Raw genomic sequence first — 40,820 nt, forward strand, 5'->3', positions numbered from 1 at the left:
GAAAAAATAACAGTAATAAGAGGTACTAGAGCCAGTATTGTTGTATAAGCCAGCCCAGCAGCAGAGGTTGTTAGGCGATCGTTGTTTATACGCTCCCATAACATTTTCGTAAAAATTTGTATTTGCTTAACTAATTTCATTGTTTTTTTAGTTAGAAATAACACAGTTATTAATCCCATTGTTATTTAATGAGTTTAACGCCTTACTTGCTTCTTTTTTACTTTCATATGGCCCGACAGTGACCTTATATAATTGCCCTGAAGAGATATTGCCGCTAACGCCAGTCATTGCAAGCTTAGCTTTTAGTGTGTCAGCATTAGATTTATCTTTGAATGCACCACACTGCAAGAGCCATTTATTGGTAACTGTTGAAGTTGGTTGTACAGCTGTATTTGTTATTTGATTTTGTGTTGCTGAGCTGCCTTGTGATGCTGGTATAGCAGTATAAGTACTGTTTGCAAAACTATCTAAAATTCGCTGTCTTTCATTAGCTATTGAACTTGGTGTTGCACCATTATTTGCATTTGGTGTTTCTAACTCTTTGAGATATGTCCAACGCTCTTGAGGTTGCTCTGGTAGGGTTATAGCAGGTGGTTGAGTTTTTGCTTTTGGAGTTTCAATAACTTTCTTGGGGGTGTTATTTGAAATAAAGTAGAGAATAGTTGAAAATAATATGACTATAATGATAGCCAAAAATATCATTAGATTAGGCTTATTTCGTGACTTATTTTTTTTTGATTGGCTCTTTTTTCTAACATAATCACGCTGAACCACAATAGACTCTCTTTTATTTTATTAACATTACATAAATAATTAGTATACAAATAAAAAAAGTGGTTTACACCACTTTTTATTATTTTTCTTTAACTATGATAGTTAACAGTTAATAAATAAAACTATTAACCTAACGCTTTGATTTGCTTAATTAAATTAGCTTTATGACGAGCAGCTTTATTTTTGTGGATTAATCCACGAGCCGCTTGACGGTCAACAACTGTTTGCATATCTTTGAATGCTACTTCAGCTGTTTGTTTATCACCAGCTGCAACAGCGGCGTAAACTTTTTTAATATAAGTGCGCATCATTGAGCGGTTGCTAGCATTATGTTTACGGCGTTTTTCAGATTGAATCGCACGTTTTTTAGCTGATTTGATATTAGCCAAAGTCAACTCCCAAGTTTAGATAAAAATTACATATTAATAAGGTGGCAAAATATGCCTGATTTTCTTTCTATTGTCAATGCTGTTGTATAAAAAAATATAATTGGACATTTTTTGTTGTTAATAAATGTTTACCATTTGACCAATAAATGTGTATAACCTAAAAAGAAATTTTATGTTAGAATAAAAAAAGTTTTATTTTATTTATATTTTATAGAGAGGAAGTATCATGTCTATTATTAGAATGCAAGATCTTGATCTAAAAGGAAAACGTTTATTTATTCGTTCAGATCTTAATGTGCCAGTGAAAAATGGTAAGGTGACTTCAGATGCACGTATTAAAGCATCATTACCTACTATTGAAGAGGCCATCAAGAAAGGCGCGAAAGTAATGGTTACCTCGCATATTGGTCGTCCAACAGAAGGTGAATATAATCCTGAATTTTCATTACAACCAGTTGTTGATTACTTAAAAGAACATGTATCATTCCCTGTCCGTTTAGTAAAAGATTACCTTGATGGTGTGGATGTTAAGGAAGGTGAATTAGTTGTTCTTGAAAATGTCCGCTTTAATGTTGGTGAAGGTAAAGATGATGAAGCTTTATCTAAAAAATATGCAGCACTTTGTGATATTTATGTGATGGATGCTTTTGGTACTGCTCACCGAGCTCAAGCTTCAACTCATGGTGCAGGTAAATTTGCTCCAGTTGCTTGTGCAGGTCCATTATTAGCCGCTGAGCTTGATGCGTTAGGTAAAGCTTTAGATAATCCTGCTCGCCCAATGGTTGCAATTGTTGCTGGTTCAAAAGTGTCAACTAAATTGACTGTACTTGATTCTCTATCAAAAATTGCTGATCAAATTATCGTTGGTGGTGGTATTGCAAATACCTTTATTGCCGCAGAAGGCTATAATGTGGGCAAATCACTTTATGAAGCTGATTTAATCCCTGAAGCTAAAAAACTAATGGCTAATTGTGAAATCCCAGTTCCAACTGATGTACGTGTGGCAACTGAATTTAGTGAAACAGCTGTTGCAACTGAAAAATCAGTTCAAGATGTTAAAGAAAATGAACAAATTCTTGATTTAGGCGATAAATCAGCAGAGGTCTTAGCAAATATCATTAAAAATGCTAAAACCATTTTATGGAATGGTCCTGTCGGTGTTTTTGAGTTCCCTAATTTCCGTCGTGGAACTGAAATTGTTGCTAAAGCAATTGCAGATAGCGAAGGATTTTCAATAGCTGGTGGTGGTGATACTTTAGCTGCAATTGATTTATTTGGTATTGAAGATAAAATTTCTTATATTTCAACTGGTGGTGGTGCTTTCCTTGAATTTGTTGAAGGTAAAAAACTACCAGCTGTAGCGATGCTAGAAGCTAGAGCAAAAGCATAATATTTAGTTCAATAGAAAGGATGGGAAAGTACTCATCCTTTACTTTTTATATAGATAACTTATAGGTAACAAGATGGCTACAAAGATTTCAGATGTTGTTAAACCTGGTGTTGTGACTGGTGATGATGTTCAAAAAGTATTTCAAATCGCTCGCGAAAATAACTTTGCAATACCTGCGGTTAACTGTGTTGATACGAATACAATTAATGCTGTTATTGAAACAGCTGCAAAAGTAGGTTCTCCTGTTATTGTCCAATTTTCTAATGGTGGCGCTCAATTTATTGCTGGTAAAGGCTTAAAATTAGAAGGACAAGAATGTGCTATTTTAGGTGCAATTTCTGGTGCAAAACATGTTCATCTTATGGCTGAGAAATATGGAGTTCCAGTTATTGTTCATACTGACCATTGTGCTAAAAAATTACTTCCATGGATTGATGGATTACTTGATGCTGGTGAAACTCATTTTGCAAAAACAGGTAAACCTTTATTCTCATCTCATATGATCGACCTTTCTGAAGAAACACTGAAAGATAATATTGATATCTGTTGTCAATATCTTGCTCGTATGTCGGCAATGAAAATGACATTAGAGCTAGAGTTAGGTTGTACTGGTGGTGAAGAAGATGGTGTTGATAACAGCCATATGGACAGCTCAGCACTTTATACTCAACCTGAAGATGTGGCATATGCTTATGAACGTTTAAGCGCTATTAGCCCACGTTTTACTATCGCTGCTTCATTTGGTAACGTACATGGTGTTTATAAACCAGGTAACGTTAAGTTAACACCGAAAATTTTAGATAACTCACAAAAATATGTATCTGAAAAATTTAATTTACCTGCTAAATCATTGAATTTTGTATTCCATGGTGGTTCAGGTTCAACACCAGAAGAAATTGCTGAAGCAGTAAGTTATGGTGTAATCAAAATGAATATTGACACAGATACTCAATGGGCTAACTGGTCAGGTATTTTAGAATACTACAAAGCAAATGAAGCATATCTACAAGGTCAATTAGGTAACCCTGAAGGTACGGATGCGCCAAATAAAAAATACTATGATCCTCGAGTATGGTTACGTAAAGGACAAGATTCTTTAATTGAGCGTTTAGAGCTAGCATTTAAAGAACTTAATGCAGTGAATGTTCTTTAATTTGTTTTAGTTATTTAAACTAAAAGCAGAGTTGTTGCTCTGCTTTTGATTTATCCTGTTTTAAATAAATCTTGCATTTTTAATTGGATTATAGGATAATTCTGCCCTCATTTAACTTAGGGGAGCTGTCTATTTATTAATATCTATTATTAATAGAGGCGTTCGCACCCGAGCAAAGGAAACTAAAATGGCAAAAAAAGTACAAGCTTACATCAAGTTGCAAGTAGCGGCTGGTGCAGCAAATCCTAGTCCACCAGTTGGTCCAGCACTTGGTCAACACGGTGTTAATATCATGGAATTCTGTAAAGCGTTCAATGCTAAAACAGAAAGCATGGAAAAAGGTTTACCGATTCCTGTAGTAATTACAGTGTATTCTGATCGTTCATTCACTTTTGTAACTAAGACGCCTCCGGCTGCTGTTTTATTAAAGAAAGCTGCTAAAATTAAGTCTGGTTCAGGTGAACCTAATAAGAAAAAAGTAGGTAAAGTAACGAGTGCTCAAATTCGCGAAATCGCTGAATTAAAAGCTGCAGATATGAATGGTGCTACTATTGAAACGATGATGCGTTCTATCGAAGGAACTGCTCGTTCAATGGGCTTGGAAGTGGAGGGTTAATTCATGGCTAAACTATCTAAAAAAGCTAAACTTATCCGCGAAAAAGTAAATGCAACTAAACAATATGATATCAACGAAGCGATCGCTTTATTAAAAGAATTAGCTACAGCTAAATTCACTGAAAGCGTCGATGTTGCTGTTAATTTAGGTATCGATTCACGTAAATCAGACCAAAATGTTCGTGGTGCAATTGTACTTCCACATGGTACTGGTCGTAGCGTTCGCGTAGCTGTATTTACTCAAGGTGCAAATGCAGAAGCAGCTAAAGAAGCTGGTGCTGAATTAGTGGGTATGGATGATCTTGCTGATCAAATCAAAAAAGGCGAAATGGATTTTGATGTTGTTATCGCATCACCTGACGCTATGCGTGTTGTTGGTCAATTAGGTCAAATTTTAGGACCTCGTGGTTTAATGCCAAATCCTAAAGTTGGTACTGTAACTCCTAATGTTGCTGAAGCTGTAAAAAATGCTAAAGCTGGTCAAATTCGTTATCGTAATGATAAAAATGGTATTATCCATACTACTATCGGTAAAGCTGATTTTGATGCAGATAAGCTTAAAGAGAATTTAGAAGCATTACTAGTTGCATTGAAACGTGCAAAACCAGCATCTGCAAAAGGTGTATTTATTAAGAAAGTTAGTCTTTCTACTACAATGGGCGCTGGTGTTGCAATTGATCAAGCAACATTAAATGCAACAGTTTAATTATTTTTATAATTAAATAAAGAAATCGGTTGGTGTCTGGCCTTAACCAGACCCCGTCCAAGACCGTAGGTGTGGTTGAAGTTTGACCACTTAATTTTCCTACGTAGACGGTGACAGAGCCTGATAAGATATAATAGAAGGTTTCTGCTCATCGTGGTTGTGCTAGTTACATTTGTAGCTAGTTGAAATAAGTCTAGACTTTGGTCTAGTATAATCCAGGAGCAATACCAATGGCACTAAATCTTCAAAATAAACAAGAAATTGTTGCTGAAGTTAACGAAATCGCCAAAGGTGCGCTATCTGCAGTTGTTGCGGATTCTCGTGGCGTTACTGTAGAAAAAATGACTGCATTACGTAAATCTGCTCGTGAAGCCGGTGTTTATATGCGTGTTGTTCGTAATACGCTATTACGCCGTGTTGTTGAGGGTACTCAATACGAGTGTTTAAAAGATACGTTTGTTGGTCCAACTCTAATTGCATTTTCAAATGAGCACCCTGGTGCTGCAGCGCGTATTTTTAAAGCGTTTGCTAAAGAAAATGATAAATTTGAGATTAAAGCCGCAGCCTTTGAAGGTGAGTTAATTACTGCAGCGAACATTGATCGCTTAGCAACATTACCTACATATGAAGAAGCATTAGCTCGCTTGATGTCAACCATGAAAGAAGCCGCAGCTGGCAAATTGGTTCGTACTCTTGCAGCGGTTCGCGATCAAAAAGAAGCTGCTTAATTGGCAGTTTGATTGTGAATTTTATTAATTAGAAAATGTAAATTTGGGAAACTATATTATGTCTATCACTAAAGAACAAATTTTAGATGCAGTTGCTGAAATGTCTGTTATGGACGTTGTTGAACTTGTATCAATGATGGAAGAAAAATTCGGTGTTTCTGCAGCAGCAGCTGTTGCAGTTGCTGCAGCAGGTCCAGCTGAAGCAGCAGAAGAAAAATCTGAATTTGATGTAATCTTAAAAGATGTTGGTGCTAATAAAGTAGCTGTTATCAAAGCAGTTCGTGGCGCAACAGGTCTTGGTCTTAAAGAAGCGAAAGATCTTGTTGAATCAGCTCCAGCGACAGTTAAAGAAGGCGTTAGTAAAGCTGATGCTGAAGAACTTAAAAAAGCGCTTGAAGAATCAGGTGCGGTTGTTGAACTTAAATAAGTTTATCGACAACACAGCAAATGGCTGGGGGTTTTATACCTCCAGCCTTTTTGCGCTATAATAAGTTAAAGAATTTTATTTGAAGATTATCAATAAAAAGTAATAAAGAAATAGTATATTTATTAAGCCTAATCAATTGATATTTATAGATATTTTCGATGAGGTGTCAGGTGTTATCAGTTATCGATAGTATCCCTGATGAATATTAATCATGCTAAAATAGCAGATAAGCAAGTTGAGGAACTAATGGTTTACTCTTATACCGAGAAAAAACGAATTCGTAAGAATTTTGGTAAACGTCCACAAGTTTTGGATATACCGTATCTTCTTTCTATTCAACTTGATTCGTTCCAGAAATTTATTGAGCAAGATCCAGAAGGTCAATATGGTTTAGAAGCCGCTTTTCGTTCAATATTTCCAATAAAAAGTTATAGTGGTAACGCTGAGTTACAATACGTGAGCTTTAAAATGGGCGAACCTGTGTTTGATGTTAAAGAATGTCAAATTAGAGGGATCACTTACTCAGCACCATTGCGCGTAAAATTACGTTTAGTTATTTATGATAAAGATGCACCAGAAGGAACAGTAAAAGATATTAAAGAACAAGACGTCTATATGGGCGAAATTCCTTTAATGACAGATAATGGTACATTCGTAATTAATGGTACTGAGCGCGTTATTGTTTCACAGTTACATCGTAGCCCTGGTGTGTTCTTTGATAGTGATAAAGGTAAAACGCACTCTTCTGGGAAAGTTTTATATAATGCTCGGATTATTCCTTATCGTGGCTCTTGGCTTGATTTTGAATTTGATCCTAAAGATAATCTTTTTGCTCGAATTGACCGCCGTCGTAAGCTTCCTGCAACAATTATTTTACGTGCTCTAGGTTATGAAACTGAAGAGATTTTAGATATTTTCTTTGAAAAAACTAATTTCGAAATTGGCAAATCTAAATTAAAAATGGATCTTGTCCCTGAGCGTTTACGTGGTGATACAGCATTATTTGATATTGAATCAAAAGGTAAAATATATGCTGAAAAAGGCCGTCGTATTACAGCTCGTCATATTCGTGAATTAGAAAAAGATAAAGTTAGTAAAATTGATGTACCTGTTGAATATATTGTTAACAAAGTTCTTGCTAAAAATTATATTAACGAAGAAACAGGTGAAGTGATTGCTTTTGCCAATACACCAATCTCATTAGAACTATTGGTTGAATTATCTAACGCTGGATATAAAAAAATAGAGACATTATTCACTAATGATTTAGATCATGGTGCATTTATTTCTGAAACATTGAATGTGGATTCAACGCGAGATCGATTAGGTGCATTGGTTGAAATTTATCGAATGATGCGTCCTGGTGAGCCACCAACAAAAGAAGCGGCTGAAGCATTATTTGATAACTTATTCTTCTCTGATGAACGTTATGATTTATCGGCAGTTGGTCGAATGAAGTTTAATCGTTCTTTAGGTCGTGATGATATTGAAGGCGAAAGCGTCTTAACTAAAGATGATATCGTTGACGTAATGAAGAAATTAATTGCTATTCGTAATGGTCACGGTGAAGTCGACGATATTGATCACTTAGGTAATCGTCGTATCCGTAGCGTTGGTGAAATGGCAGAGAACCAATTCCGTATTGGTTTAGTTCGTGTTGAACGTGCAGTGAAAGAGCGTTTATCTTTAGGTGACCTTGATTCACTCATGCCACAAGACATGATTAATGCGAAACCAATTTCGGCTGCGATTCGTGAATTCTTTGGTTCAAGCCAGTTATCGCAATTTATGGATCAAAACAATCCATTATCTGAAATTACGCATAAACGTCGTATTTCTGCATTAGGTCCGGGTGGTTTAACACGTGAACGAGCTGGATTTGAAGTTCGTGACGTACATCCAACTCATTATGGACGTGTTTGTCCAATTGAAACACCGGAAGGTCCGAACATCGGTTTGATAAACTCACTAGCGGTTTATGCTCGTACTAATGAGTATGGATTTTTAGAAACGCCATATCGTCGAGTTATTGATGGTGTTGTTACTGATGAAATTAATTATTTATCAGCTATTGATGAAAGTGAATTTGTCATTGCACAGGCTAACTCAAATCTTGATGAGAATGGTCGTTTTAAAGAAGATTTAGTAACTTGTCGGTTAAGTGGTGAGTCTGGCTTATATAGTCCTGAACAAATCCATTATATGGACGTATCAACGCAACAAATTGTATCTGTTGGTGCTTCATTAATTCCATTCTTAGAGCACGATGATGCGAACCGTGCCTTAATGGGTGCGAACATGCAACGTCAAGCAGTGCCAACGCTAAAAGCCGAAAAACCATTTGTTGGTACAGGTATGGAGCGAGCGGTAGCGGTTGACTCAGGTGTTACTGCAGTTGCGCGTCGTGGAGGTACAGTACAATATGTTGATGCATCACGTATTGTGGTTAATGTTAATGCTGATGAAATATATGCAGGCGAAACTGGGATAGATATTTATAATCTAACTAAATATACCCGTTCTAACCAAAATACATGTATCAATCAAATTCCGTGTGTGGAATTAGGCGAAAAAGTTGAGCGTGGTGATGTGCTTGCTGATGGTCCATCAACCGATTTAGGTGAATTAGCATTAGGTCAAAATATGCGCGTGGCATTTATGCCATGGAATGGTTATAACTTTGAGGATTCTATTTTAGTTTCTGAAAAAGTGGTACAAGATGACCGTTTCACTTCGATTCATATTCAAGAGCTATCTTGTATTTCTCGAGATACTAAATTAGGTGCAGAAGAAATTACTGCGGATATTCCAAATGTGGGCGAAGCAGCACTTTCTAAGCTTGATGAATCAGGTATTGTTTATATTGGTGCTGAAGTTCAAGGCGGTGATATTTTAGTTGGTAAAGTAACACCTAAAGGTGAAACTCAACTAACACCAGAAGAAAAATTACTTCGTGCTATTTTTGGTGAAAAAGCATCTGATGTTAAAGATACTTCATTGCGTGTACCAAATGGTGTTTCGGGTACAGTTATTGATGTCCAAGTCTTTACTCGAGATGGTGTACAAAAAGATAAACGTGCACTAGAAATCGAAGAGATGCAGCTTAAACAAGCGCGAAAAGACTTAACAGAAGAACTAAAAATCTTAGAAGCAGCTTTATTTGCTCGTATCCGTGATGTATTAATTTCAGGCGGAATTAAAGCAGATAAATTAGATGCATTACCTCGTGAAAAATGGTTAACAATCGGTATTGCAAACGAAGACAAACAAGCTCAACTAGAGCAACTTGCTGAGCAATACGACGAAATTAAAGCCGAGTTTAACAAAAAACTAGAAGCTAAGCGCATGAAGATCACTCAAGGTGATGATTTACAACCTGGTGTGCTCAAAATTGTGAAAGTTTATTTAGCTGTTAAACGTCAAATTCAGCCTGGTGATAAAATGGCTGGTCGCCATGGTAACAAAGGGGTTATTTCTAAGATTAATCCAATTGAAGATATGCCATATGATGACAAAGGTCGCCCAGTTGATATCGTATTAAATCCGCTAGGTGTTCCTTCTCGTATGAATATTGGACAGATCCTAGAAACTCACTTAGGTATGGCAGCAAAAGGAATCGGTCAAAAGATCGATACGATGCTAAAAGAACAGCAAGAGCTAGCAAAATTACGTGAATTCATTCAAAAAGCGTATGATCTTGGTTTAGGGGCTGCTCAAAAAGTGAATGTGGCTGAATTTACAGATCAAGAAGTCATGAATTTAGCTCAAAACTTGCGTAATGGTATGCCACTTGCTACTCCAGTATTTGATGGCGCTAAAGAGCAAGAAATTAAATCACTACTTGAACTTGGTGATCTACCAACGTCTGGGCAAATTACCCTATATGACGGTCGTACAGGTGAACAATTTGAACGTCCAGTTACAGTAGGTTACATGTACATGCTTAAATTGAATCACTTAGTTGACGATAAAATGCATGCTCGTTCTACTGGTTCATATAGTTTGGTGACTCAACAACCATTGGGTGGTAAAGCTCAATTTGGTGGTCAACGTTTCGGTGAAATGGAAGTGTGGGCACTTGAAGCATATGGTGCTGCTTATACCTTACAAGAAATGTTAACGGTTAAATCAGATGATGTGAATGGCCGTACTAAAATGTATAAAAATATTGTAGATGGTGATCATCGTATGGAACCTGCGATTCCGGAATCCTTTAATGTATTGTTAAAAGAAATTCGTTCGCTAGGTATCAATATTGAGTTAGATGAAGAGTAATTTCTGCTAACTTAAATGATTTCTATTTATAGGGATAACTTATTAGCAATAATAAGTTATCTAATTGGTTTAACTCCATAGGAGTCAATTGTGAAAGACTTACTAAAGTTTCTAAAAGCACAAACAAAAACAGAAGATTTTGATGCCATCAAGATAGGTCTTGCCTCTCCTGATATGATTCGCTCATGGTCTTTTGGTGAAGTTAAAAAACCTGAAACAATCAACTACCGTACTTTCAAACCAGAACGAGATGGATTGTTTTGTGCGCGTATTTTTGGACCCGTAAAAGATTACGAATGTTTATGTGGAAAATATAAACGTTTAAAACACCGTGGTGTGATCTGTGAAAAATGTGGTGTTGAAGTAACTCAAGCTAAAGTCCGTCGAGAACGTATGGGACACATTGAACTTGCGTCACCAACAGCACATATCTGGTTTTTAAAATCATTACCGTCTCGTATTGGTTTATTACTTGATATGCCTCTTCGTGATATTGAACGAGTCCTTTATTTTGAATCATTTATGGTTCTTGATGGAGGCATGACAAATCTTGAACGAGGTCAGATCTTAACTGAAGAGCAATATTTAGACGCACTAGAAGAGTTTGGTGACGAATTTGATGCTCGCATGGGCGCAGAAGCTATTCAAGAGTTATTGCGAAATATTGATGTTCAAGCGGAATGTGAAGCCTTACGTGATGAATTATCAACGACTAATTCAGAAACTAAACGCAAAAAGTTAACTAAACGTATCAAAATTATTGAAGCATTTATTCAGTCTGAAAATAAACCTGAGTGGATGATTCTAAATGTATTACCGGTTCTGCCACCAGATTTACGTCCATTAGTTCCACTTGATGGCGGGCGTTTTGCAACATCAGATCTTAATGACCTTTATCGTCGAGTGATTAACCGTAATAACCGTTTAAAACGTTTATTAGACTTAGCTGCACCAGATATCATTGTACGTAATGAAAAACGAATGTTACAAGAATCTGTTGATGCATTACTAGATAATGGTCGTCGTGGACGAGCTATTACTGGTTCAAACAAACGTCCATTAAAATCACTTGCCGATATGATCAAAGGTAAGCAAGGTCGTTTCCGTCAAAACCTATTAGGTAAACGTGTTGATTATTCTGGCCGTTCAGTTATTACTGTAGGTCCATACTTGCACTTGCATCAGTGTGGTTTACCTAAAAAAATGGCATTAGAATTATTCAAACCATTTATTTATGGCAAATTAGAGCGCCGAGGCTTCGCTACTACAATTAAAGCAGCGAAAAAAATGGTTGAGCGTGAGGACGCAGTTGTTTGGGATATCTTAGATGAAGTTATTCGTGAACACCCAGTATTACTAAACCGTGCACCAACATTACATAGATTAGGTATTCAAGCATTTGAACCGATTCTAATTGAAGGTAAAGCAATTCAATTGCACCCATTAGTTTGTGCGGCCTTTAACGCCGACTTCGATGGTGACCAAATGGCGGTTCACGTTCCATTAACGTTAGAAGCTCAACTAGAAGCACGTGCGTTAATGATGTCGACTAATAACATCCTTTCACCTGCGAGTGGTGAGCCTATTATTGTTCCTTCACAGGACGTAGTTTTAGGTCTTTACTATATGACTCGTGATAAAGTCAATGCAAAAGGTGAAGGCATGGTATTAACAGGCCCTAAAGAAGCAGAAAAACTGTATCGTTTAGGCCTAGTTGAACTACACGCTAAGGTTAAAGTTCGTATTACTGAAAGCCATCATAATAATGTGGGTGAGTGGGAAGAAACCACTTCAGTTATTGATACAACAATTGGACGCGCAATTTTATGGTTAATCATGCCTAAAGGTATGAGTTTTTCTGTTATCAATCAACCGCTTGGTAAAAAAGCGATCTCTAAGATTTTAAATATCTGCTATCGCCAATTAGGTATGAAAGAAACGGTAATTTTAGCCGACCAAATTATGTATACTGGATTTGCATACGCTGCTCGTTCAGGTGTGTCAGTTGGTATTGATGATATGGAAATCCCTGCGAAGAAAATACAAATCATCAATGAAGCTGAAATTGAAGTTGCTGAAATTCAAGAGCAATTCCAATCAGGTCTGGTAACCGCTGGTGAACGTTATAATAAAGTTATCGATATCTGGGCAGCAGCTAATGAACGTGTTGCTAAAGCGATGATGGATAACTTATCAACAGAAAAAGTGATTAATCGTGACGGTGAAGAAGAAGTACAATCTTCTTTCAACAGTATTTATATGATGGCTGACTCAGGTGCTCGTGGTTCGGCAGCTCAGATTCGTCAGTTAGCTGGTATGCGTGGTTTGATGGCAAAACCTGATGGCTCGATTATCGAAACACCAATTACAGCAAACTTCCGTGAAGGACTAAACGTACTACAGTACTTTATCTCTACCCATGGTGCACGTAAAGGTCTTGCTGATACAGCATTAAAAACAGCAAACTCTGGTTACTTAACCCGTCGTTTAGTTGATGTTGCGCAAGATTTAGTGGTTATTGAAGATGATTGTGGCACCTTAGAAGGTGTTGTAATGACACCTGTTATTGAAGGTGGTGATGTTAAAGAACCACTACGTGAACGCGTTTTAGGTCGAGTAACTGCTGAAGATGTATTAAAACCAGGTAGTGCGGATATCTTAATTCCACGTAATACACTACTTGATGAACACTACTGTGACTTACTTGAAGCGGAATCAGTCGATAGTGTCAAAGTTCGTTCGGTTGTATCATGTGATACTGACTTTGGTGTTTGTGCGAAATGTTACGGTCGTGATCTTGCACGTGGTCACTTGGTTAATAAAGGTGAAGCAATCGGTGTTATCGCCGCTCAATCAATTGGTGAGCCAGGTACACAGTTAACCATGCGTACGTTCCATATCGGTGGTGCGGCATCTCGAGCAGCGGCTGAATCAAGTGTTCAAGTTAAAAACAAAGGTAGCATTAAATTAAGTAATGCTAAATTTGTGACTAACCCAGATAAAAAATTGGTTATCACCTCTCGTAATGCTGAGTTAACGATTATCGATGAGCTTGGTCGAATGAAAGAAACTTATAAAGTTCCTTATGGTTCGATTTTAAGTAAAGGTGATGGCGTAACTGTTGACGCTGGTGAAACAATTGCTAACTGGGATCCGCATACTATGCCAGTTATCTCAGAAGCAAAAGGTTTTGTCCGTTTTGTTGATATGATCGATGGTCAAACTATTACACGTCAAACTGATGAATTAACTGGTTTATCATCTATCGTGATTTTAGATGTGGCTGAGCGCACAGGTGTAGGTAAAGATTTACGTCCTGCAATCAAACTTGTTGATGCTAAAGGGAACGATATTTTCCTTACGGGTACAGAAATGCTTGCACAATATTTCTTACCAGGTAAAGCATTAGTACAGTTAGAAGATGGTGCTGAGATTAATATCGGTGACACACTTGCTCGTATTCCACAAGCATCTGTTGGTACTAAAGATATTACTGGTGGTTTACCGCGTGTTGCTGACTTATTTGAAGCACGTAAACCGAAAGAATCAGCTATCTTGGCTGAAATTGACGGTATTATTTCATTTGGTAAAGAGACCAAAGGAAAACGTCGCTTAATTATTACTCCATTAGATGGCAGTGAACCATATGAAGAGATGATTCCAAAATGGCGTCAACTTAACGTATTTGAAGGTGAACAAGTTGGACGTGGTGATGTAATTTCTGATGGACCTGAATCAGCACATGACATTTTACGTTTACGTGGAGTCAATGCAGTAACACGTTACATTGTTAACGAAGTTCAAGAAGTTTATCGTCTACAAGGTGTAAAAATCAATGATAAACACATTGAAGTTATCGTTCGTCAAATGTTACGTAAAGCAACGGTTATTCATCCGGGTGGTTCTCGTCTACTTGAAGGTGAGCAACTTGAAGTTTCACGCTTGAAGATTATCAACCGTGAACTTGAAGCACAAGGTAAAGAGCCAATTGTTTATTTGCATGACTTACTAGGTATTACTAAAGCTTCGTTAACAACTGAATCGTTTATTTCTGCGGCTTCGTTCCAAGAAACAACTCGCGTCTTAACCGAAGCAGCGGTAGCAGGCAAAAATGACGAATTACGTGGCTTAAAAGAAAACGTGATTGTTGGTCGATTAATTCCGGCGGGTACGGGTTATGCTTATCATAAAGAGCGTTTACGTAAACGTGCGATGCCATCAACAGATGATATCCAACCAACGATTTCAGCAGAAGAAGCAACCGCTAACTTAGCTGAGTTACTTAACTCTGCTGAAGAAAATCAATAACCTCTGAGGTTTAATTAACAAATAGCACGCATGGCGTGCTATTTTTTTATATGATGCTTAATAAACATAAAAGGAGTTTTATATGTATATTGTCATGAATCGTTTTAAAGTAAAACGAGGTAGCGAAGATACTTTTATTGAAATATGGCGTAATCGTGATAGCCATTTAAAAGAAATGAAAGGATTTAGTCGTTTTTATTTTTTGCAAGGTAAAACAGAAGAAAATTACACCTTATTTTCTTCATTTGCCGAATGGGAATCTAAGGCTGATTTTGAAGCTTGGGTAAATTCAGATAACTTCAAACATACTCATCGTAATACTAAGAATCGACCGAATAACAGCGATATCTATTTTGAGCCAGCACAGCTAGAGTGTTTTGACGTTATACTATAATAAATAAGGTATTGAACTTGATCGAAAAGCAAAAAAGCTAATTTATCTATTTATCATTTACTTAGTCATTCCAACGACGTTTTGTGAGCAATAATAAATTGATTTGGACACGAATATAGTAATAACAAAAGAGTCTAAAATCTAATAGTAAGATTTGAGTTTTATATAGAAATAATTGATTTTATTTAAAATAAACACGAGAAAAACTTTAATAAAATCAATACCTTTCCTGACTGATTTCTAGTTAATAAAATATAGTCAAGCACAAGTGTGTAAAGGTTTTTATATTCCTTGACAGAGACATTCCCTCTTGCTTAAACTGTTTGTAAAATAAACAGCAATGTGAGGCATACTGATGAAAACCAAATCGTTATTAATCATTGTAGTGTTAGTTGTTGTTGGAGCGTTTATCTATTTTACAAGTTACAATGGCATCCAAACTAAGGATGAAAACGTGGCAGCCTCATGGTCTGAAGTGCTTAATCAATACAAACGTCGGGCTGATTTAGTCCCGAATTTAGTCAATACCGTAAAAGGTTACACCACACACGAAAAAGAAGTTTTAACCCAAGTAACTGAAGCGAGAGCAAAAGTCGGAACGATTCAGATTAATGCTGATCAGTTAACCGACCCAGCTTTATTCTCAAAATTCCAACAAGCACAATCAGAATTGAGTACAGCATTAAGTCGCTTAATCGCAGTAAGTGAAAATTATCCAGAACTGAAAGCCAACACCCTTTATCAAGATTTAATGAGTCAGCTTGAGGGTAGTGAAAATCGTATTACTGTTGCTCGTGGACGATATATTGAAGCGGTACAAACATTTAATATCTATATCCGTAAGTTACCGACTAAATGGGTTGCTGATAGTCTAGGGAAACAACCAAAACAGCAATTTACGGTTGATGATGAAAAGCAAATATCTAATCCACCGGTAGTGAATTTTGGCTAATTATTATCGTGAAAAAATATTTCCTATGTAGCGTATTATTCATAGTCAGTTGGTTCAGTTATGGGCTGACTGACATTCCCCAATTTTCTCATCGTGTCATCGATACCACTAGAACATTAAGCGAATCACAAAAAAAGGCATTAGAAGCAGGCCTAATCGACTTTGAACAACCAAGGTCAGATGGTGCACAAATAGCCGTGTTAATGATCGCTAAACTCGATAATGAAACCGTAGAGCAATATGCGGATAGAGTCTTTATTCAATGGAAAATCGGCAAAAAAGGGCAAGATAATGGCATCTTATTACTGATTGTAAAAGATGATAAACGGATGCGCATTGAAGTAGGTTATGGTCTTGAAGGCACTATTACCGATTTAGTTGCCAGCCATATTATTCGAGAACAATTAGTGCCACAATTTCAACAAAATAACTATTATCAAGGTATTGATAATACATTATTGGTGCTGAAACAGAAAATTGATAATCCTAACCTAAAAGTGACTGATGATCAGGAGCAAAATCTCAATACATTATTGGCGGGAGACTTTGGTTTCAAGCTAATTAACTATGGACTCGTGTCATTTTTTATCTGTTTCTTATTAATCAGTTTATTTATCACTAGAGTCAGTGCTAAACGAAGTATAGGCACAGGTTTACTCAATGGTCTGTCTATTGGAGGGTTCACCTTATGGCAAGGCTATCCGATACATATCGCATTACCCCTATTATTTTTGGCTTTCGTTGTCAGTACGATTATGAGCGGTATTTTAACTGCTAGAGGTGGTAGCGGTGGTGATAATAATCGCCGTGGTGGTGGTTTTGGTGGGTCGGGTGGTGGATTCGGTGGTAGATCAGGAGGCTTTGGTGGTGGTGGTCGCAGCGGAGGCGGTGGTGCATCCGGTAGTTGGTAATTCAATGAATTCCCCTCAAAGCATCCAATTAAATATCAATGGCTAAAAATTAGTCAAGAAGGCTGTTGATTTTATTAATGTTTTTTTGTGTTTTTAATGTATGTAGAAGGGTAAGCAGATTTCCCCTGTCAATCTTAAACTAGGTGCGTTTTTTAGTGGAAAATAACTTTAGTTTATTTTATTTTATGATCTAAATCACAAAATTGAACATAAATTAAATTAGTAAATTATCAATTTAAGAATAACAAAGCCTGCCTATTACTTTATTTTCCTATCTTTATAACAAATTTCCTGTTGCTGATGGAAAAAGTCTCTATCCACATTGGTTCTTATTTCATTTACGCTTAAGTCATCCTTAAAACAATGATATGTACATAGATTATGAACCAAATAAAGTTTCGAATGATCGAAGATAATCTTGATCCAGAATTAGTTACTAAGCAAACTATTGAAATAATTAATGGCTGGCTATCTGAATGTCGCATTTTCCAAAATGATGTCCAAAAGGCAATGTTGTATTCTCACATTAAAGCTATGGTGGAAAGAGCAAAAACTTTGGAAAAGCTTCCTGAAGTCGATCCGACGCTTTTTGATGAAATTTCGGAAGAATCATTATTATTAGCACGTAAAACGGTAAAATTATTCAGTAATTTACCAATGGAAGAAGCTTATTTATTAGCGGTGCATTATGAAGTCGCTAAGGAAAACTAAGAAATACTAGACATTCTAAAATGAAAATTAAATAGGAGAAACATTATGACTGAAGTAGTTATTGTCATTGGCGATAGAATGGGAAAAGGACAAAAAATAGCAAATGGTATTAATTCTGTGGAAGGTTGCCGTGCCATTGTTATTCCTGGTATGGCTGCTGATATGAAATTGGGCGATGTGATGAATAAAGAAAATGCGGATTTAGGGCTTTCTTTTTGTGGTAGTGGTGGTGCTGGAGCGATTACAGCACAAAATAAATATGGTTATCCACAACGTCATGGTATGCGCTCTATCGAAGAAGGTGAAACAGCAATTAATGAAGGATGTAAAGTACTTGGCTTTGGTTTTATGGATACAGAAGAGCTTGGGCAACGTGTTGCAAAAGCGTTTTTGAAAAAATATCCACGTTGATAAGATGGAAGATCAGAATGAAAAAAAATCAACAGATGGTCGTAAAAGTAAAAGGTCATGGTGATTCTAAACAAAGAGCATTTGCTACAGCGTTGAGCCAGGTTCAAAAAGAGGTGCTTAAAAATACACATAATATTATGTTACGTATTGAACCACTTGATATTCAGGTTGTATCAGCAATAGAAAAGATAACCACTGAACGTTTTTTGTTTATCTTCTTACCAAGAAAAAAAACACTTTATGAAGTTACACTCGACGTATCTGTTGATATCAGTTTTATTGATCTAAGTGAAATTGAATTTAGCGCTAAATAACATAACGGAAAAGGAAAGTTATGGAAATTTTAATTATTGCATTGAAGTCTATTATTATTGGTGGGCTTTGTGGTTTTGGAGTCGGTGTTGGTGCTGCTCGTATGTTTCATGCACCAACTTATCAAGGTATGGGGGCATTTCGCACCTTAGGTGAGCTTAATTCTTGCGAAGGAGATCCTGCTGCTCATTTTTCTTTTGGCCTTGGATTTTTCTTTAATGCTTGGGCGTCATCGGTTGCGGCTGGATCTTTTACTCAAGATGTTGACCATCGTATCATTCCAAACTGGGGGGCTGCGCTGTTGATGGTAAAAAATCGTAATATTACCGAAACATTGCATGACCCGAAAAAAATGGCATTCGTGTGTACAATTGTTGGTGCGATTGTTGTGCTGTTTTTAAACACCACAACTTCGGCAATCCCTGATTCGTTGAAGATTACAGCAACTAAAGTACTTGTACCTGCTGCCAATTTGCTTGTAGCAACTGTCATGCCTGTTATCTTTTGGTTAGCAGCGTTAGATGCTGGGCGAAGAAGTGGCTTTTGGGGAACACTATTCGGTGGTCTTGCTCAGTTAATTATGGGGAATGCTGTACCTGGACTTGTATTAGGTATTTTGATAGGCAAAGGTGTGGATGATAGTGGTTGGAATCGTGTGATGAAAATTATGTTAGTTGCCGTCATTATCCTATTTGTTATGAGTGGTTATTTCCGTGGTTTTGATATGAAGATGATTAACTCTTTTAGAGATGGTTTATCTTATTGGTTTAAATAGTATAGGGAAAATGTTATGAATACAGAAACAACGATTAATAAAAGTTTTTGGTATGCCGATTGGTCATTCCCTATTATTTGTGGATTATTGTCTGCGGGGATTTTTGCAGGAACGCATACTTTTTATGTTTATGGTATTGGTGCATTTAATGAAATTGCTTTTGTCGCCATGCTTAAATCAGGAATGACAACAGGCGATTATGGTGCAGTGGCCGCTTTTGGTGCCAGCTTTTTGTTTGCTCGTGTCATTGAAGGGTCGTTAGTCGGTATATTAGATATTGGTGGTGCTTTACAGACAGGTATTGGTTTAGGTGTTCCTGCATTGCTTTTAGCAGGCGGTTACACGTTACCTGTCGAAAACTTTGTCGCTGCGTTGGCAACCGGTCTTGTTTTAGGAGTGTTGATTGGGTTTATTATTATTCTTATTCGTAAATTTACGCTAAATAGTGGCGGCGGATCAACATTTGGTGCTGATGTTATGATGGGAGCAGGTAATGCATCAGGAAGATTTTTAGGTCCAATGATTATTTTATCGGCGATGGTTGCTTCTATTCCAATTGGTATTGGTTCATTACTTGGTGCGCTCATCTTTTATGTATGGAAAAAACCGATCACTGGTGGTGCTATTTTAGGCGCTATGATTTTTGGTGGAATATTCCCAATTGTGTAATTTTAATACTCCTCTGTTATTGCCTAAATTACAGAGGATTTGGATTTAATTATGTATGATTTAGTGATAAAAAAAGCCAAGTTAATTGATGAATCGATCGTTGATATTGCAGTTCATTTAGGCAAGATTGTTGAGGTTAGTAAGAACATTACTAGGCAATCACAAAATGTTTTAGATCTACAGGCTAAACATTACGTCAGTGCTGGATGGATTGATTCTCATACTCATTGCTTTGCTCGTTCACCTATTTATTATGATGAACCTGATTTGATCGGAGTTAAGTCTGGTGTTACTTCAGTTGTTGATGCCGGTAGTGTTGGAGCGCTTGATGTTGATGAATTTTATCAATTAGCGCAACAGGCTCATACTCACGTTTATTCCTTTTTAAATATTTCGAAAATAGGGCTAATACGACAAAGTGAACTTGCCGATATGAGTGATATTGATGTGTCTTTGTTTGATTCAATACTGGACAAATATTCTAATTTTATTATTGGAATTAAAGTCAGAATGAGCCGTAGTGTTGTTGGTGAAAATGGAATATTGCCATTGATTAAAGCTAAAGATATGCAAAAGAAAAGTGGATTGCCATTGATGATTCATATTGGAAATAATCCTCCAGAACTTGATGATATTGCCGATCTATTAACAAAAGGAGACATTATTACTCACTGTTTTAATGGTAAGCCAAATCAAATTTTTGATAAAAAAAATAATCTTCGTGATTCAATCAAACGAGCTATTGAGCGAGGTGTAATTTTAGATATTGGTCATGGCGGTGAAAGTTTTAGCTTTGCTGTCGCTGATAGGGCTAAATGCCTTGATATTTACCCAAATACAATTAGCTCCGATATCTATTCTAAGAATCGTATTCAAGGACCAGTATTTAGTTTAGCTAATGTTATGACTAAGTTTATTTGTTTAGGCTATAGCAGGAAGAGAATTATTGATAGTGTTACAAAAAATGCGGCACAAATTTTGCATCTTGAAAATAAAGGAGAATTATCCATAGGCTATGATGCTGATCTCACTATTTTTGATATCAAACAAGAAATAGTTTCGTTATCAGATTCAGAAGGTGAAGTTCGTCAAAGTCATGAACAGTTTGTTCCTTTGGCATGTGTTGTAACTGCGAGTACAGGACATACTGTGCGTATTGAAATAACGGAAGAAGGTAGTAAAAATGGGCTTAAAATCTCAAACTGAAAAAGATATATATAGTAAATATCACTTAAAAAAAGTCATTAATGCTTCTGGTCGTATGACTATTTTAGGGGTGTCAACACCAAGACCGGAAGTAGCACAGACTGTATTACATGGTTTAAATGAGTATTTTGAAATTAAAGACTTAGTCGATAAAACGGGGCAATATATTGCTAAATTGCTCAATGTAGAAAATGCGGTTGTTGTATCATGTGCTTCAGCGGGTATTGCTCAAGCTGTTGCAGGAATAATTATCAAGGATGACTACGATCTGTTATTTAACTTACATTCATCAGACAAATCTGTTCCTCGAGAAATTATTATTCCTAAAGGTCATAACGTTAATTTTGGTGCACCGATTAGTACGATGGTTTCATTAGGTGGTGGTATTGTGGTTGAAGCTGGTTATGCTAATGAATGTAAACCAGAACATATCGAATCTTTAATTAATCCAGACACAGCGGCTATTTTATATGTTAAGTCTCATCATTGTGTGCAAAAAAGTATGTTATCAATTGCGCAAGCTGTTTGTATTGCCCAAAAACACAAAATTCCATTAATTGTCGATGCTGCAGCTGAAGAAGATTTGCAAACATATTATCAACAAGGCGCCGATTTGGTTATTTATAGCGGGGCAAAAGCGATTGAAGGACCAACAAGCGGTTTAGTTATCGGTCGTCAAGAAGCAGTCGAATGGGTAAAACTCCAGTCTCAAGGTATTGGTCGACCAATGAAAGTTGGTAAAGAAGGTATTTTAGGGTTAACTAAAGCCATTGAACTTTATGTTACCAAACCAATGCATGAAACAGGACAACAAATGGTAACTAAAATGACACCATTTATTGAAAATTTAAATGCACTTGATGGAATATCAGCCAAAGTCGTTTGGGATGGTGCTGGTCGTGATATTGCACGAACAGAAATAGCATTTGATGCTACCGTGATAGGTAAAACGGCAATTGAAATGATTGAGCTGATGAAACAAGGCGAAATAGCAGTGTACTTCAGAGAATATAAAGCCAATGAAGGTAAAGTTGATGCCGATGTTCGTAGTGTTACATCAGCACAACTCGATATTATTTACAACAAAATTAAAAATATTATTCAAGGAATAAAATAATGCAACTGACTCCCAATTATTATAATGATCGTGTTTGTTTAAATGTATTGGCTAATTCTATTGATAATGCTAAAGCTATTTATGAGGCGGCAAAAACACATGTTGTTGTTGGTGTTTTGTCTAAAAATTATCTAGATAATGCCTCAGCTATTGCCGATATGAAAAAATATGCTTTAGCGATCGATAATGCAATTTCGGTTGGGCTTGGTGCAGGTGATCCAAATCAGTCGATAATGGTTTCTGAAATTTCTGCTGTACTTCAACCACAACATGTTAATCAAGTTTTTACTGGTGTGGCAACAAGTAGAGCCTTATTAGGGCAAAACGAAACAGTAGTTAACGGATTAGTTTCACCAACAGGTAAAGTTGGTTTAGTTAATATTGCAACAGGACCGCTAAGCTCTAAATCTCCAGCAGCGATTGTACCGGTTGAAACTGCAATTGCTTTATTGAAAGACATGGGCGGAAGCTCAATAAAATATTTTCCTATGGGGGGCTTAAAGCATCAAGATGAATTTGAGTATGTTGCTAAATGTTGCGCAGAAAATGATTTTTATCTAGAGCCTACAGGTGGTATCGATTTAGATAACTATGAGTCGATCTTGAAAATTGCTTTAGACTCGGGAGTGAAAAAGATCATTCCTCATATCTATAGTTCTATCATTGATAAAGTGACTGGCGAAACTCGAATCAGTGATGTAAAACAGTTGTTATCAATTACCAAAAAATTAGTAGGATAAGAAATGTCATCTAAAGTGCTGTTTGCTTATCAGCGATTAGCGTATCTATTTGATACGATAAAAAATGAGACACTACCTCAGCAAGAGTTAGCAAATCGTTTTTCTGTGTCTACACGAACAATTCGGACTGATATTTCAGCACTTAATGACATTTTACGCGCTTATGGTGCTCAAGTTGAATATACCAAAAATATAGGTTATCAGCTTGTGGTATCTGATCCTAATTGTTATGCTACATTACCAATTACGCAACCAATAGAGCAGGTTCCAAGAACAAGTAAAGAGCGAGTTTCTGCTTTATTGATTGCTTTTTTAACTCAATCAAACTCTGTTAAATTAGATGATATTGCTGGAGAATGGTTTTTAAGTCGTAGTACTTTACAAAATGATGTTATTGAGGTTAAGCAATACTTAGATAAATATAATTTATCTCTTGAAAATCGACCTTATTATGGGATGCGATTGGTTGGTGAAGAATCATCTATTCGTGCATGTTTAACTGATATTCTGTGGCGACGTCATATGGTCGAAGATACTATAACGGTAGATAGACTTAGACAAACCATTTTGAATGATATCGACCTAAATTATCTTGAAAACATTTTACAAAATCAATTTGAACGTTTTGAATTAAAACTAAATGCTGAAGGGCAAGGATATTTACTTTATAGTTGTGCAGTTTCTATAACTAGAATTACTCAGGGATATGAACTCGTTGAATATCAAGTTGATAAAATAAATACGACTGTTATTAGTGCTGCTCGTGAAATTTCTGAAGGGTTTTCTTACTTTTTGGGTAGTGTCCTTTCTGATGCCGAATTTAACTATTTATGCGTACAAATTGCTTCCCGAACAATTATGGATTCGCCTAATCAAGCAAAAAGTTTGGCATTGGTTAATCATATTTTATCTTATATAAATGATTCTTATCACTATAATTTATGGGATGATAAAAAATTATATCAGGACATGCTAATCCATATTTCTTCAATGTTATCAAGGATTAAATATCAAATTAGAACAACTAATCCTTTATTGTATGAAATTAAACAATATTATCCATTTGCGTACGATATTACGTTGTCTGCACTTACTAATACAGAAAAGTACACTGAATTTAAAATGACAGAAGATGAAATTAGCTATTTAGCAATTCACATTGGCGTGGCATTAGAACGTAATTATAACGAAGGTCATGAAAGGTATGCTCAAATTTTATTAGTTAGTGAACTGGGTAATTCTACTCTAAGAATGATTGAGTCAAAAATTAAGCGAGATTTTCCTCATATTCAGATTAACCGTGTTCTTTCTTATAGAGAGTATGAGCAGCTTTTAGATATTGAAGAAGATTTTGTCGTATCAACAGTTCGTTTAACAGAAAAAAATAAACAAATAGTTAAAATTGCACCATTTCCCACACTTTATCAACTTGAACAGTTGGGAAGGCTTGCAATGATTGATCGAACTATGCCTTATATTATTGAGCGATTTTTTGATGAAAAATTTTTTCTTATTATCGATAAACCTATTACACAAAAAAGCCTTTTAAAAAAGGCGTGCCAACGACTTGAACAATCAGGTTATGTCGATGAAAATTTTTATCCTTCGGTGATTGAACGCGAAGCAATTGTTTCAACATTATTAGGTGAAAATATCGCTATTCCTCATACTGTTGGCCTATTAGCAAAAAAAACAATGGTAACAACGATTTTGGTGCCACAAGGTATTGCATGGAATAGAAATGAAATTGCACATGTTATTTTTTTGTTAGCAATTAGCAAAGATGAATATGAAGATGCTATGAGAATCTATAATTTATTTGTTAATTTTGTTAAGGAAAGAGCGACTAAACGTTTGTTAAATAGTAAAAACTTTGATGACTTTAGGGCCATTGTTAAAGATAGTTTTGGGCGATTATCATAGTATGTTTATAGGCCATAAAAATGCATGGTCTAAATTAAACTGTTTTACAATAATAAAATTACATAAATTTAAAATATATTAAGGTAATGCCAATATTTAAATTAAATTATATTATGATCTAGCATTGACGAAAACCTTATTTAAAGGTAATATGCGCGCCTTATGTATTGTGTTCTTTTTAAGAGACATAAGAATAACTTTAAGGTAGAATGCATATTCTATGCAAAATAAATTGCCATTAACAATTGACCCAATTAAGGCAGCACAAAAAAAGCTTGATTATGTTGGATATTATCCAATGCAAAGTGCGACAAGGGTTGAACGTCCAAAAAGTGATATTGAGTGTAGCTTATCTTTTTATTATGATGAGCAAAGGCTCTGTGTTATTGCAATTGATGCAAAAATCACGTTAGAGCAGATATGCCAACGTTGTTTTAAACCTTTTGTCACAGAAGTTCATGTGATGAATAAATTTAGTCCTGTTAAGAGCGATGCTCAAGCAGAGACACTACCGGAACATTATGAACCTGTTCTTATGAACGAGTTTGGTGAAGTAGATATATTAGCGTTACTTGAGGACGAAATTATTCTCTCGTTACCAATTGCGCCGGTACATGATAGTAAACACTGCGAAGTGTCAGAGGCTGATATGGTATTTGGTGATATTCCACTTGAAAATGAAAAACCAAATCCATTTGCAATTTTAGTTAGTTTAAAGAATAAGGGGTAATCCATGGCTGTTCAACAGAATCGTAAAACTCGTGCAAAACGTGGTATGCGTCGTTCTCATGATGCGTTGACCGTTGCTAATATTTCAGTTGATGAATCAGGTAAAACACATTTACGTCATCACGTAACCGCTGATGGTTATTATCGTGGTCGTAAAGTAATTTCTAAATAATTACTCTAAAATTAGAAATTATTAGGTGACATTTTGGATAGTCTAACCATTGCGTTAGATGCTATGAGCGGGGACTTAGGTCCTCGTGTTGTTGTTCCTGCTGCAATACAAGCACTAAATTGTTATCCAAACCTTTCTATTTTTCTGGTGGGCGATCCAACAGAAATTGGTCTTTTTTTGTCAAAAGAAAATACAAAGCTTATTTCTCAATATCAAAAAAATGAGCGCTTAATTTTGATCGAATCAACGTCCGTTATTACTAATGATATGAAGCCTTCTTATGCAATTCGTCATAGTCAAGGATCATCAATGAGAATAGCACTTGAACTGGTTAAAGATAACAATGTTCAAGCTTGCGTCAGTGCTGGTAATACCGGTGCACTAATGGGGCTTTCTAAATTACTTTTACACTCTTTAACTGGTATTGATCGTCCAGCTTTAGTTGCTACTATTCCAGCCTTAAATAATCAAAATACAGTTGTGTTGGATTTAGGCGCTAATGCTGAATGCGATAGTGATATGCTTGTGCAATTTGCCATAATGGGGCAAATTTTAGCTAAGACTGTGCTTAAGATTGAACATCCTCGGGTTGCATTGCTTAATATTGGTGAAGAAGATATTAAAGGATTGGATAAAATACGTGCGGCTGCTTCTATTTTAAAGTCAAATGATCAAATTAATTATATTGGCTATTTAGAAGGTAATGAACTTCTAACTGGTAAAACGGACGTATTAGTTTGTGATGGTTTTGTTGGTAATGTGACGTTAAAAACAGTAGAAGGATTAGTTAAAATTTTTATGTCTTCATTTAAGTCATCCTTTGGTCATAATTCATTATTAATGAAGATATTGAGTAAGTGGTTACAAAAAAAGGTGTCAAAAAATTTTGGTTATTTAGATCCCGGACGATATAATGGAGCTTGTTTGCTTGGACTTAAAAGTATTGTGATTAAAAGTCACGGTAGTGCCAATCAAAAATCATTTTTTGCAGCAATTGAACAAGCTATTTTAGCTATACAAACCAATATACCTGAGAAGATTGCAACGCGCCTTTCTTCTGCACTACCCAAGAGCGAATGATTAGATGTATACAAAGATATTAGGAACAGGGAGTTATCTTCCAAAACAGATAAGAACTAATGCTGATCTAGAAAAGATGGTTGATACCAACGATGAATGGATCACAACTCGTACTGGCATTAAAGAAAGACGCATTGCCGCTCCTGATGAAACTGTAACGAGTATGGCTTATCAAGCAGCGATTAATGCTATTAAGATGGCTGATATCGATAAGAATGATATTGGTATGATTATTGTTGCAACAGCGACTTCAGTTAATGCTTTTCCAAGCAGTGCAACAGAGTTACAAGCTAAATTAGCAATAGGTGATGTTATCGCATTTGATGTGTCTGCTGCTTGTTCGGGATTTGTTTATGCGCTAGATATTGCTGATAAATATGTTAAGAGCGGCGCGATTAAATATGCTTTGGTTGTTGGTTCTGATATGTTAACACGTGGTGTTGACCCAAATGATCGAGGAACCATTATTATTTTTGGTGATGGTGCTGGAGCTGTTGTTGTTGGTGCTTCAGAAGAACCTGGTATTATCGCTTCACATCTTCATGCCGATGGTCGTTATGGTGACTTATTAAAATATCCATATGTTGATCGTCGCGATATGCATGATCCTGTTTATATGACCATGCATGGTAATGAAGTATTTAAGATTGCGGTTAAAGAGCTTTCAAATTTAGTTGATGAACTTTTAACTGAAAATGCGTTTAACAAAGCGGATTTAGATTGGCTAGTACCGCATCAAGCTAATTTAAGAATTATTTCTGCAACTGCAAAGCGTCTAGATATGGATATGAGCAAAGTAATTGTTACATTAGATAAACAGGGTAACACTTCAGCAGCTTCTGTTCCGTGTGCCTTAGATGCAGGTGTGCGAGATGGGCGAATTCGACGAGGTCATCTAATTTTATTAGAGGCTTTTGGCGGTGGATTTGTTTGGGGATCTGCTCTAATTAGATTTTAAGTTATGCTTTATTTTTTATAATCAAGGATTTAATAATGACCAAATTTGCAATGGTATTTCCAGGACAAGGCTCACAAGCTGTCGGTATGTTAAAAGAACTTGCCGATGATTTTCCGATTGTGAAATCAACATTTGATGAAGCATCTGAAGTACTCGGTTATAATTTGTGGGATTTAGTACAAGAAGGTTCTGCAGAAGAATTAAATAAAACTTGGCAAACACAACCTGCATTGCTTGCTTCATCCGTTGCGATATTTAGGGTATGGCAAAGTGTTAATGGTGCTCAACCAGATTTTATGGCTGGGCATAGTTTAGGTGAGTATTCTGCATTAGTTTGTGCAGGTGTGATTGATTTTAAAGATGCCATTAAATTAGTTGAGTTACGTGGTAAATTAATGCAAGAAGCGGTACCAAGTGGTACGGGTGCTATGTATGCTATCATTGGACTTGATAATGATTCAATTCGTAATGCATGTGAGCGAGCCGCTCAAGGTCAAGTTGTTGCACCAGTTAATTTTAATTCACCTGGACAAGTCGTTATTGCTGGTAATAAAGAGGCAGTTGAACGTGCTGGTGTATTATGTAAAGAAGCTGGCGCAAAGCGAGCATTACCTCTTGCTGTTAGTGTACCTTCTCATTGTGCATTAATGAAACCTGCTGCAGATAAATTAGCCATTACATTAAATAATGTTGAATTCAGTGCACCAAAGTTTGCTGTTATCAATAATGTTGATGTAAAAGTTGAAACATCTGCAGAAAAAATTAAAGCGGCATTAATCGCTCAACTTTATAGCCCTGTGCGTTGGACTGAAACTGTAGAATATATGGCAAAACAAGATATAACACTTTTAGTTGAAATGGGACCAGGTAAAGTATTAACGGGCTTAACTAAACGTATTGTTGATACACTTTCTGGTATTGCAGTTAATGATAAAGCATCACTAGAAGCAGCATTAGAAAATACAAAGTAAAAAGAAAGAGGTTGTTATGAATCTATCAGGGAAAATTGCTTTAGTTACTGGTGCAAGTCGTGGTATTGGTAAAGCTATTGCGGAAAAACTTGTCTCTTGTGGGGCAACTGTTATTGGTACAGCAACCACAGACAAAGGCGCAGAGGCTATTAGCCAATATTTGGGCTCAAATGGTAAAGGTTTAACTTTAAATGTAACTGATGAAGCATCGATTGAATCTGTGATTAATACAATAAAAACGGAATTTGGCGATATTGATATTCTTGTCAATAATGCAGGTATTACCCGTGATAATTTATTAATGCGAATGAAAGAAGATGAATGGCAAGATATTTTAGATACCAACTTAACGTCTGTTTTCCGTTTATCTAAAGCGTTAATGCGCACAATGATGAAAAAACGTTATGGAAGAATTGTGACTATTGGGTCTGTAGTGGGTACAATGGGAAATGCTGGACAAGCTAATTATGCAGCAGCTAAAGCAGGATTAATTGGATTTAGTAAATCATTAGCACGTGAAGTTGCGTCACGTGGCATTACCGTTAACGTGGTTGCACCAGGTTTTATTGCAACGGATATGACTGATGCGCTAACTGATGAGCAAAAGGCTCTAACTTTATCTCAAGTTCCTGCTGGTCGTTTAGGGGAACCTACAGAAATTGCTAATGCCGTTGCCTTTTTGGTTTCCGATGAAGCATCTTACATTACTGGCGAAACTTTACATGTCAATGGTGGCATGTATATGGTGTAATTGGCTAGAATAGTGTAGAATAGGTCAATATTTTAGTTTTTTGAGTAAAAAATAAGCAGTTGGGTTGAAAAATGATTGGCATCTTTTTCAACATTTTATAAACTTACATTCACCGTCAATTTTGGCGATTTTTATAGGAAAAAAAAGAGTATGAGCACTATTGAAGAGCGAGTTAAGAAAATTATTGTTGAGCAACTTGGTGTGAAAGAGGAAGAAGTTAAAAATGAATCTTCTTTTATCGAAGATCTTGGCGCTGACTCTCTTGATACAGTTGAATTAGTTATGGCTTTAGAAGAAGAATTTGATACTGAAATTCCTGATGAAGAAGCTGAAAAAATTACAACTGTTCAATCAGCAATTGATTATATTACTGCAAATCAATAAGGTTAGCAGAGTTTTTATGATAGGCGGTCAAATGATCGCCTAGTTCGTATTTATATATTAAATTTTAAAATTAGCTTAAGTGCGAATGATAATAAAACTCGAAATTAGCATTTCATTGATTCAAATTTCATTTCAATCCTTTCCTGGAGGACAATGTGTCTAAACGCAGAGTTGTTGTTACTGGAATGGGCATGATATCTCCTGTAGGTAATACAGTTGAATCCACTTGGCAGGCTTTACTAGCTGGACAAAGTGGTGTTGAACTCATAGAACACTTTGATACAGCCCCTTTCGCAACGCGCTTCGCCGCAATGGTTAAAAACTTTAATGGTGAAGATTATAATATTTCACGTAAAGATGCTCGTAAAATGGATTACTTTATCCAATATGGTATTGCTGCGGGTATGCAAGCAATGCAAGATGCTGGCATTGAGATTACCGAAGAAAATGCAGAACGAATTGGTTGTGCTATAGGTTCTGGTATCGGTGGACTTGGGTTAATAGAAGAAAACCATAGTGCATTAGTTAATAGCGGACCACGTAAAATTAGTCCTTTTTTTGTGCCGTCAACTATTGTTAATATGATTGCTGGTCACTTATCTATTATTTATGGATTAAAAGGACCTAGTATCACTATTGCAACAGCATGTTCTTCTGGTGTGCATAATATCGGTCACGCGGCACGCATGATTGCTTATGGTGATGCTGATGCAATGTTAGCTGGTGGGGGCGAAAAGGCAAGTACTCCACTAGGTATTGGTGGTTTTGGTGCTGCGCGTGCTTTATCAACTAATAATGATAACCCTAAAGCAGCTAGTCGACCATGGGACAAAAATCGTGATGGTTTTGTTCTTGGTGATGGTGCAGGAATTATGTTTTTAGAAGAGTATGAGCATGCTAAAAAACGTGGTGCTAAAATTTATGCTGAAATTGTCGGTTTCGGTATGAGTGGTGATGCTTATCATATGACTTCACCGCCTGAAAATGGTAGTGGTGCTGCATTAGCAATGAAATGTGCAATTCGTGATGCAGGAATTACGCCGGAACAAGTGGGTTATATTAATGCTCATGGTACATCAACGCCTGCTGGCGATAAAGCTGAAACTCAAGCGGTAAAGAGTATTTTCAAAGAAAATGCTAATAAAGTGATGGTAAGCTCAACTAAATCTATGATTGGTCACTTACTTGGAGCAGCTGGCGCTGTTGAGTCAATTTTTACTGTCCTAGCATTGCGTGATCAAGCTGTACCACCAACGATTAATTTAGATAATCCTGATGAGGGATGTGATTTAGATTATGTACCACATACTGCTCGTCAAGTTCAAAACTTAGAATATGCACTTTGTAACTCATTTGGTTTCGGTGGAACTAATGGTTCGGTATTATTTAAAAAAATCTAAGTTTTTGTTATCCGTCGATAATGTTTTATCGGCGGTATATCTTTGATATAGGCGTTTTCATTTATCAAAATAATAATGGATCCTACCGTTGTTTTTTATCCAATTAGTGTTTGCCATTAAAGAGATAAGAATATTCCTACTGCCTATGTTATAATCTCGTATAATTTTTTAAGCATAATCATTTCTGGTAATTATGGCGGAACCAAAATTTATTCATCTTCATTTGCATAGTGATTTCTCAATGATTGATGGAATTGCTAAAGTAGGTGCATTAATAAATGAAGTGAGCAAGTTGCAGATGCCAGCATTTGCAATCACCGATTTTACTAATCTTTGTGGACTGGTTAAGTTTTATGGCTCAGCAATGTCAAAAGGCATTAAACCTATCATTGGTGCAGATCTCGCTATTAGAAGTTCTCAATTGCCTGATGATATTTACCGTCTAACTCTATTAGCAGCTAATAATCAGGGATATCAAAATCTTACTTTATTGATTTCTAAAGCCTATCAGCGAGGATATCTTGGAGATTTGCCTGTAGTTGATAATGAGTGGTTAATTGAGCATCGAGAAGGCTTAATTGTGTTAGCGGGGCGAGATAGTGATATTGGTATCGGTATTATTCGCAATAATCAAACTATTATTGATGATGCTATTCATTTTTACCTTCAAAATTTTAATGAGTACTTTTATTTCGAGTTAGTACGTACTAATCGAGTAAATGAAGAGTTGTTTATTCATCGTGCTATAAAACTAGCTGAACAATATTTATTACCGGTTGTTGCAACTAATGACGTTCGATTTTTAAAGTCTTCTGATTTTGAAGCTCATGAAATTCGAGTTGCAATTCACGATGGGAATACTCTTGAGGATCCATCACGGCCTAAGAATTATTCAGCAGATCAATATTTACGTTCTGAGCAGGAAATGTGTGAGCTATTTTCTGATATTCCTGAAGCGCTTGAAAATAGCGTTGAAATAGCAAAACGTTGTAATGTGTCTATACGGTTAGGTGAGTATTTTTTGCCTAAATTTCCGACTGGAGATATGACTACTGAAGACTTTTTAGTATATAAATCGCGTCAAGGATTAGAAGAAAGGTTAGAGTTTTTATTTCCGGATTCTGAAATTAGAAAACAAAGAAGGTCAAAATATGATGAGCGTTTAGAAACGGAATTGACGGTTATTAACCAAATGGGTTTTCCCGGTTATTTTCTCATCGTAATGGAATTTATTCAATGGTCTAAAGATAATGATATTCCTGTTGGGCCTGGGCGGGGATCTGGAGCTGGTTCCCTCGTTGCGTATGCATTAAAAATTACCGATTTAGATCCTCTAGCATTTGATTTACTTTTTGAACGTTTTTTAAACCCTGAACGTGTTTCAATGCCTGATTTTGACGTCGATTTTTGTATGGAAAAACGCGATCTGGTTATTGATCATGTTGCCGATATGTATGGACGAGATGCAGTATCTCAAATTATTACTTTTGGAACTATGGCTGCCAAAGCGGTAATACGCGATGTTGGTCGAGTCCTTGGGCATCCTTATGGGTTTGTTGATCGTATTGCGAAATTAATACCATTAGATCCAGGTATGACTCTAGCTAAAGCTTTTGAAGTCGAACCTCAGCTTCAGGAGTTATATGATAATAATGAAGAAATTAAATCATTAATTGACGTAGCTCGACAATTAGAAGGTGTAACCCGAAATGCAGGTAAGCATGCAGGGGGAGTTGTAATTTCACCAACTAAAATTACTGATTTTTCACCGATTTATTGCGATCCAGAAGGTCATCATCCAGTTACTCAATTTGATAAAAATGATGTTGAATATGCAGGGCTTGTTAAGTTTGACTTTTTAGGGTTAAGAACATTAACCATTATTGATTGGGCAATCAAAATGATTAATGAGCGCCAGCTACGAGAAAGTAAAGAAAAAGTCGATATAACTCGAATTCCTTTAGATGATGAAAAGTCTTTTGAATTATTATTAAAAGCCGAAACTACAGCAGTGTTTCAGCTTGAATCTCGAGGAATGAAAGACTTAATAAGACGTTTAAAGCCCGACTGTTTTGAGGATATGATCGCTTTAGTGGCTTTATTTCGTCCTGGACCATTACAATCAGGTATGGTTGATAATTTTATTGACCGAAAGCATGGTCGCGAAGAGGTTTCTTACCCTGATATTAAATATCAACATGAATCATTAAAACCTATTTTAGAGCCAACTTACGGCATTATTTTATACCAAGAACAGGTTATGCAAATTGCACAAACCCTATCGGGTTATACACTGGGTGGCGCTGATTTACTACGTCGAGCTATGGGGAAGAAAAAGCCTGAAGAGATGGCAAAACAACGTTCTGTTTTTAAAGAAGGTGCAGAAAAACAAGGCATTGATGGCGAACTTTCGATGCGAATATTTGATTTGGTTGAAAAATTTGCTGGATATGGTTTTAATAAATCTCATTCAGCAGCTTACGCGCTTGTTTCTTACCAGACTTTATGGTTAAAAACTCATTTCCCTGCAGAATTTATGGCTGCTGTTATGACTGCCGATATGGATAATACTGATAAAATTGTTGGTTTAGTTGATGAATGCTTAAGGATGGGATTAAAAGTTAATCCTCCTGATATCAATAGTGGCCTTTATCACTTCCATGTAAATGATAAAGGTGAGATCGTTTACGGGATTGGTGCAATAAAAGGTGTTGGTGAAGGACCTATCGAGGCGATTGTTGAAGCTCGTAATAGTGGTGGTTATTTCAAAAATATTTTCGAACTTTGTGCTCGAACAGACATGAAGAAAATTAATCGTCGAGTTCTTGAAAAACTGACTATGGCTGGAGCTTTTGATAAACTAGGCCCTCATCGAGCGGCAATTTTACATAGTATTAATGATGCAATGCAAGCGGCGGATCAATATGCTAGAGCTCAAAATATTGGTCAAGAAGATATGTTTGGTGTTTTGGCTGAAGAACCCGAACAAGTTGAACATGCTTATGCTGCGGTTCCTGAATTACCTGAGCAGGTTTTGCTTGATGGTGAACGTGAAGCTTTAGGGCTTTATTTAACTGGGCATCCTGTAACTCAATATTTAAAAGAATTAAATCGTTATACAGGTGGATTACGAATAAGTGAGGCTTCTCCTACTGGATGGGGAAAATTGGCAACCTTTGCGGGCATTGTTGTAGATGCGAGAATAAGAATTACCAAAAAAGGTAATAAAATTGGTTTATTTACTTTAGATGATCGTTCTGGTCGTATTGATGGCATGTTGTTTTCGGATGCCTTAGATAAATTTGGACATTTATTAGTAAAAGATAAAATTCTTATTGCTTCAGGTCAAGTTAGCAATGATGATTTTAATGGCGGATTTAAAATGTCTGTACGAGATCTTGTTGATTTGAAAGATGCTCGAGCTAAATATGTAAAAGGATTATCCATTACTTTAACTGAGAATGAAACTAATCAAGCAATATTACAGCGATTACAACAATTATTTGAGCCTTATAAAAATGGATGTGTGCCGATTCATTTATATTATCACCGAGATGATTTAGTTGTTAGAATACAATTTGGTACAACATGGAGAATTATCCCAGAAGATTCTTTAATTGTTGAATTAAAAACATTACTTGGTCTCGATCGTATCGAATTTGAGTTTGAATAAATAAAGCTTCATTTTAATAAATGTAGATAACTAGATTTTGGAAAAGTTGCAGTCTATTAATATAAATATAGGTGACTTTAATGAGTATTACATAGTAGAATTGGCTTAATTTTATCTTAAGAATTAAGCCGTATACTATGTTAGATAGTGTATTTTTTAAAATACCGAATAAATTAAGAGGCAATTACAAGCGTTATGAACAATTTTTTGGAATTTGAAAAGCCGATCGCGGAATTAGAAGCAAAAATTAATTCCTTAAAGAATATTGATTCGCAACAAGTTGAATTAGATATTAATTTAGATAAAGAAATCAAACAATTAAATAAAAAAAGTCGTGAATTAACAAAAAAAATATTTGCTAATTTAACTCCTTGGGAAATTGCGCAACTAGCTAGACATCCGAACCGCCCTTATACATTGGATTATATAAAGGAAATTTTTACTGATTTTGATGAATTAGCTGGTGATAGAGCTTATGCAGATGATAAAGCAATTGTTGGTGGAGTAGCACGTATTGATGGGCGAACAGTAGTGGTTCTTGGGCATCAAAAAGGACGAGAAACAAAACAAAAAATTTATCGTAACTTTGGTATGCCAGCACCAGAAGGCTATCGTAAAGCGTTAAGATTAATGCAATTGGCTGAACGTTTTAAATTACCAATAATTACTTTTATTGATACTCCAGGTGCTTATCCTGGCATTGGTGCTGAAGAACGTGGTCAAGCGGAAGCTATTGCACGTAACTTGAGAGAAATGTCACGCCTTAAGGTGCCTACTATTTGTACAGTCATTGGTGAGGGAGGATCTGGAGGTGCACTAGCTATTGGTGTTGCAGATAAAGTTAATATGCTTCAATATAGTACTTATTCTGTCATTTCGCCTGAAGGTTGTGCTTCTATCTTATGGAAGAGTGCTGACAAAGCATCCGTTGCAGCCGAAGCAATGAATATGACGGCAGATAAATTATTAAAGCTAAATCTTATTGATTCAATCGTACCTGAACCACTTGGCGGTGCTCATCGTGATTATACTGCTGTATCTGCTTCACTGAAAACACAACTACTTAGTGATCTTGATGAACTTGAAAATATGCAATTATCAGTATTGCTAGAAAGAAGATTTCAACGTTTAATGAACTATGGTTATGTAAGATAATATTACTTTGGAATATAATTATGGAAAAAGCGACGGGATTGCGACGTTTAATTAATGCAACCAAATATTCTTTGAAAGGTTTTAAATCAGCAATTAAATATGAAACAGCTTTTCGACAAGAATTAATTCTGTTAGTTATAGCTTATATAGTTGTAATGCTAATCGATTTTTCTATTTATGAACGTATTTTATTACTTGGATCGATTGGAGTTGTGATGATTACTGAGCTAATAAATAGCGCAATTGAGTGTGTAGTTGATCGCATTGGGTCTGAAAGACACGACTTATCTGGCCGAGCAAAAGATTATGGCTCGGCTGCTGTATTTTTGTCTTTATTATTAACTATTATTTTGTGGATTTATCTATTTTCTTGTCACTTTTCATCATAACTTTATATTTAGATATCGATTTTCCAGAAAATTTTTGGTAATAGTTTAATAGTAAACACTATTCAGGAACTAGCTCTCTAATGATGTAGTTTCCTGTTTTTTCAATGTCTAATATCGTTTTTAGCCATGGCAAAATTGTACGCATTTGTTCGTGTAATTTCCATGGTGGATTAATTACTATCATTCCTGAAGCCGTCATGCCTTTTTGATTATTATCTGGTTTTATTGCCAGCTCAAATTGTGAAACTCGTTTTATGCCTGAGTTAACAATATTATCAATCATTTTTTGCGTTTGTGTACGAGATACCACAGGATACCAAATTAAGTAAACTCCTGTTGCAAAACGTTTATATGCTTCCAATAATGCTACAGGTATTTTTTGATAATCGTCTTTAATTTCATAAGAAGGATCAATCAATACTATTCCACGACGAGATTGCGGAGGTAATTTTGATTTTAATTGGACAAAGCCATCTTCACGTAAAACTTTTGTTCGTTTATCTTTGCTAAATTCTTGCTTTAGTAAAGCATAATCAGTTGGATGTAACTCAGTAAGGTTGATTTTGTCTTGCTTACGTAATAATTGTTTTGCTATTAGTGGTGAGCCAGGATAATATTTCAATTCATCAAAAGGGTTGTAACGTTTAAGTATCGATATATAAGTATTAATTAATTCTGGAATATTAGATTGTTGCCATAACAAATTAATTCCAGATAGATATTCGCCTGTTTTTTCAGAGTGCTCACTTTTTAATAAATATCGGCCTGCACCTGAGTGTGTGTCTAGATATAAAAAAGGCTTTTCTTTTTCTTTTAATGATTCAATGCATAGTGTCAATACTATATGTTTTAAAACATCTGCATGATTACCTGCATGATAACTATGGCGGTAGCTTAGCATTCGAAATTTACTCTCTTTTGTTCGTTTTTTGTATATAAAAGATTATTAATCCTAAACAAAGAAGATAAGGCATCTTCATTAATTCTTCAATGAGATCTTTTCGCTCTTTTTGTTATAACTAAAAATTCATGTCTAATACGGCGGTGTCGGCTATACCTAAGAATAAAAAAGCAAAGAATATATGCCAAAATGGTATTTTTTTACATTTGTAGCAATGAGAAATTTCCCGGTGAATTATGGGTAAACATATAGTTAGTATTGGAACTGCTATTAATATACTAGCAATAAGCTTATAATAAAAACGTGGTACCTCAGGAAAAAAGTCTCGTCTCCAGCTAATTCCATAACCCAAAAGCATGAGCCACTAGAAAATTGTCCAAATCCAAAATCTATTAAGTTTAGAATGTTCAGATACTTGTTTTACATAATAATAGGTATAACAGCACATAAATAATAAAAAGAGTGATAATTAATAACGAAATTTTGTAAAAATAAAAATCTAACTTACACATACAGTATTTCTTAGAATTAAATAGTGTCTTTAATTTTGAGCATAGTACCGCATTTGCGACATAAATAACTAGTTTTATTATTTTGTATTTTGTTGTGTCTTATCGAAGTTAAATGATGTTGTTGACAATTACAGTAGTATAAATAAGTATTGCGTTGAACGGGAAAATGGTGAGTTGTCGTTGGATTTTTTCCTAATATTTCCGACATAATATATTTCCATTCTTTACCGTGTGGTTTTACTTTACCAAACTCTTTAAAAACAAGGAGATGAGCTAGTTCATGAGGCACAACTTCCTCAATAAATTGAGTCCCATTATTTAGCAACATAATCGAATTAAGCTGAATTTCCCAGAGTGTTAGAAGGGCACTACCAGCAATACTGCCTTTAGGCTTATAAACAATTTTAGGATCTCTATATTGGGAATGTAGGCGTTGATTGGCTTGTAATAAGTGACCTCTTAAACAAGCCATTACTTGATTATGTAAATAAATTGGTATGCGTTTATAATCCTGCTGCATCACGTAGTAGTGCCGCTTTATCAATTTTTTCCCAAGGGAATACATCTCGACCAAAATGACCATAACTTGCTGTTTGTTTATAGATTGGTTGAATTAGATCAAGCATTTGAATCAATCCATAAGGCCTTAAATCAAAAAATTCTTTAATAAGTGATACAATTTTATCGTGATGGATTTTTTCTGTGCCAAAAGTATTAACATAGATTGATGTAGGATTAGCAATACCAATGGCATAGGATATTTGTAATTCACATCTGTCAGCGAGTCCTGCCGCAACAATATTTTTGGCAACATAACGTGCGGCATAAGCTGCTGATCGGTCAACTTTTGATGGATCTTTTCCAGAAAAAGCGCCACCACCATGATGTGCAGCACCACCGTAAGTATCCACAATGATTTTTCTTCCAGTTAGTCCACAGTCCCCCATTGGCCCACCAATAACAAATCGCCCAGTTGGGTTAATAAAGTATTTTGTTCTTGATGTTAACCATTCAGGTGGTAATGTTGGCTTAATGATTTCTTCCATGACTGCTTCATGTAATGCTTTTTGTTCAATATCTTCTGAATGTTGGGTTGATAAAACGATTGTATCAACACCTTTTATCTGACCGTCTTGATAAATTAATGTGACTTGACTTTTGGCATCAGGTCTTAACCAAGGAAGTGTGCCATTTTTTCTAACTTCTGCTTGGCGGCGCATTAAATCATGAGCATAACTTATAGCCGCAGGCATTAAATTTGGCATTTCATTTGTAGCATAACCAAACATTATACCTTGGTCACCAGCACCTTGTTCTAGAGGATCGTTTCGATCAACTCCTTGATTGATATCTGGAGATTGTTTGCCAATAGCATTAAGCACCGCACATGAATTTGCATCAAATCCCATTTCTGAACTGGTATAACCAATATCATTAATTGTTTTTCGAGTTAATTCTTCAATGTCTACCCAAGCTGAAGTAGTGATTTCACCGCCAACTAAAGCCATACCTGTTTTTACGTATGTTTCGCAAGCAACACGTGCTTTGGGGTCTTGTTCTAAAATTGCATCAAGTACCGCATCAGATATTTGATCGGCAATTTTATCTGGATGACCTTCCGAAACAGATTCTGAAGTAAATAGAAATTCTGACATAGAATACCTTCTTAATTTAATTCTTGCATAACGCTTGAAATATATTATTTAGCCTTAGTATATATATTTATTTTAGCAGTTTTACCATCTAGACGTCTAGCCCATAATTTATAGAGTAAAATACAATATTAGCTTTGGTAAAATACTTGCATTAATTTTTAATCAATTTACGATATGACGCGTTTATAATTTACTATTTAATTTACTATAGCTAAGATGAATATCGTAAAACAATCGCCTTCAGTGTTAGTGTTTGATTCAGGTATTGGTGGTTTATCTGTTTATAATGAAATTTATAATAAAATACCTAATGCACACTATATCTATGTGTTTGATAATGAAATGTTTCCTTATGGAGATAAATCATCAAATTTTTTAATTAATAGAGTGAATACTGTAATTGAGGCTGTTACTAAATTTTATCCAATTGATTTAGCAGTTATTGCTTGTAATACAGCTAGTACTATTTGTTTGCCTAATCTGCGCTCTAAATTTTCTTTTCCTATTATTGGAGTTGTACCAGCGATTAAACCCGCTAGCTTACTTACTAAAAATAAATGTATAGGATTATTAGCAACAAAAGCAACTGTTGAAAGAACTTATATAACCGATTTAATAGAGCAATTTGCCTCGCATTGTACTGTTAAATTGTTAGGGTTATCGGAATTAGCACTCATAGCCGAAAATAAATTACAGGGTATTACTGTAGATATGAAACAATTAAAAGAATTAATGCAACCTTGGCTTAGGTTACAAACAATTCCGGATACAATAGTTCTAGGTTGTACGCATTATCCTTTCATTAAAACAGAATTACAGATGATTTTTCCTCAATCAAACTTAATAGATTCAGGTCATGCGATTGCAATACGGGTTTGTAATTTGCTAAATGATAAATATAAACTGGACCGAATAATTCCTTCTACGTCTAAAAATATTGTATTAAGCACAGTTTATACTCAGTCTGTAGAAAAGTTGATTAAAAAGTTGTCTGATTATAATCTTCATAAATATCATACTATTAATATTTAACTTGTTTAAAAGTCACGCTACCGATTAAATGTTTGAAATTTTTTGCTTGCCAAAAAAAAAGAAGTCTCTATAATGCGCACCCACTGACACGCAGTCAGCATAAAGCAGGCGGCGAATAAGGTTAGTGAACAAGGTCAAAAATTTTAAAAAAAGATCTTGACGAATAAAAAAG

Annotated in this window: 38 protein-coding genes (1 of these 38 only partly in view); 32 read left to right on the forward strand and 6 right to left on the reverse strand. The window is 35.7% G+C overall.

All coding sequences use genetic code 11. The features are described from left to right. From GQ596_RS07095 to rpsT, 3 genes are all read right to left on the reverse strand, one after another. On the reverse strand, positions 1-164 hold the beginning of the coding sequence (locus GQ596_RS07095; protein ID WP_337189506.1) for a virulence factor BrkB family protein. The gene continues 703 nt to the left of window position 1, outside the view; only the first 164 of its 867 coding nucleotides appear in the window; it begins with the start codon at positions 162-164; the stop codon falls past the left edge of the window. Further along, positions 148-693 carry an SPOR domain-containing protein gene (locus GQ596_RS07100; protein WP_160400989.1) on the reverse strand — a complete coding sequence of 182 codons (546 nt, stop codon included), beginning with the start codon at positions 691-693 and terminating at the stop codon, positions 148-150. Before GQ596_RS07100 ends, GQ596_RS07095 begins: the two co-directional genes overlap by 17 nt. A gap of 206 nt (positions 694-899) precedes the next feature. Then, the gene (gene rpsT / locus GQ596_RS07105; protein WP_160400990.1) at positions 900-1,163 is read right to left on the reverse strand and encodes a 30S ribosomal protein S20; all 264 of its coding nucleotides are present in this window, start codon (positions 1,161-1,163) and stop codon (positions 900-902) included. Positions 1,164-1,389: 226 nt separating this feature from the next. On the opposite strand from rpsT, the gene pgk reads away from it, so the two are divergent. The 31 genes from pgk to GQ596_RS07260 all read left to right on the forward strand — a co-directional run bounded on the left by pgk (position 1,390) and on the right by GQ596_RS07260 (position 36,548). Beyond that, positions 1,390-2,553 (forward strand): phosphoglycerate kinase, encoded by a 1,164-nt coding sequence (gene pgk, locus GQ596_RS07110; protein WP_160400991.1) that lies wholly within the window; start codon positions 1,390-1,392, stop codon positions 2,551-2,553. A 73-nt stretch (positions 2,554-2,626) separates the two neighbouring features. Then, complete coding sequence (gene fbaA / locus GQ596_RS07115; RefSeq protein WP_160400992.1) at positions 2,627-3,706, forward strand: class II fructose-bisphosphate aldolase; 1,080 nt, start codon at positions 2,627-2,629, stop codon at positions 3,704-3,706. Positions 3,707-3,893: 187 nt separating this feature from the next. Further along, the gene (rplK, locus tag GQ596_RS07120; protein WP_034884321.1) at positions 3,894-4,322 is read left to right on the forward strand and encodes a 50S ribosomal protein L11; all 429 of its coding nucleotides are present in this window, start codon (positions 3,894-3,896) and stop codon (positions 4,320-4,322) included. A 3-nt stretch (positions 4,323-4,325) separates the two neighbouring features. Next, positions 4,326-5,027 (forward strand): 50S ribosomal protein L1, encoded by a 702-nt coding sequence (gene rplA / locus GQ596_RS07125; RefSeq protein WP_160400993.1) that lies wholly within the window; start codon positions 4,326-4,328, stop codon positions 5,025-5,027. A 230-nt stretch (positions 5,028-5,257) separates the two neighbouring features. Further along, a complete protein-coding gene (rplJ, locus tag GQ596_RS07130) occupies positions 5,258-5,755 on the forward strand; it encodes a 50S ribosomal protein L10 (protein ID WP_025316516.1) in 498 nt (165 codons plus the stop codon). Between the two features lie 58 nt (positions 5,756-5,813). Beyond that, positions 5,814-6,182, forward strand: coding sequence for a 50S ribosomal protein L7/L12 (gene rplL / locus GQ596_RS07135; protein ID WP_065635704.1), 369 nt, complete (start codon positions 5,814-5,816; stop codon positions 6,180-6,182). A gap of 246 nt (positions 6,183-6,428) precedes the next feature. Then, positions 6,429-10,457 carry a DNA-directed RNA polymerase subunit beta gene (gene rpoB / locus GQ596_RS07140; protein WP_160401022.1) on the forward strand — a complete coding sequence of 1,343 codons (4,029 nt, stop codon included), beginning with the start codon at positions 6,429-6,431 and terminating at the stop codon, positions 10,455-10,457. Between the two features lie 90 nt (positions 10,458-10,547). Next, positions 10,548-14,765 (forward strand): DNA-directed RNA polymerase subunit beta', encoded by a 4,218-nt coding sequence (rpoC, locus tag GQ596_RS07145; RefSeq protein WP_160400994.1) that lies wholly within the window; start codon positions 10,548-10,550, stop codon positions 14,763-14,765. An 82-nt stretch (positions 14,766-14,847) separates the two neighbouring features. Then, positions 14,848-15,159, forward strand: coding sequence for an antibiotic biosynthesis monooxygenase (locus GQ596_RS07150; RefSeq protein WP_160400995.1), 312 nt, complete (start codon positions 14,848-14,850; stop codon positions 15,157-15,159). 355 nt (positions 15,160-15,514) lie between these two features. Then, positions 15,515-16,111 carry a LemA family protein gene (locus tag GQ596_RS07155; protein WP_160400996.1) on the forward strand — a complete coding sequence of 199 codons (597 nt, stop codon included), beginning with the start codon at positions 15,515-15,517 and terminating at the stop codon, positions 16,109-16,111. A gap of 8 nt (positions 16,112-16,119) precedes the next feature. After that, positions 16,120-17,022 carry a TPM domain-containing protein gene (locus tag GQ596_RS07160; RefSeq protein ID WP_160400997.1) on the forward strand — a complete coding sequence of 301 codons (903 nt, stop codon included), beginning with the start codon at positions 16,120-16,122 and terminating at the stop codon, positions 17,020-17,022. Positions 17,023-17,403: 381 nt separating this feature from the next. After that, entirely contained in the window at positions 17,404-17,733 is a 330-nt protein-coding gene (locus GQ596_RS07165) for a transcriptional antiterminator (RefSeq protein WP_160400998.1), read from the forward strand. A gap of 45 nt (positions 17,734-17,778) precedes the next feature. Continuing rightward, positions 17,779-18,144 (forward strand): SFCGS family glycine-rich protein, encoded by a 366-nt coding sequence (locus tag GQ596_RS07170; RefSeq protein ID WP_160400999.1) that lies wholly within the window; start codon positions 17,779-17,781, stop codon positions 18,142-18,144. A gap of 17 nt (positions 18,145-18,161) precedes the next feature. Then, entirely contained in the window at positions 18,162-18,458 is a 297-nt protein-coding gene (locus GQ596_RS07175; protein WP_160401000.1) for a DUF4312 family protein, read from the forward strand. A gap of 20 nt (positions 18,459-18,478) precedes the next feature. Next, on the forward strand, positions 18,479-19,231 hold the full coding sequence (locus GQ596_RS07180; protein WP_160401001.1) for a DUF4311 domain-containing protein: 753 nt from the start codon (positions 18,479-18,481) through the stop codon (positions 19,229-19,231). Between the two features lie 15 nt (positions 19,232-19,246). Beyond that, positions 19,247-19,900, forward strand: a complete 654-nt coding sequence (locus GQ596_RS07185) for a DUF4310 family protein (protein WP_160401002.1) — start codon at positions 19,247-19,249, stop codon at positions 19,898-19,900. Positions 19,901-19,951: 51 nt separating this feature from the next. After that, positions 19,952-21,106, forward strand: a complete 1,155-nt coding sequence (locus GQ596_RS07190) for an amidohydrolase/deacetylase family metallohydrolase (protein WP_160401003.1) — start codon at positions 19,952-19,954, stop codon at positions 21,104-21,106. Continuing rightward, complete coding sequence (locus tag GQ596_RS07195; RefSeq protein ID WP_160401004.1) at positions 21,084-22,223, forward strand: DgaE family pyridoxal phosphate-dependent ammonia lyase; 1,140 nt, start codon at positions 21,084-21,086, stop codon at positions 22,221-22,223. The genes GQ596_RS07190 and GQ596_RS07195 overlap by 23 nt, the downstream gene beginning before the upstream one ends. After that, a complete protein-coding gene (locus GQ596_RS07200; protein WP_160401005.1) occupies positions 22,223-22,963 on the forward strand; it encodes a KDGP aldolase family protein in 741 nt (246 codons plus the stop codon). Before GQ596_RS07195 ends, GQ596_RS07200 begins: the two co-directional genes overlap by 1 nt. A 3-nt stretch (positions 22,964-22,966) precedes the next feature. Then, a complete protein-coding gene (locus tag GQ596_RS07205) occupies positions 22,967-24,886 on the forward strand; it encodes a transcription antiterminator (RefSeq protein ID WP_160401006.1) in 1,920 nt (639 codons plus the stop codon). Between the two features lie 220 nt (positions 24,887-25,106). Further along, the gene (gene yceD, locus GQ596_RS07210) at positions 25,107-25,616 is read left to right on the forward strand and encodes a 23S rRNA accumulation protein YceD (RefSeq protein ID WP_160401007.1); all 510 of its coding nucleotides are present in this window, start codon (positions 25,107-25,109) and stop codon (positions 25,614-25,616) included. Between the two features lie 3 nt (positions 25,617-25,619). Continuing rightward, on the forward strand, positions 25,620-25,787 hold the full coding sequence (gene rpmF, locus GQ596_RS07215) for a 50S ribosomal protein L32 (protein WP_025316508.1): 168 nt from the start codon (positions 25,620-25,622) through the stop codon (positions 25,785-25,787). 33 nt (positions 25,788-25,820) lie between these two features. Continuing rightward, a complete protein-coding gene (gene plsX / locus GQ596_RS07220; protein WP_160401008.1) occupies positions 25,821-26,867 on the forward strand; it encodes a phosphate acyltransferase PlsX in 1,047 nt (348 codons plus the stop codon). Between the two features lie 4 nt (positions 26,868-26,871). After that, on the forward strand, positions 26,872-27,825 hold the full coding sequence (locus tag GQ596_RS07225; protein ID WP_160401009.1) for a beta-ketoacyl-ACP synthase III: 954 nt from the start codon (positions 26,872-26,874) through the stop codon (positions 27,823-27,825). 35 nt (positions 27,826-27,860) lie between these two features. Then, positions 27,861-28,796: an ACP S-malonyltransferase gene (fabD, locus tag GQ596_RS07230; RefSeq protein WP_160401010.1), complete on the forward strand. Its 936-nt coding sequence runs from the start codon at positions 27,861-27,863 to the stop codon at positions 28,794-28,796. A gap of 16 nt (positions 28,797-28,812) precedes the next feature. Beyond that, a complete protein-coding gene (gene fabG / locus GQ596_RS07235) occupies positions 28,813-29,547 on the forward strand; it encodes a 3-oxoacyl-ACP reductase FabG (RefSeq protein WP_160401011.1) in 735 nt (244 codons plus the stop codon). 150 nt (positions 29,548-29,697) lie between these two features. Beyond that, positions 29,698-29,931 carry an acyl carrier protein gene (gene acpP / locus GQ596_RS07240; RefSeq protein WP_034910452.1) on the forward strand — a complete coding sequence of 78 codons (234 nt, stop codon included), beginning with the start codon at positions 29,698-29,700 and terminating at the stop codon, positions 29,929-29,931. A gap of 155 nt (positions 29,932-30,086) precedes the next feature. Further along, entirely contained in the window at positions 30,087-31,331 is a 1,245-nt protein-coding gene (fabF, locus tag GQ596_RS07245) for a beta-ketoacyl-ACP synthase II (RefSeq protein ID WP_160401012.1), read from the forward strand. Positions 31,332-31,524: 193 nt separating this feature from the next. Further along, positions 31,525-35,004, forward strand: a complete 3,480-nt coding sequence (gene dnaE, locus GQ596_RS07250; protein ID WP_160401013.1) for a DNA polymerase III subunit alpha — start codon at positions 31,525-31,527, stop codon at positions 35,002-35,004. Positions 35,005-35,199: 195 nt separating this feature from the next. Beyond that, positions 35,200-36,159 carry an acetyl-CoA carboxylase carboxyl transferase subunit alpha gene (accA, locus tag GQ596_RS07255; RefSeq protein WP_160401014.1) on the forward strand — a complete coding sequence of 320 codons (960 nt, stop codon included), beginning with the start codon at positions 35,200-35,202 and terminating at the stop codon, positions 36,157-36,159. A gap of 20 nt (positions 36,160-36,179) precedes the next feature. Continuing rightward, the gene (locus tag GQ596_RS07260) at positions 36,180-36,548 is read left to right on the forward strand and encodes a diacylglycerol kinase (protein WP_160401015.1); all 369 of its coding nucleotides are present in this window, start codon (positions 36,180-36,182) and stop codon (positions 36,546-36,548) included. Between the two features lie 58 nt (positions 36,549-36,606). Here GQ596_RS07260 and GQ596_RS07265 read toward each other — a convergent pair whose 3' ends face one another. The 3 genes from GQ596_RS07265 to metK all read right to left on the reverse strand — a co-directional run bounded on the left by GQ596_RS07265 (position 36,607) and on the right by metK (position 39,616). Then, on the reverse strand, positions 36,607-37,449 hold the full coding sequence (locus GQ596_RS07265; protein WP_160401016.1) for a 23S rRNA (adenine(2030)-N(6))-methyltransferase RlmJ: 843 nt from the start codon (positions 37,447-37,449) through the stop codon (positions 36,607-36,609). A 528-nt stretch (positions 37,450-37,977) separates the two neighbouring features. Then, on the reverse strand, positions 37,978-38,481 hold the full coding sequence (locus tag GQ596_RS07270) for a SprT family zinc-dependent metalloprotease (RefSeq protein WP_160401017.1): 504 nt from the start codon (positions 38,479-38,481) through the stop codon (positions 37,978-37,980). Beyond that, positions 38,465-39,616: a methionine adenosyltransferase gene (gene metK / locus GQ596_RS07275; protein ID WP_160401018.1), complete on the reverse strand. Its 1,152-nt coding sequence runs from the start codon at positions 39,614-39,616 to the stop codon at positions 38,465-38,467. The genes GQ596_RS07270 and metK overlap by 17 nt, the downstream gene beginning before the upstream one ends. A 216-nt stretch (positions 39,617-39,832) precedes the next feature. Here metK and murI point away from each other — a divergent pair, with 216 nt between their 5' ends. Then, positions 39,833-40,648 carry a glutamate racemase gene (gene murI / locus GQ596_RS07280; RefSeq protein ID WP_160401019.1) on the forward strand — a complete coding sequence of 272 codons (816 nt, stop codon included), beginning with the start codon at positions 39,833-39,835 and terminating at the stop codon, positions 40,646-40,648. The last annotated feature ends 172 nt before the right edge of the window (positions 40,649-40,820 follow it).

It is taken from the genome of Gilliamella sp. Pra-s60 (assembly GCF_009795755.1).
Classification (GTDB): Bacteria; Pseudomonadota; Gammaproteobacteria; order Enterobacterales; family Orbaceae; genus Gilliamella.

Coding starts and splice junctions, on each gene's coding strand:
- accA (WP_160401014.1), top strand. CDS start 35,200: ATGAACAATTTTTTGGAATTTGAAAAGCCGATCGCGGAATTAGAAGCA.
- rplL (WP_065635704.1), top strand. CDS start 5,814: ATGTCTATCACTAAAGAACAAATTTTAGATGCAGTTGCTGAAATGTCT.
- fbaA (WP_160400992.1), top strand. CDS start 2,627: ATGGCTACAAAGATTTCAGATGTTGTTAAACCTGGTGTTGTGACTGGT.
- pgk (WP_160400991.1), top strand. CDS start 1,390: ATGTCTATTATTAGAATGCAAGATCTTGATCTAAAAGGAAAACGTTTA.
- GQ596_RS07260 (WP_160401015.1), top strand. CDS start 36,180: ATGGAAAAAGCGACGGGATTGCGACGTTTAATTAATGCAACCAAATAT.
- rplA (WP_160400993.1), top strand. CDS start 4,326: ATGGCTAAACTATCTAAAAAAGCTAAACTTATCCGCGAAAAAGTAAAT.
- rpoB (WP_160401022.1), top strand. CDS start 6,429: ATGGTTTACTCTTATACCGAGAAAAAACGAATTCGTAAGAATTTTGGT.
- GQ596_RS07225 (WP_160401009.1), top strand. CDS start 26,872: ATGTATACAAAGATATTAGGAACAGGGAGTTATCTTCCAAAACAGATA.
- GQ596_RS07180 (WP_160401001.1), top strand. CDS start 18,479: ATGGAAATTTTAATTATTGCATTGAAGTCTATTATTATTGGTGGGCTT.
- GQ596_RS07150 (WP_160400995.1), top strand. CDS start 14,848: ATGTATATTGTCATGAATCGTTTTAAAGTAAAACGAGGTAGCGAAGAT.
- metK (WP_160401018.1), bottom strand. CDS start 39,616: ATGTCAGAATTTCTATTTACTTCAGAATCTGTTTCGGAAGGTCATCCA.
- GQ596_RS07155 (WP_160400996.1), top strand. CDS start 15,515: ATGAAAACCAAATCGTTATTAATCATTGTAGTGTTAGTTGTTGTTGGA.
- fabD (WP_160401010.1), top strand. CDS start 27,861: ATGACCAAATTTGCAATGGTATTTCCAGGACAAGGCTCACAAGCTGTC.
- GQ596_RS07175 (WP_160401000.1), top strand. CDS start 18,162: ATGAAAAAAAATCAACAGATGGTCGTAAAAGTAAAAGGTCATGGTGAT.
- rpmF (WP_025316508.1), top strand. CDS start 25,620: ATGGCTGTTCAACAGAATCGTAAAACTCGTGCAAAACGTGGTATGCGT.
- murI (WP_160401019.1), top strand. CDS start 39,833: ATGAATATCGTAAAACAATCGCCTTCAGTGTTAGTGTTTGATTCAGGT.
- GQ596_RS07170 (WP_160400999.1), top strand. CDS start 17,779: ATGACTGAAGTAGTTATTGTCATTGGCGATAGAATGGGAAAAGGACAA.
- GQ596_RS07165 (WP_160400998.1), top strand. CDS start 17,404: ATGAACCAAATAAAGTTTCGAATGATCGAAGATAATCTTGATCCAGAA.
- GQ596_RS07205 (WP_160401006.1), top strand. CDS start 22,967: ATGTCATCTAAAGTGCTGTTTGCTTATCAGCGATTAGCGTATCTATTT.
- yceD (WP_160401007.1), top strand. CDS start 25,107: ATGCAAAATAAATTGCCATTAACAATTGACCCAATTAAGGCAGCACAA.
- acpP (WP_034910452.1), top strand. CDS start 29,698: ATGAGCACTATTGAAGAGCGAGTTAAGAAAATTATTGTTGAGCAACTT.
- fabG (WP_160401011.1), top strand. CDS start 28,813: ATGAATCTATCAGGGAAAATTGCTTTAGTTACTGGTGCAAGTCGTGGT.
- rplK (WP_034884321.1), top strand. CDS start 3,894: ATGGCAAAAAAAGTACAAGCTTACATCAAGTTGCAAGTAGCGGCTGGT.
- dnaE (WP_160401013.1), top strand. CDS start 31,525: ATGGCGGAACCAAAATTTATTCATCTTCATTTGCATAGTGATTTCTCA.
- GQ596_RS07185 (WP_160401002.1), top strand. CDS start 19,247: ATGAATACAGAAACAACGATTAATAAAAGTTTTTGGTATGCCGATTGG.
- rplJ (WP_025316516.1), top strand. CDS start 5,258: ATGGCACTAAATCTTCAAAATAAACAAGAAATTGTTGCTGAAGTTAAC.
- GQ596_RS07190 (WP_160401003.1), top strand. CDS start 19,952: ATGTATGATTTAGTGATAAAAAAAGCCAAGTTAATTGATGAATCGATC.
- GQ596_RS07265 (WP_160401016.1), bottom strand. CDS start 37,449: ATGCTAAGCTACCGCCATAGTTATCATGCAGGTAATCATGCAGATGTT.
- GQ596_RS07200 (WP_160401005.1), top strand. CDS start 22,223: ATGCAACTGACTCCCAATTATTATAATGATCGTGTTTGTTTAAATGTA.
- GQ596_RS07195 (WP_160401004.1), top strand. CDS start 21,084: ATGGGCTTAAAATCTCAAACTGAAAAAGATATATATAGTAAATATCAC.
- GQ596_RS07270 (WP_160401017.1), bottom strand. CDS start 38,481: ATGCAGCAGGATTATAAACGCATACCAATTTATTTACATAATCAAGTA.